The organism is Paenibacillus pseudetheri (genome assembly GCF_924513355.1).
Classification (GTDB): Bacteria; Bacillota; Bacilli; order Paenibacillales; family Paenibacillaceae; genus Paenibacillus_AQ; species Paenibacillus_AQ pseudetheri.
This window is the reverse complement of the sequence record NZ_CAKMAB010000020.1, coordinates 57,672-98,668: the sequence shown is the minus strand read 5'-3', so window position 1 is coordinate 98,668 and position 40,997 is coordinate 57,672. Positions and strand designations below refer to the sequence as shown.

35 protein-coding genes and 2 pseudogenes (1 of these 37 only partly in view) are annotated in these 40,997 nt (G+C 43.8%); 15 read left to right on the top strand and 22 right to left on the bottom strand.

Annotation, left to right across the window (positions count from 1 at the left end; all coding sequences use genetic code 11):
* Positions 1-507 precede the first annotated feature (507 nt).
* The 3 genes from L1028_RS18185 to L1028_RS18175 form a co-directional block, all read right to left on the bottom strand.
* The gene (locus L1028_RS18185; protein ID WP_234536601.1) at positions 508-777 is read right to left on the bottom strand and encodes a rhodanese-like domain-containing protein; all 270 of its coding nucleotides are present in this window, start codon (positions 775-777) and stop codon (positions 508-510) included.
* A gap of 91 nt (positions 778-868) precedes the next feature.
* Positions 869-1,288, bottom strand: a complete 420-nt coding sequence (locus tag L1028_RS18180; protein ID WP_234536598.1) for a rhodanese-like domain-containing protein — start codon at positions 1,286-1,288, stop codon at positions 869-871.
* 4 nt (positions 1,289-1,292) lie between these two features.
* Positions 1,293-1,613: a rhodanese-like domain-containing protein gene (locus L1028_RS18175; protein WP_234536595.1), complete on the bottom strand. Its 321-nt coding sequence runs from the start codon at positions 1,611-1,613 to the stop codon at positions 1,293-1,295.
* 102 nt (positions 1,614-1,715) lie between these two features.
* Here L1028_RS18175 and L1028_RS18170 point away from each other — a divergent pair, with 102 nt between their 5' ends.
* The 6 genes from L1028_RS18170 to L1028_RS18145 all read left to right on the top strand — a co-directional run bounded on the left by L1028_RS18170 (position 1,716) and on the right by L1028_RS18145 (position 8,176).
* Positions 1,716-2,000: an ArsR/SmtB family transcription factor gene (locus L1028_RS18170; protein WP_042185935.1), complete on the top strand. Its 285-nt coding sequence runs from the start codon at positions 1,716-1,718 to the stop codon at positions 1,998-2,000.
* Positions 2,001-2,006: 6 nt separating this feature from the next.
* Positions 2,007-4,634 carry an FAD-dependent oxidoreductase gene (locus L1028_RS18165; RefSeq protein ID WP_234536592.1) on the top strand — a complete coding sequence of 876 codons (2,628 nt, stop codon included), beginning with the start codon at positions 2,007-2,009 and terminating at the stop codon, positions 4,632-4,634.
* A 142-nt stretch (positions 4,635-4,776) separates the two neighbouring features.
* Entirely contained in the window at positions 4,777-5,469 is a 693-nt protein-coding gene (locus L1028_RS18160) for a response regulator transcription factor (RefSeq protein WP_234536589.1), read from the top strand.
* Between the two features lie 82 nt (positions 5,470-5,551).
* Positions 5,552-6,475 carry an ABC transporter ATP-binding protein gene (locus L1028_RS18155; RefSeq protein ID WP_234536587.1) on the top strand — a complete coding sequence of 308 codons (924 nt, stop codon included), beginning with the start codon at positions 5,552-5,554 and terminating at the stop codon, positions 6,473-6,475.
* Complete coding sequence (locus L1028_RS18150) at positions 6,468-7,229, top strand: ABC transporter permease (RefSeq protein ID WP_234536584.1); 762 nt, start codon at positions 6,468-6,470, stop codon at positions 7,227-7,229. The genes L1028_RS18155 and L1028_RS18150 overlap by 8 nt, the downstream gene beginning before the upstream one ends.
* 20 nt (positions 7,230-7,249) lie before the next feature.
* Positions 7,250-8,176, top strand: a complete 927-nt coding sequence (locus L1028_RS18145; RefSeq protein ID WP_234536581.1) for a sensor histidine kinase — start codon at positions 7,250-7,252, stop codon at positions 8,174-8,176.
* Between the two features lies 1 nt (position 8,177).
* On the opposite strand, the gene L1028_RS18140 is transcribed toward L1028_RS18145, so the two are convergent.
* Positions 8,178-8,372 (bottom strand): hypothetical protein, encoded by a 195-nt coding sequence (locus tag L1028_RS18140; RefSeq protein ID WP_234536579.1) that lies wholly within the window; start codon positions 8,370-8,372, stop codon positions 8,178-8,180.
* Between the two features lie 190 nt (positions 8,373-8,562).
* Positions 8,563-9,021, bottom strand: coding sequence for an Lrp/AsnC family transcriptional regulator (locus tag L1028_RS18135; RefSeq protein ID WP_234536575.1), 459 nt, complete (start codon positions 9,019-9,021; stop codon positions 8,563-8,565).
* A 172-nt stretch (positions 9,022-9,193) separates the two neighbouring features.
* Here L1028_RS18135 and L1028_RS18130 point away from each other — a divergent pair, with 172 nt between their 5' ends.
* Both L1028_RS18130 and L1028_RS18125 read left to right on the top strand, forming a co-directional pair.
* Positions 9,194-10,369, top strand: coding sequence for a serine hydrolase domain-containing protein (locus L1028_RS18130; protein WP_423803061.1), 1,176 nt, complete (start codon positions 9,194-9,196; stop codon positions 10,367-10,369).
* Positions 10,370-10,489: 120 nt separating this feature from the next.
* Positions 10,490-11,698, top strand: coding sequence for an MFS transporter (locus tag L1028_RS18125; RefSeq protein ID WP_234536572.1), 1,209 nt, complete (start codon positions 10,490-10,492; stop codon positions 11,696-11,698).
* Between the two features lie 189 nt (positions 11,699-11,887).
* Here the strand turns inward: L1028_RS18125 and L1028_RS18120 are convergent, their stop codons facing one another.
* Entirely contained in the window at positions 11,888-14,152 is a 2,265-nt protein-coding gene (locus tag L1028_RS18120; RefSeq protein ID WP_234536567.1) for a beta-glucosidase family protein, read from the bottom strand.
* Between the two features lie 112 nt (positions 14,153-14,264).
* Here L1028_RS18120 and L1028_RS18115 point away from each other — a divergent pair, with 112 nt between their 5' ends.
* Both L1028_RS18115 and L1028_RS18110 read left to right on the top strand, forming a co-directional pair.
* On the top strand, positions 14,265-15,542 hold the full coding sequence (locus L1028_RS18115; protein WP_234536565.1) for a helix-turn-helix domain-containing protein: 1,278 nt from the start codon (positions 14,265-14,267) through the stop codon (positions 15,540-15,542).
* Between the two features lie 163 nt (positions 15,543-15,705).
* Positions 15,706-15,942 carry a DUF1700 domain-containing protein gene (locus tag L1028_RS18110; protein WP_234536562.1) on the top strand — a complete coding sequence of 79 codons (237 nt, stop codon included), beginning with the start codon at positions 15,706-15,708 and terminating at the stop codon, positions 15,940-15,942.
* Between the two features lie 313 nt (positions 15,943-16,255).
* Here L1028_RS18110 and L1028_RS18105 read toward each other — a convergent pair whose 3' ends face one another.
* Positions 16,256-17,089, bottom strand: coding sequence for a metallophosphoesterase (locus L1028_RS18105; protein ID WP_234536559.1), 834 nt, complete (start codon positions 17,087-17,089; stop codon positions 16,256-16,258).
* A 210-nt stretch (positions 17,090-17,299) separates the two neighbouring features.
* Positions 17,300-17,839, bottom strand: coding sequence for an SDR family NAD(P)-dependent oxidoreductase (locus L1028_RS18100; protein ID WP_234536542.1), 540 nt, complete (start codon positions 17,837-17,839; stop codon positions 17,300-17,302).
* A 116-nt stretch (positions 17,840-17,955) separates the two neighbouring features.
* Here L1028_RS18100 and L1028_RS18095 point away from each other — a divergent pair.
* Positions 17,956-18,373: pseudogene (locus L1028_RS18095) on the top strand (MFS transporter); the annotation flags it as partial.
* A gap of 130 nt (positions 18,374-18,503) precedes the next feature.
* On the opposite strand, the gene L1028_RS18090 reads toward L1028_RS18095, so the two are convergent.
* The 3 genes and pseudogenes from L1028_RS18090 to L1028_RS18080 all read right to left on the bottom strand — a co-directional run.
* A complete protein-coding gene (locus L1028_RS18090) occupies positions 18,504-19,490 on the bottom strand; it encodes a stalk domain-containing protein (protein WP_234536520.1) in 987 nt (328 codons plus the stop codon).
* Between the two features lie 186 nt (positions 19,491-19,676).
* A complete protein-coding gene (locus L1028_RS18085) occupies positions 19,677-19,859 on the bottom strand; it encodes a sigma factor (protein ID WP_234536518.1) in 183 nt (60 codons plus the stop codon).
* A 244-nt stretch (positions 19,860-20,103) separates the two neighbouring features.
* Positions 20,104-22,416 (bottom strand): annotated as a pseudogene (locus L1028_RS18080) (sugar-binding protein); the annotation flags it as partial.
* A gap of 408 nt (positions 22,417-22,824) precedes the next feature.
* Here L1028_RS18080 and L1028_RS18075 point away from each other — a divergent pair.
* Positions 22,825-25,479, top strand: a complete 2,655-nt coding sequence (locus L1028_RS18075; protein ID WP_234536515.1) for a cation-translocating P-type ATPase — start codon at positions 22,825-22,827, stop codon at positions 25,477-25,479.
* Positions 25,480-25,597: 118 nt separating this feature from the next.
* Here the strand turns inward: L1028_RS18075 and L1028_RS18070 are convergent, their stop codons facing one another.
* Complete coding sequence (locus L1028_RS18070; protein ID WP_234536619.1) at positions 25,598-25,681, bottom strand: hypothetical protein; 84 nt, start codon at positions 25,679-25,681, stop codon at positions 25,598-25,600.
* Complete coding sequence (locus L1028_RS18065; RefSeq protein WP_234536512.1) at positions 25,648-26,043, bottom strand: 4-vinyl reductase; 396 nt, start codon at positions 26,041-26,043, stop codon at positions 25,648-25,650. The genes L1028_RS18070 and L1028_RS18065 overlap by 34 nt, the downstream gene beginning before the upstream one ends.
* A gap of 334 nt (positions 26,044-26,377) precedes the next feature.
* Between L1028_RS18065 and L1028_RS18060 the strand changes: the two genes are divergently transcribed.
* Entirely contained in the window at positions 26,378-28,309 is a 1,932-nt protein-coding gene (locus L1028_RS18060) for an ATP-dependent DNA helicase (protein WP_234536509.1), read from the top strand.
* A gap of 204 nt (positions 28,310-28,513) precedes the next feature.
* Here the strand turns inward: L1028_RS18060 and L1028_RS18055 are convergent, their stop codons facing one another.
* Positions 28,514-29,698, bottom strand: coding sequence for a sensor histidine kinase (locus L1028_RS18055; RefSeq protein WP_234536505.1), 1,185 nt, complete (start codon positions 29,696-29,698; stop codon positions 28,514-28,516).
* A gap of 415 nt (positions 29,699-30,113) precedes the next feature.
* Positions 30,114-31,163, bottom strand: a complete 1,050-nt coding sequence (locus L1028_RS18050) for an NAD(P)-dependent alcohol dehydrogenase (RefSeq protein WP_234536487.1) — start codon at positions 31,161-31,163, stop codon at positions 30,114-30,116.
* A 120-nt stretch (positions 31,164-31,283) separates the two neighbouring features.
* On the opposite strand from L1028_RS18050, the gene L1028_RS18045 reads away from it, so the two are divergent.
* Positions 31,284-31,700: a MerR family transcriptional regulator gene (locus L1028_RS18045; RefSeq protein ID WP_234536615.1), complete on the top strand. Its 417-nt coding sequence runs from the start codon at positions 31,284-31,286 to the stop codon at positions 31,698-31,700.
* A gap of 72 nt (positions 31,701-31,772) precedes the next feature.
* Here L1028_RS18045 and L1028_RS18040 read toward each other — a convergent pair whose 3' ends face one another.
* Positions 31,773-32,084 (bottom strand): DUF6198 family protein, encoded by a 312-nt coding sequence (locus L1028_RS18040; RefSeq protein WP_234536484.1) that lies wholly within the window; start codon positions 32,082-32,084, stop codon positions 31,773-31,775.
* Positions 32,085-32,180: 96 nt separating this feature from the next.
* On the opposite strand from L1028_RS18040, the gene L1028_RS18035 reads away from it, so the two are divergent.
* Positions 32,181-32,477, top strand: coding sequence for a hypothetical protein (locus tag L1028_RS18035; protein ID WP_234536479.1), 297 nt, complete (start codon positions 32,181-32,183; stop codon positions 32,475-32,477).
* Between the two features lie 78 nt (positions 32,478-32,555).
* Here the strand turns inward: L1028_RS18035 and L1028_RS31320 are convergent, their stop codons facing one another.
* The 6 genes from L1028_RS31320 to L1028_RS18005 all read right to left on the bottom strand — a co-directional run.
* On the bottom strand, positions 32,556-32,678 hold the full coding sequence (locus L1028_RS31320) for a hypothetical protein (protein ID WP_279306877.1): 123 nt from the start codon (positions 32,676-32,678) through the stop codon (positions 32,556-32,558).
* A gap of 108 nt (positions 32,679-32,786) precedes the next feature.
* Positions 32,787-34,232 carry a cellulase family glycosylhydrolase gene (locus L1028_RS31315; protein WP_423803060.1) on the bottom strand — a complete coding sequence of 482 codons (1,446 nt, stop codon included), beginning with the start codon at positions 34,230-34,232 and terminating at the stop codon, positions 32,787-32,789.
* A 917-nt stretch (positions 34,233-35,149) separates the two neighbouring features.
* Entirely contained in the window at positions 35,150-36,667 is a 1,518-nt protein-coding gene (locus L1028_RS18020) for a response regulator transcription factor (RefSeq protein ID WP_234536475.1), read from the bottom strand.
* Positions 36,660-38,318 carry a sensor histidine kinase gene (locus tag L1028_RS18015; protein WP_234536472.1) on the bottom strand — a complete coding sequence of 553 codons (1,659 nt, stop codon included), beginning with the start codon at positions 38,316-38,318 and terminating at the stop codon, positions 36,660-36,662. Before L1028_RS18015 ends, L1028_RS18020 begins: the two co-directional genes overlap by 8 nt.
* A 240-nt stretch (positions 38,319-38,558) precedes the next feature.
* Complete coding sequence (locus L1028_RS18010) at positions 38,559-40,292, bottom strand: ABC transporter substrate-binding protein (protein ID WP_234536468.1); 1,734 nt, start codon at positions 40,290-40,292, stop codon at positions 38,559-38,561.
* 63 nt (positions 40,293-40,355) lie between these two features.
* Positions 40,356-40,997, bottom strand: the 3' portion of a protein-coding gene (locus tag L1028_RS18005; RefSeq protein ID WP_234536465.1) for a carbohydrate ABC transporter permease. The gene runs 264 nt beyond the window's last position; 642 of the gene's 906 nt are visible here — the last part of the coding sequence; its start codon lies beyond the right edge, outside the window — the gene reads right to left on this strand; it ends in the stop codon at positions 40,356-40,358.

Below are 40,997 nucleotides of genomic sequence, written 5' to 3'. Positions count from 1 at the left end.
TGTCGATGCGCTTTTACACACAGATTTCGCCATGCGCAAGCATCCTAGCTACAAAGGTGGCTTGGCCCCTCCTTCGGTTGGACTTTCACCAACTAGATAATGCGTGCCTCTGGGCACGCTGGCATAAAAAAATCCCGCACCCAATATGGGTACGGGACGTGCTTCATCCTATTACTCAAAAGTATAGTATTCGCTTTCTGATACTGTCAATAACACTCAACAGCCAACAATAGTTCCAGCTAGCTAAAAATAACTTATCCCGCAAAAAAGCTAATTAGTTTAAGTACGTTGCGTTAAAGTAAGGTCAGCTAAGTTAGCTAACTACTGCAGTTTAGTTACAGTAAATTCAGCTAAATTAGCTAACTAGCCTAGTTAGCACAGTTAGAGTAATTCATCTACAGTTGCCTCACCACAGCATTCATTTCAATTAAAAAAGCTAATTAGTTTAAGTACATTGCGATAAAGCTACCCTAGTTGAACTATGCTAAGTACGAAATCCACTAAAGCCTAGCGTCGACTCAACTTCCCTTTCCAGCTACTTACCCCGCCCTGCAAATGTGCAAGCCGAGTATACCCCTGCTTACTCAGAATCCGCGCTGCACTTTTGCTTCGCATACCGCTGTGACAGTATAGTAACACATCCCGATCCTTCGGGATCTCACCGATCCGCTTTTCCAACTGAGACAGCGGGATGTTTTTCGCCCCCGGAATAAATCCACTCTTGTATTCATCCGGTTCACGGACATCGATCAGCAGCCTATTTTTGGATTGCTCCATTTCGCTCCGAAACCTGCCACCTTCAACGTTCTTACGCTTACACTTGCGCTTTTGCCAAATCCGAGACGGGACATCAATGAGCTTAAATCCATTATCCTTCACAACAACCTTTCACCGAAATGTCGGAGAGTGTTCTTTTGCTTCCTAAAAAATCACCATTTACCGCATATAACTTTCGAAAGCCCTGCTTATAAAGAATTCTCGCAGCTTTGTTTCTTTTATAGTAACTATCAGCAAGAATTAGAACCGAATCTTCAGGAGATAGACAGTGTTGCCAGACATAGGCTAACCGCCCGATCGATATATTTATCGAACCACGGATACTATCCTTCTCATAATCTACGGCATCTCTAACATCGAGCATTTTCATGTCCAATGATTGATCCGCTAATTCGCGAACGTCGCGGGCTTCTACATATGAGAGTGAACGGACCGGCCAAGCGTAACGTAAGAACCTTACAATACTAAAAGCAATTACTATACTCAGTAGGATCCTAAACACCATGTTCATGCTATTACCCCCGTACCAAAAAATCATCCGTCCAAGCACTTAATCCACCCGTCATGTTCACAACGTTGTATCCCTTTTCGCCCAGCAGCTCACATGCTAAACCGCTTCGACCACCACTTAGGCACATCACAATCGTCTCTTCATTAGGATCTAGTTCATCTATACGTATTAACAGCTGCCCAAGCGGAATATGCTTCGTACCGATCACATGTCCCTCCACCCATTCGGCAGGTTCGCGTACATCCAGCAACGTAGGAGCCTCTCCATTCTTCAGACGTTCCGCCACTTGCTGAGGGGTAATTTCCTTTGGAATTTTAAAAGACATCGAGCATCTCTCCTTCTCTTTTTTTAAAAATAACTTGATTTTCATATCACTATATCATAATATTACGGTATAAGGATATTGTAAAGCGAGGAGATCATAACTGTGGATAAAAATTTCAAAGCCTATAACCAAACCGCCGAAACCTTAAAGGCTATCGCTCATCCCGTTCGCTTGTGCATCATTAAAGGTCTGCTTGAAAAAGGCAGCTGCAACGTTAGCTTCATGCAGGACTGTCTCGACCTTCCACAATCTACGGTATCCCAGCATTTGCAGAAGCTTAGAGCTCTAGGCATTGTCGAAACCGAACGTAATGGACTGGAAATTAACTATTCTGTTAAAGACGAGAAAATCAAACATCTAATTCAGCTATTTTTAGGGGAGGAATAAATCATCATGAGTAAAAAAGTACTGATTGTCGGAGGAGTTGCAGGAGGCGCATCAGCGGCCGCCCGGCTTCGGAGATTAGATGAAGAGGCTCATATCGTCATGTTTGAGCGTGATCCGTACATTTCTTTTGCCAATTGCGGACTACCTTATTATATCGGAGGTTCCATTCAGGATCGCTCCAAGCTGCTGGTTCAGACACCAGAGGCAATGCATAAACGTTTTAACATCGATGTTCGGATTCAAAGCGAAGTGGTGTCTATCGACCCTGTGAACAAGAAAGTACGAGTAGAAAGTATAGAAAAAGGCTCCTATGAAGAGAGCTATGATGCGCTTATTTTATCGCCCGGCGCTAAACCGATTCGCCCGAATCTACCTGGTATCGAGAGCTCCAAAATTCACATGCTGCGCAACATTCCCGACACTGACAAAATCAAAACCAAAGTCGCAGCCGAAGGCACTCGTTCCGCCGTTGTGATCGGTGGTGGGTTTATCGGTGTTGAGATGGCTGAGAACCTTAGAGAAGCTGGTCTGGAAGTTTCCTTAATTGAAGCAGGTCCACAAATCTTAGCTCCGTTCGATACCGAAATGTCTTCTATTCTGGCAAAAGAGCTCGACGAGCATGGCGTTAATCTTATTTTTTCCGATATGGTCCAAGGGTTTGCAGAAGTAGGCGAACAAATAGAGGTTCAGTTGGCAAGTGGTACTGTGCTTCAAAGTGATATGGTTCTGCTGGCTATCGGTGTTTCGCCGGATACCTCTTTCCTGAAGGATAGTGGTTTAGAGTTCGGTCCGCGCGGCCATATCTTGGTCAACGAGCGCATGGAAACAAATTTGGATCAGGTCTATGCAGTAGGTGACGCGGTCGAGGTGGTTGATTTCGTAAACGGAACTAAAACTGCTATTCCACTAGCTGGTCCTGCCAATAAGCAAGGACGGATTGCTGCGGATAACATCAGCGGTCTAGGCACTACTTACAAAGGATCACAAGGGACTTCTATTATTAAGGTTTTTGGAGTCACGGGTGCTTCTACCGGCAATAACGAAAAAACACTGCAGCGCTTGGGCTTACCGTATCACGTAATTTATGTTCATCCAAGCTCTCATGCAACTTATTATCCGGGGGCAACTCCAATATCAATGAAGCTGATCTTTGATCCAAAGGGTACGGTGCTCGGTGCACAAGCCGTGGGTTATAGTGGAGTAGATAAACGTATCGACGATATCGCTACAGTGATTCGCTTTAGAGGTACGGTCACTGATTTAACGGAATTGGAGCTTTCTTACGCCCCTCCTTATTCTTCCGCTAAAGATCCGGTGAATATGGCTGGCTTTGCTGCTGAAAATATTTTGAAAGGCATGACTACAGTATTCGTTCCTAAGGATTTAGAAGGTCGTGACAACAACAATACCATTTTAGTTGACGTACGTTCGGAAATCGAGCATGCCAACGGTCATATTAAAGGCTCCATTAACATCCCTGTGGATGATTTGCGTGGTCGTCTAAGCGAGCTTGATCCTAGTAAAGAAATTTGGGTGTATTGCCAAGTTGGACTTAGAGGCTACACAGCTTCCCGGATTTTGCAGCAAAAAGGTTTCCGTGTGAAGAATCTGACCGGAGGCTATAAGACATATCAACTAAGTAAATATTCGCCTAAAAAAAAAGATAGCCTGACGCCAAACGCAGGTATTTCAGCAGCCCGTAAAGAAATCGCAGCAACGGGAGCACCGGCGGGAACGGGGACTGGCACTAACAATAGTTCTGCTACAGAATCCGCAATTGGAGCTGGAACAGCTACAGTTAACGGGTTGGCTACAGCCAATCCCAATGCTACAGCTTTCGCGGCCAACTCCAGCGCCACTGTATCCGTCCCATTCGAACAAGAACTGGATTTAACACCTGATTCCGTGCTTGATGCTTGTGGACTGTGCTGCCCTGGACCGCTGATTCAAGTCAAGATGAGCATGGACCCGCTCTTGGACGGACAAATTTTGAAGGTAACGGCTTCCGATCCGGGATTCTATGAAGATATCAAGGCATGGGCTCGCATGTCTAAGCACACGATTTTGCAATTAACAAAGCTGCCTACTGGCATGATCGAAGCTTATCTGCGCAAAGGAGTAACCGAAGAAGCCATTCCAACAGGAGCACACCCCGTCCAAACTAGTAACGCAAGTACGATGGTTGTATTCAGCGGTGATTTGGATAAAGCGATCGCTTCCTTCATCATTGCCAACGGAGCAGCCTCCAGCGGCAAAAAAGTGACGATGTTCTTTACCTTCTGGGGCCTCAATATTATCCGCAAGGATGAGAAAGTGCCTGTGAACAAGAATTTCATCGGTAAAATGTTCGGAGCAATGATGCCCCGCGGCAGTCGGAAGCTAACACTCTCTAATATGAACATGATGGGCATGGGCTCAAAAATGATTCGCTCTGTAATGAAGAACAATAATGTCTCTTCTTTGGAGGAATTGATTCAGATGGCTGTCGACCAAGGCGTCGAGATCGTCGCCTGCCAAATGTCTATGGATCTTATGGGCATCACCCGTGAAGAACTAATCGACGGCGTAGGAATCGGCGGCGTAGGATATTACCTCGGCCAAGCCGATCAATCTAGTCATAATCTATTTATCTAAATTGTTAAGAGCAAAGGGCTCCTCTATTTATATAGAAGAGTCTCTTTTTTACCTCTCTGGATACACATTATAAAACCTGCTATCCTATTTAATAGGCATTCATCCGAATAACGACCTATTTTAGGTAAGAAAAGGAGATTAAATGAATAACCCGATACATATTCTCGTTGCTGAGGACGACAGTGACATCAGCCGTTTACTGTGCAGCATTATTAAGAAAAGCGGCTACATTCCCCAACCCGCTTTCTCCGGAACGGAGGCGCTTCTCTATCTGGAGCAGCGTCAATGGAGCATGTTGCTGCTCGATCTGATGCTGCCTGGCATGACGGGAGAGGAACTACTTCAGCAGATCGCCGGGCGGGATGATATGTCAGTTATAATCATTTCAGCTAAAGGTGAGCCCCAGACCAAGGTGTCTGCTCTGCGTGCAGGGGCGGATGATTTCATAACGAAACCCTTCGATGTTGAGGAAGTCTCTGCACGGATCGATTCTCATCTACGTTTGTATTCGCGGATTGCGCAATCGGCTTTGCCTAGCGTGCTCCAGCATCAGGGCCTTGTACTTCATCGAGATGCGATGTCGGTTACGGCAAATGGAGCAGAACTGACGCTCACAGTTCTAGAGTTTGAGATTCTCTCGTTGCTTTTGTCGGCCCCAAAAAAGGTGTTTACGAAAGCTAATTTGTATGAAAGAGTCTGGCACGAGCCTTATTACGGGGACGACAATACGGTCAATGTCCATATGAGCAATTTGCGCAGCAAGCTAACCAAGGCCGCTCCAGGAAGCGAATTTATCGAGACGGTATGGGGTATAGGTTATCGGCTCAAGCCTTAAGACATTCTTAAGATTTGGCTTTAGCTCTTCTTATATTTTCAATTCTATACTTGGTCTATCACGAAAAGGAGGCCAAGACGAGATGTACGAGTATGTATTAAAAACAAATCAACTATCCAAAAAGTTCAAGGGCCATACAGCGCTGGACAAAGTCAATTTGTCAATCCGTAAAGGCTCTATTTATGGTTTTATTGGACAAAATGGAGCCGGCAAATCAACATTAATCCGTATGGTGACCGGACTTGCTTTTCCGACCCAGGGGACGATTGAGCTGTTCGGAGCCAGTGAAGAACAGGCCTTAATTCAGGCTCGTAAGCGGATCGGCTCGATTATTGAGAGCCCCGCTCTGTTCCCGCATATGACTGCAAGCGAAAATTTAGAAGCAAACCGGATTCTACGTGGTATTCCCGGCAAAGATTGCGTTCCCAGAATGCTAGAGCAAGTTGGACTGCAGGGAGCCGGCAAAAAGAAAGCCAAAAATTTCTCGCTTGGAATGAAGCAGCGGCTAGGTCTTGCCATCGCCTTGCTGGGAGATCCAGAATTTCTGATTCTCGACGAGCCGACTAATGGGTTGGATCCGATGGGGGTCGTCGAAATGCGCGAACTGCTCAAGCGGCTAAACCGTGAGCTGGGCATTACAATAATGATCTCAAGTCATATTCTAAGTGAGTTGCATTTAATGGCAAGTCATTATGGTATTATTCATCGCGGTCAGCTGCTTGAACAACTCACTGCGGAGGAATTGAACGAGAAATGTCAGCAGTATTTGTTTATCAAAGTGGATGATCCGGGCAAGGCAACAGCCGTCATTCAGAATGAGCTGGGTACGGCCGATTTCGAAGTGATGCAGGATGGAACCATCAAGTTGTATAGCCGCATTGAGCAGCCAGGTAAAGTATCCACAGCGTTATTCTCTGCAGGCCTCGAGATCGAGAAGTTTATGCCCATGGGTGAAGACTTGGAAAGCTATTTTACGAAACGAATTGGGGGGAATCCAAATGTATAATCTGATCAGAGTTGAGTTTTTCAAGCTCCGTAAGAATAGATCAATTTGGACTTTTCTATTGGCGCTTTCCATCCTCTCACTTGCTTACCCCCTGCTATATTATTTTGATCATCGGTCCAATGGGGAACCTCAGATCACCGGCGCTGAATTTCTGACTACCTTTATTTCAAGCAATGCCTACATTATTAAATTCGGCGTAGCCATTCTGGCTGGATTCTTTATCTCTAACGAATATTCCACAGGGGTCATGAAGACGATCGCATCTTCGGGCAACACCAGAGGGCGACTGTTTGCGGCAAAACTGGTCGTTTTCGCAGTTGGAGCCATGGCGATTTCACTCGTCTTTCCTATTGTCAGCACAGTCGAAGTCACGCTGCTTTCGGGCTTCGGTCATCTGCCGGAGGGGAGTACTACACTTTTCATACCGCGAGCCCTCGGGCTGACGTTATTGTACACGGCTAGCTACGCGGCCATCGGGGCGCTGTTCACCGTAATCCTTACTGACAGCGGCAAAACTATCGGCTTCTCAATGATTTTCTTCCTTATGATCGATACGGTTTTAGCTGGTGTAGGTTCGAAGATCTCTTTTTTTAGTACTTTGTACGATTATTCCATCTTCAAACTGGTGGGCGATATCGGCAAGCCCAGTATCGACAGCGGAGATTTGCCAGCGCTACTATTCGTGCCGTTGTTAACAATTGTCGTTTCCGGGATACTCGGTATTCTCGTATTCCGTAGAAAGGAAATCAAATAACACATAGGAGGTGCGGGAGAGTGTTGCACATTCTGATGATTATATTGTTAGCGGCAGTAGCTCTCCTGCTCATCCGTCTTTTGATGCTTAGGCGTGAGTTAGGGCGGATTACGGAGCAATTATACCACTACAACGAGCACAGAACCGGTAAAAAAATCGATGTAGCTCTATTCGACCAAAAGCTTGAGGCGCTTGCGGGACAAATCAATCGTCAATCCCATTTAATTGTCGAATCGGAAGCCCAGCGGATACGAGTTGAACAAGAATTTCGTCAGGCTATTGCGAATATCTCACATGATATCCGTACACCGCTCACCTCCATTTCCGGTTATATTCAACTGCTGGAGGAGGCGTCAATTACACCTGAAGAAAGGCTCGAATATGTTGCCATCGTTAAGAATCGGACGAAACGGCTGCAGGCACTGCTGAATGATTTTTTCGAACTTTCCTTGATCGAATCGTTAGATTATCCTCTACATACCGAAAAGCTTGGAATGACTGTCCTACTCTCGGAAATTCTGGTCGGATTTTACGATTCATTCAACGATCGCAATATTACACCAGATATACGGTTACCTGAAGAAAATGTATCCGTATACGCCGATGAATCCGCTGTGCGGAGAGTTGTCGAGAATTTGCTTGTCAATACAGTCAAACATACGACCGGGTATGTGGAAATCAGTTTTAACCTCCAGCAGGACACAGCGGATTTGACGATTGTAAACGATGCTAAGGCACTAGCCGGAAGTGATGTTAACCTCTTATTTGACCGATTTTATACCGCAGACCGCACTCGATCTTCTCAAGCATCGGGGCTTGGCCTCTCCATTGCCAAAAGTCTGATGAATACGATGGGTGGCACACTGACAGCCGACCTGGAAGGTGAGAAACTGATAATGACCTGCCGTTGGAAACTAGGCGATGCTGGCATTAGCTTGGCTACTTAATTTAATCATTCCAGCTGGACATGATTTCTAGTACAGCAGATGTAGCGAGCGCCTGTGCCAACAAGGGTAGGAGAATTCTCCAATACATGACCAAGTGTCCTCCGCCATCACTCTTAACTGCCTCGAAGGTCGGGTTAAGTAACCATGACACAGGTAAGATACGGCCACGCCAGAAATGACACGGTACATAATGCAACGTTCGAAGCAATGACTGCACGAACTTTTTGATTCAGCAGCAAGGTAATCAATAATGAAGACAATGGTAAAAGGGACCCGACATCGATTTGTGGAACCATTTATCCTGAAAAATATTTCAAACCAAAAAGACTCCTCTATTTATATAGAAGAGTTTTTTGCATTGCTAAGAGCTAGCAGAGTAATGTTTTCTAACTCAGCAAGTTTAAGCTTGTATCTTCAAGCGATGGTATAAGAAATTTATGATCGATTGGCGAGGACATCACGATTAGAATCGTGTAGGTACCGTATTTGTCACATTGATTTCCGAACTCCTCGAGGGCTCGTGTAGAGTCGGTTACTACTTTCAATAAGTAGTTGTGTTCCCCGCTTATACGGTAACATTCGACGACATCAGGACTCGAGCGGCAGAAATCAAGGAATGCATTACAATCCCTAGAATGAAATAACATGTAGGCAGCAGCATGTTTTCCAATCTTTTCAGGGGAAATTATGGTGCGATACTCGCTGATGATGCCTTTCTCCTCCATACGCCTAACTCTTTCCGTAACTGCAGGTTGCGATAAACCGACACATTTCCCCAGCTCTGTCATAGAAATTCTCGCTTGATTTTGAAGATGAAAAAGAATTTGCTTATCAATATGGTCCATCAAAATCACTTCCTTTAAATTTAAGGTTACCCCTATAAACTAGCTTGCAATTAACCGTTATAAGGCTAATTTAACTTAGTTGCCTTATGTAATCAAGATAACTTGTTATATATAATAACCCTACAATAGTAAAGTGTTCATGGCTTTAACTATTCCGAAGGGATGAAGACTGTTGAGTATATTGGATTCAAACAAAATAAATACAGAATGTTTATCAGGTCGCATCGATGAAGTAATTGATCGAACTCTTGCTGACAAGCGCCTGGTCGGTGCTGTCATTAAAGTGGCGATAGATGGGGAACTGGTTTATAGCCGCGCTGTCGGTCTTGCCGACCGCGAGATGAGCAGACTTATGCAAGAAGACGCCTTATTCCGGCTCGCCTCAGTTAGCAAACCTATCGTTTCAACGGCAGCCCTAGTATTAGTTGCGCAAGGTCGACTACAGCTGGATGATCGCGTTGATCGTTGGCTCCCAGAATTTCGGCCACGTTTGCAGAATGGCGAGTTCGCGACATTGACGATTCGTCATTTGATGACGCACACAGCAGGCCTTTCTTACCGATTTTTCCAAGAAGAGAATGGTTCCTATCAGTCAGCAGGGGTATCAGATGGTATGGATCAGTCCGGCATCACATTGGAAGAGAACTTGCGTCGTCTTGCCTCTGTCCCCCTCCTCTATACGCCAGGTACCGAGTGGAAATACTCCATCGCGACAGATGTGCTGGGAGCAGTAATTGCAAAGGTCACAGAAGCACCGCTCAGTGAAGCCGTACATTCACTCGTGACAAAGCCGCTTGGCATGAGCGACACGGGTTTTATTGCAGTCGATCGAGAACGATTGGCAACTTCCTACGCCAATGATGCTCCAGAGCCACGGCCTTTACTTGATCCCGACAGTATTGCCTTTATGGAGGGAACGGCTGGATTCCTGCTTGCCCCTGGTCGTGCACTTGACGATACTGCCTATCATTCTGGAGGAGCCGGCATGGTCGGCAGCGCTGGAGATTTTTTGCAACTGCTGGAAACTTTACGCAAGGGTGGAGCATCACTGCTGCCGGAGTCTCTGGTTCACGATATGACGACCAATCAGATCGGTGATCTGCCAATGGCCTTTTGGCCAGGACGAGGCTTTGGCCTAGGCATTACGGTACTAAAGGATCCTGTCGCCGCAGACACTCCGGAATCCCCGGGTACTTGGCGCATGGGTGGCACCTATGGTCATTCGTGGTTCGTCGATCCCAAGCAACGGCTCAGTGTCGTGGCTTTCACTAATACCGCACTGGAAGGCATGTCGGGTCAGTTTACTGTAGACCTTTGTGATGCCATTTATGATAGACGTAAAAAATAGAGCAAGAACACAAGGAGCCTGGGTCCGGCATGAACCAGCCTAGGCTCTCTGTCTAGTAGACCTTATTCGTCATATATATCATTGAGTTTTCTACAATTATAAAAGAGAGGTGCTTCTCCAATGAGCCAAAACACATCTTCTGCCACACAAAGTGCCTCCAGCACTCCTTCTTCTGAACGTCTACCATGGGCAGGATTACTCGCCCTTGCTATGACGGGGTTTATCTGTATTCTTACCGAAACGATTCCGGCCGGCTTGTTGCTCCAAATAGGTGATGGGCTTGGAGTCTCCGAAGCCCTTGCGGGTCAACTTGTCACTTTGTATGCCTTTGGTTCGCTGTTGGCCGCGATTCCCTTAACCACCGTGACGCGTGGATGGCGGCGGCGACCACTGCTACTAATGTGCATCCTTGGTTTTCTCGTATTCAACACCGTCACCACTCTTTCTTCCAATTATGTACTTACGCTGGCAGCTCGGTTTTTCGCAGGCGTATCCGCTGGAGTCTTATGGGGCATGATAGCAGGTTATGCCCGGCGCATGGTGCCGGATTCACTCAAGGGACGAGCAATGGCGGTAGCGATGGTTGGCACGCCTCTCGCTCTGGCACTCGGTGTCCCTGCTGGAACACTTCTTGGCACCCTTATGGGCTGGCGCTCCATCTTCGGGATCATGTCGCTATTGGCTCTGATACTGATCGCCTGGGTGTTTTGGAAGCTACCTGACTATCCCGGAGAGGCTCCTGATAAGCGGCTCCCACTCTACAAGGTTTTTGTTATTCCGGGGGTACGGCCGGTATTGTTTGTCGTTCTGGCATGGGTGCTGGCACACAACATCCTGTATACCTACATTGCGCCCTATCTTACTCAGGCTGGGCTTACCCAGCGCGTTGACTTGGTATTGCTTATTTTCGGCATTACTGCGCTTGTTGGCATCTGGGTCATCGGTATTTTGATCGACCGCAAACTACGTCCATTGGTTCTATTCAGCCTCGCTGCTTTCGCCTTGTCATCCATTGCACTAGGTATGAGTAGCAGTCAGCCCGTAGTGATCTATCTAGTGGTTGCTGTGTGGGGGTTGACGTTCGGAGGAGCAGCTACTTTGCTACAAACAGCAGTTGCTGAAGCAGCTGGCGAAAGTGCAGATGTGGCCCAGTCGATGTTAGTAACGGCATGGAACCTAGCTATCGGCGGTGGCGGCGTGATGGGTGGGATTCTTATTGAAACAGTTGGTGTCCGCTCCTTCCCGTGGGTACTGTTTATTCTATTGATTCTTGCGCTGCTAGTAGCGTGGCGCGCTAAGGAATACGGATTTCCTTCAAGAAAGCGTTGAGGCACACCTATGAAATCATGCCACAATCATCAAGTTTACGGATAACGGTAGCCGAACAAGAAATGTAAAAAAATAAGCCAGTGTTACATATTATATATGACTAATATGGACTACTGGCTTACTTATATTAGATTTTCATTAAATCAATCTTTGATATATTCTCGGATCAGACTCGGCCTTTTCTATCTCCTACTCTACAGCCAATGCATTAAATTCTTGCAGATCCTTGGCTAAATCTTCTTCTGTGTATTTCCCTTGACCGAACCCAACCAGCGCCCGCAGCGGCATATATTTCATCATCGCCATGAACATTTCTGGGTTATCATCCATCGCACCTTCCATTCCAAATATACTGCTGAACTTCTTCACTTTATCCGCCGTACGTGGATTGTCCAGCAAATCACCAACGGTACTGTTGCGATGATAAATTAACGCAAGCGGAACTGTCGATTCTACTTCAATCGAAGCAGTCAGACGAATATCTCGTGAAGATGAACCAACAGCAATTTCAAAGACTCCACTTTCCACATGCCAATCGCCAATGTTGACGTTGTAATAAGCAAAGGAGCGTTTATCCAGTTCAAAAGAAACCTCTTGCTCTTCACCAGGCTTAAGCGCTAGCTTCTGGAAGCCCTTAAGCTCCTTAAGTGGACGGATCACGCTGCTCTTCACATCGCTAACATAGAGCTGAACGATTTCTTTTCCTGCGCGAGTACCCGTGTTTTTGACGGTGGCCGTAACTTGTACGGTCTCGGTATCATTAATGCTGCTCTTGGAGATTCTCAAATTGCTGTATTGAAACGCTGTGTAGCTTAGTCCGAAGCCGAAAGGAAACAGCGGTTCAAGCTCTTTTTTATCATAATAACGATAGCCAACAAACAAACCTTCTTTATACTCTACTGTATCCCCTTCACCTGGGAAATTAAGAAAGGATGGATTGTCGCTCAGCTTCATCGGGAAGGTCTCTGCCAGTTTGCCACTTGGACTAACCTCTCCAAACAATAAATCTGCAACTGCACCGCCAAAGGCCTGCCCGCCTAGATAACCTTCAAGAATACCCTTCGTTTTATGGATCCAAGGCATTTCTATTGGTGAGCCATTGCTGAGTACGACGACGATATTGTTTTGCACCTCAGCCACTGCATTAATCAGCGCTTTATGGCTCTCTGGAAGCGACAAGTGACTGCGATCATAACCCTCTGATTCATAGTTATCCGGAAGTCCAAGGAACAATACGGCTACATCCCCTTTTGCCGCTGTATCCCGTGCCTCTTGTAGCATAGCTTCATTAATCCCGTCATGGTTCAGTTCATATCCTTGCGCATATAACAGTTCAGCAGAACCCGCAAGGGCCTTCATCTCTTCAAAAGCATCATCCAATTTAGTCGGATTCACATGTGAGCTGCCCCCGCCCTGATAACGCGGATTTGTAGCAAACTCACCGATGATCGCAATCGTTCCTTGCTTTGACAGCGGCAGAATGCCTTCTTCATTTCTAAGGAGTACCATGCTCTCGCGTGCCACTTCACGAGCCAAATGGTGATGCTCTGCAGTATTAAATGAGGCATGCTCCTTACGATTCTCCACCGCCTTAAAAACAAATGTTAATAACCGCTCCACTGCAAGATCTAACGTTTCCTCAGCCAGTTCGCCACTTCTCACTGCTGCGACAATCTTGGCATCGCCAATGCCTCCGGTTGACGGCATTTCCAGCTCCAGTCCAGCTTGTAGAGCCTTCACCCGTTCATTAACCGCTCCCCAGTCGGAAACGACGAATCCCTCGTAACCCCATTCCTCCCTAAGAATCTTAGTCAGAAGAAATTCACTCTCAGAGGCATATTCACCATTTACCCGATTGTAAGAGCACATCACACTCCATGGCTGACTCTGCTTAACTGCACCTTCAAAGCTAGCCAGATAAATCTCCCGCAGCGTCCGCTCATCAATAACAGCATCTACAGACATTCTCCGGTGCTCCTGATTATTAGCGGCGAAATGCTTAAGCGAGGTTCCTACCCCTTCACTTTGCACACCTTTGATATGATTCCCACCCATTTCCGAGGAAAGATAAGGGTCTTCCGAAAAATATTCGAAATTACGACCGTTCAGTGGAGAGCGCTTAATATTTGTTCCGGGACCGAGTAGAACAGCGACGTTCTCTGCTTGACACTCTTTCCCGAGCGCTTTACCCACACGCCCGATTAAATCCCGATCCCAGGAAGAAGCCATCCCTGCTGCCGAAGGAAAACAAGTTGCGGGTACACTGTTATGGAGTCCAAGGTGATCGGCGCTCTCTTTTTGCTTGCGTAAACCATGGGGTCCGTCCGTTACCATTAAAGAAGGGATTTCGAGTCGTTCGATGCCCTTCGTATGCCAGAAATCAAGCCCTGAACAGAGTCCTGCTTTCTCCTCAAGGGTCATTTGTGATATGAGTTCATGAATGTTGGTTTTCATAAATTTACCTCCTCTGAATGTTTCTATTCCCATTTTAATCTACTTCACACTGGATTTATGGCATTATTATTGTATTTTTGGTATTCTGGTTGGGCAAGGAGGCTGAAAAATATTGAATCATTTAGACGATCATGATGGAGCTCAATATATCTGTAAAGTGTTGTATGAATCGCTGCAAATTCCTGTGTTTCTGCTAGACGCCAATCGGAGAATCGAGCTAGCGCTGCCTTCCTCTTCGGAGAGCGCCCCATGGGTTCATAACATCAATGAGCTACTTTCAGAAATTGTAGATCCTACTAAAAGCGAGAACATTTCTAATCACGATAGCTCAAATTCCTCTATACCGATCATTCGCACCACTAATTTTCTAGAAAATTACATCTTACTCCATCTTCCTTTAGAGCTAAGTGGCGGAAGAATCATTGTAGTGGGCCCCTCGCTATATACTCAACTTTCAGGAGACAATGTATCCAGTCTGATGCATGACAATGATGTGCCTCACGGACTTCAGGATCAATGGCTTACTTACTATCGCAGTCTGCCTGTATTAAACCGGATGAGATTGTACCATACCGCTATGCTTCTCTATTCTCTCGTCACCGGAAAAACACTGACACTTAGCGAACTCCTGCTTGACTCCCGAGTTCTCGAACCTAAACAACTCTCTAGCGACAGTTTGGATTTGGATGTCTCTTACCGTAGAGAGAATACATGGTTGCACCACGAACCTATAATGGAAAAAGCTTTATTTCACCATGTCAAAAATGGAAATAAAGCTGAGCTACTTCGTGTCCAAGCAACATTCTCTGAAGAGAATTACGGAGTGCTCTCCAAAAAGAGCCAATTACGCAGCAAAAAAAATCTGGCCGTCTCCTGTATTACACTCGCCACACGTGCAGCTATAGATGGAGGGCTGTATTGGGAGATTTCTTATACCCTAAGCGACTTTCATATCCAGCATATTGAGGAATTAAAGGATATTCCGGCTGTAGACCACGCTATTCTTAATGCGCTTTGTGATTTCGCAGACCATGTCAGAAATAATAGAAGTGCACAACTGTCTCGAACAGTAGCCATCTGTCAAAACTATATTTTTAATCACCTATATGAGGAGCTTTCCCTAGATAAGCTGGCTGTAGTTGCAAGCTTGAACAGAAGCTATCTCTCTCAACTATTCAAGAAAGAAACAGGGTTCACCGTTAGCGATTTTATTCAAATCGAACGAATTGAAGAAGCTAAACGACTAATCGAATTACCTGGCATCAGCCTATCCGACATTGCTACCCGTCTGCACTTCAACGACCAGAGCTACTTTACCAAAGTATTCAAAAAATACACGGGCATCACTCCTAGACAATTCAAAACAAACAAAGAATCTAACAGTAACTAAAAAGAAACAACAGCACTCTTGGACGAGAATAAAAAGTCCTAGATTGCCACTTTATTCTGCTTTTCTAAGAAGTAGTTCACTCCTCCCTAGCCTCTTCCAAAGCGCTAAACTTTGAGACTGTCTTGGCTCTGCATAAATTCATTAAAGGAGGTGCTGATTATGAATGAAGCAGTTTTTTTATCCGAACTTGCTGGCAAACTTGAAGCTTTCCGACGAGATCATTGACGATCGCATGGAAGATGGCATGGCCGAGGAAGAAGCGATTTGTGGACTTGGAAGCATCGAAGATATCGCCCGAGAAGTAATGCTTGATCATATGATGTCTTTAACATTACAATCAAAGCTTCTAAAGGAAAAAATAATCTACCGGAAAATAAAAGTGGTGGCGATAAGAAATTAGATGTCAGCACTAATAATGGATATATATATCTTACATTTGTAGATTAAATACCGTTTCTTAATAAAGATAATTTAGGATTTCAAAAAACCTGAGGGAGCCTGTTTAGCAGGTTCTCTCAGGTTTTTTAAGTTGAAGCGCTCTTCCATTAAAGCTCTGTGATGGCTGCAAGAACAGTATTGTTGAAGTAATCCACATACATATTTTTAAATGGCTTCTGATGATCTAATTCTACCGATAAATGCACCGTAACGCTTCGTGCCGTTAGTTGCCCATCCGTACCCCCAATACGCTTCAGGAAACCGCCTACTTTTCACTAAGTGACAGTTACCTTAAAAGCATCGACGTTAAATACTGATCCATTGATGGTCAAAGTGGCATTATAATACCCCCGGTCACCGCTGGGCTTACATTTATAATCCCCAGAACATCCGCATACGAAGAATTTAGTTTTGTTGTAACCGGGATATATATTACTAAGCTTCTGGTAAAACAGATGTCCATGATGCGTAAAAATAGCCAGTATCTTATCTCTCACTTTTGTAGGAATGGAGGAAAAAAAATTATTTGTCTCCGATGTACTTAATACATGGCTGGGGTCCACCGTAATCCCACTCACTTTAAGTGGCCAATGAAAATCTATAATATAATAATACTGGTCATCTAAATTTTTCAACAAATTTATACTGCCCGGACTGAACTGCCCCATCGCACAATTAAGCCATACATACTTCACCTTGCCCTGTGTCCCCGGGAAATTCATTTGCCCTTCGACTGCGCCTAAATATTGTGTGAATAAGGACTGAGTACTTGCCTCCCAGTTTCCTATCGAAGCTTTATAAGGGATACTCCCTAGCGTGCTTGTCACCGTATCCTTGAAGTCCTTATAGTAGGCATTCGCATTATTCCCATGATTAGCTCCCGCCTGCGTGTTATCTCCTCCAAAAATAACAAACCTCTTATTCCCGCTCCCTACTGCCTTTGGCAATAGATTTCTAAAAATACTTGAGCTATTCCCATATCCCACATGGCTATCACCAATAACAGCAAAGTTAACTATATGAGCCTTCGCTTTAAGCATCGGGCTAGGCTTGGGTTGAAGTTTAGAAGCAAGACTACGTTTCTTAGTCGGTCCGACCTGCCTTCTCATCTAGAATCACCTCTCGCAATGAATGAAGTACACATAGTAGTATCTATATTCATTACGGATTAGGTTGTCTTGGACCAATAGATCTTGGGCAGTATTTACTTCGTTTTGAAATTAAAAAGTGTCTCTTGTAACGAAAAAGATACCTTCTGAAGTTCTGAAGATAATGTAGTTAAATTTTCGCTAATGTTTAGTTACTCTGAACACTTCTGCTTAAATCTTCATATCCTTACCCGTATAATCTACAAACATGAAATGACCTTCAGGCGTAGTCCGCTTCTCGATCAGGTCAAGAATCCCCTTCAACACTTTGGGTCGGATTCGTTGGCGCTTCTGCCCCGCCCATATCCGTATGCATCCAGCCGGGATGCACGCTGAGCACTTGAATCGGCGTTCTTTTACATATACATGTAGCTGCTGCGTGAACATATTGAGCGCCGTTTTAGAGATGGAATAAGGGTAGTCCCCCGAATAAGCATTAGTGATGCTGCCCGCTTCCGATGATATGTTGATGATCGAAAGTTCGGGTTCAGTAAGTAGCGGCAGGAAATGCTTAACCACTCGCATCGGTCCGTAAAGATTAATATTCATCGTGGTAAGCATATCTTGGAAATCCAGCTCTTCAATCTGTGTGTCCCTGGCGGTCAGCACCGCCGCATTATTAATAATGACACCAAGCGTCCGGCCTTGTCCTTGCAGATTCGCAGCTAGCGCCGCGATTCCTTCTTCATCTGTCACGTCCAGCGCCGCCACAGTCAGCTTCTCCCATAGGTCGCAGCAAGCTGGGATAGTGCTGTTTCTTCCTGATCGGGACGGCGAACCCCAGCTATGACTCCATGCCCCTGCTTTAATGCTTCAGCAGCCAGCTGTATCTTGTATATATGTCAACAGGCTGCCGGATCGGTATGGCTCTGCTCCTTATGCCAATACAAACTTTAGGACTAAATCAATTACCCTCCAAGCTTAGTGCGCACGGTACTGCGATCTCAAATCAATTCGACAAGTGGCTGGCGCCGTGGGAACTTCCTTACTCGTCACCGTAATGACGAGCCGTACTACAACGCATATGAAGGATATGATGGCTGCAGGCAGCACACAGAACTTACACAAGAACATATGATTATGGAAGCTTCCATTCAAGGGATCAATGATTCCTATCTAGTTATTGTTGGTATCGGCATTCTTGGGCTGCTGCTCTCATTCTTCATTAAACGTGTTGGGCAAGCGCCTGATCCTGAGCAAGAACCCGAAGTGAAGCTCAAAAAAATCATTACCAAAGAAGCTTGATATATAGAAGTTATCTGCACTGTTTAAGCATCATAAAAAAGAGATCAGCGATGAATAACATCGTTGATCTCTTTTTAGTCTGATCTTTATCACAACAATTAGCGACTAAACCATCTGCTAACTTGCATAACTATTTCAGTTTAAAATAGATGGACGTTTTGTCGGACTCAAGCTTACTATCGTTTCTATGAAGAACAAGGCTGTTCTCCTTGCCTTTGATAATTGGCAGAATAACTTTACCCGAAGCTTCAAAAGAACCCGGTTTACTTGGGGTGACTTCAGGAAAATCAGCCAACAACTTTTCGATATTTTCTCCGAGAGATCCCTCAAAATAATCACTAGAGCCACCAATATAGTATTGTCCACTGGACGTTTCTACTCCCCAAATGCTAGGTGTAAAACTTGAAAGGAACTTCCGCCCTTGGTCCTGACTACCTTTTACAAGACTGGCGTTCTTCACCTTAAGCGTTACATCAAGCAGGACATAATCTACAGCTACATCGGGATCAGTGACATGTTCCTCAAACCCAAGAGCATGTAATTGTCCGAGATTAGTCGACGTAACCTTATTGATAGTGAAAGTATATTGGGCAGATGTTGAATCACCCTTAGGGCTATAATTGTTATCAAGGTCCGTATAAGTAAAAGAAGTACCCAACTTCACTGCATCTGCAAACGAAGCGCCGCTGTTACTGGAAGCCGTACCGGAAGATGATGCAGCAGGCTTTGGTGTTGCCTGCGGAGTGGACTCGGTTGCCTGCGGAGTAGATACGGTTGCTGGCTTTGCAGTGGCTTGTGCAACTGTATTGTCCTTATCCGGGACAACCGATGTTGATGTTCCGCCGTTCGCCGATGTGATCACAACAGCTTGACGACTGTTATCCCATTTCACGGTTGCCCCCAGTGCTTCAGATACAGCCTTGGCGGATACATAGCTATGTCCTTCATAGATAATTGGGTACATTGTTCCTTCACTACTTGACAAGTTCACTTTCTGATTATCCACTTCAATGCTGATGGCCGCATTCTGATACGCAGAAATCTTCTTCAATGTCGTGTCAGCATAAGCGACTGCACCCACAGCCAACAGCATTGAGCTAACTGTAATAATTGACATGACTTTTTTGCTTGTTACTCTTAGCACCCTGCACTCCTCGTTTCATGTTTATGTATATGAATCCTGAAAATTATATCACTTTATATCGAATATTGTAAATATTGGTACGATAGGATATTCGTTCTTTATTTGTGAATACTTAAAAAAGACACATTTCCATTGTCCACCGCCACATTTCGCCTCAAATTAGCTGATGTTCTGATAAGCCTTAATAAATATGTCCTGAACCACATCCTCGGCTTCTTCCTTATTGTTCAACAAGCGAAAGCAGTAGAGGTAGATCCGTTGTTGGTAGAGTCTGATAATATCTGAAAAAAGGTAGACTTCTCCTGCTTGTACCCGCTTTATCTTTTCTTCAATAGAGTCCACGACTGTCTCCTTTCTACTATCAGTACAGTTATAACACTTGAGCGGTCTGTTTCGTAGCATTTTTTCCCGTTCCAGCTCCAATTTAACGGTAAATACATAAAAAAATCACTACTCCTCTCCGCAAGGAGGTGAGCAGCGATTCTTGAAACAGAAGAACGCAAAGGGATGGATATACACGTATTTCCGCTCTTCAGACTAAATATTGCCACGAGCCAATTCAGATTTCTTTTCTCTGCTGCTGAGCCTACAGCTTCCAGATGCGATACAAAATAACTGCTGCTTCAGCACGGGTAAGCGTATCGTTAGGCGCAATTCTATCGTTCTTTCCGTTCACAACTCCGAATTTGACCAACAATAATGCGCTGTCTTTCGCATAGCTGGAGATGCTTGCTTCATCCAGATAAGCATTTAAAGTTCCACTCGCCTTGATTTGCTGGCCGGATGCCGCTAGCGCACGCGCAGTCAGTACCATCATATCTTGGCGAGAGACTTCAATGTTTGGCCTGAACGTATCGTCTTCAAAGCCTGTGGCAATTCCCAGTTCCTTCGCGATGACCAGTTCATCATAATAATAGTCCGTCTTTTGGACATCGCTGAACAATGCTGCACTTTTTCCCGTTCCCTTCAGTTCAAGCACTCTGACAAGAAGAGCAATGAAATCTGCTCGCTTCATAGAATCTGCAGGCGAGAAATTATTCATGCTCGTTCCTTGGATGACATCGCGAGCTGCCATAACATCTATGGCTTGTTTTGCCCAAGATACGCTCTGCAGGTCTCCGAAGTTTTTCTTTACAAAGGTTAGTGCATAAATACTGAAGTGGGTTGTTTGAAATACGACCGTTTGGGTTCCAGCATCATATCGACCATTCGGAACCGGAGCTACGTTGCCTTTATCATCGATGTACCAAACAACGATTAAATCTGGATTACTTAGTTCCTCCGCTGTCGGTGTGTAAGGAATGGATACCGTTACAGGCGCGTTAGGGTTATTCCACGGAATGACTCTATCGCCTGATATTACGCTTAGATCAATAACTGGATGGTTACCGATAAAATTGCGGGTAGCTGCACTCAGGCTGTCCGCAGAGACTTTACTTATGCGTATAGACACTTGCTCAGCGAGATCTTTTACACCCGACAGCATATTGCTTGGAATTTGGATCGTAGCATTTTCCGTCTTAAGCAATAGTTCAAAGTTTTCTTTCCCCATCAAGCTTTGGGTTGGCAATTGTATATCATATACTTTCGCATCCGTTTGCTTTGGTACTTCGATTACGATTTGTTTCTTGCCGTTTGCCGCTGCTGTAGCTTGTTCAAGCGCTTTTTTCAAGTTGTCGCTGGAGATCGTACCTATGACACGCCCTTTATCGGATTTCACTTCCGGTGTAATCGTAACAACACCATCTTTGTATGCAATGGCTACAGGCTGTGGAGTTGTTACTGCACTAACGGAGTTGCTGTTACCCGTTGGTTCATTTGTTGGCGTTGGTGTTGGTGTTGGTTCCGTATCAGTAGATTTACCCATGAGGGTAAGCACACCGTAAACAGATGTGTCCATATATCCAGTGCCGGTTGTATCATTCCAAGCAGCAACGCTTTGACGAGAGCCATCTTTAGCGTCATTAATCTGAACATCGAACCCAAGCTTTGTATCGTCATCCGGAGTTATCCCATGAAGCGGAATCTTCACTTCAACCGTGTAGTTTGTTCCGAAAATGTGAGTTGCCGATTCGAAGCCAGCTGCAATACTTATCGGATTGAATGAGGTCTCGTTATCATAATTAACTCTATACTGCCCATCATCAATTTGATAGAAGCTTGTTTTTGCATTGTTTTGATCCAAGAAGATTTCAATGGAATCTTGTTCATATTCATTGACATTGCTTTTGTTAAGCTGCGTATCGTTGACCTGGACTAAAAGATAAAGATTCTCATCATCCCAAAGTGCTTTTGCTACACCGTTTGCGCCCTGCCATGCCATCTGATAGCGATTAATCGGCATTTGGGCCGCATCGCCCCAAACGGCATCAGCAGTCCCGTCAACTACAGGTGTTGCATATTTAGCGGTTGACTGATTAGCATCTACAACATCAGGTGTATGGTCTGCTATAAATTTGTCCGGGTCGATTACCCCATAATAAGCCGGTTTGGCCTTCAAGTTACTATCAAACAGCAATGGATTCTGAGAGGCTCTCCAGCTAGTACCATCATTCAGCCCCCAGAATGTCACGTGTGAGATATTTGCTGCGTGAGTCTTATAGATTTTAAAAAGCTGTGCATATAGATAACCCTGAGCATTCGCTTGTTGCTCGGTAATCTTAGAGTCGCTTCCAGCCATGATGTCAAGCTCCGTAATGCTTATTTCTGCACCCAAGGAAATGAACTTCTCTAATGACAGCTTAACATTCTCCGGATTCGTGTTTATATTATAGTGCGCCTGCATACCAACACCATCGATAAGAAGTTTACCTGGGTGTTCCAGCGCATACTTATCATTGATTTCTTTGACCATACTGTAGATAGCCTGTGCTTTGTTCTGATTATCATCATTGTAATCATAGTTATGCTCACATTATTTTACCTTCCGATTCTATCCACAACTATACTAATACTAAAGGTGTTACCCCCCATAATCATAGGAAAACACACGCAAGATCTAGGAATTCCCTATGTCTTCCCATGTAATAATACTTTCTCATATGTAATCCAATATAATTCATTAAAAAGAATTCACAATATGGACGATTACGGATGATCTTTTTTTAGATATGAGCATACTAAGCTCCATATTTTGAAACTTGCGCCAAGTTGAATCGTAAGTTTGAGGATAGGTCCTGAAGTCTACTGATTTGACGAACTGATATACCATACTTGTGTAGAACACGCAGTTATGTGCACTTATGCAGTAAATCGAAGCTTATGAGACCAAAAAAAGACACAGCACAGCGGAGAGGAGCTATCATTAGTGGAGTATTACCGCAAGAATGTAACAGACAGTTTACAGGAAGTGCAGAGTACAACTAACGGGCTTACGTCGGCAGAAGTCGACAAACGACTGGAACGTGATGGTTACAATGAATTAAAAGGAAAGAAAAAAGATCCCCTCTGGAAGCTTTTCCTTGAAAATTTCAAGGACCCTATGGTGGTCGTACTGCTTATTGCGGCCATTGTCCAAATTGTTATGGGTCAAGTTATGGAGTCGCTTATCATTTTCCTCGTGTTGATTCTCAATGCAGTTATAAGTGTCATCCAAACTCGTAAAGCGGAGAGTTCACTCGATGCCTTGCAGCAGATGTCGGCACCCGAGGCTAAAGTGCTGCGGGATGGAGTCTTAAAAACCGTCCCTGCCAGAGAACTTGTTTGCGGTGATATCGTATTACTGGAAGCCGGAGATTTTGTACCTGCCGACGGCCGTATCATAGAATCGGGAAGCTTGAAGATCAACGAAGGCATGCTGACCGGAGAATCCGAAGCTGTAGAGAAGCATACGGATACCATCGCGAAGGAATCTCCACTCGGAGACCGTCGTAATATGGCTTTTAGCGGTTCTTTGGTTGTATATGGCCGTGGAACTCTTGTAGTAACAGGAACTGCACTGACAACCGAAATCGGCAAAATCGCTGAACTCATTGAGAGCGCCGAAGCCAAACAGACGCCACTACAGCGTAAGCTCGAAACCTTTAGCAAGCAGCTGGGCGTAGCGATTATCGTGCTGTCCGTTTTGATCTTTGCCATCCAAGCCGGACGTGTTTGGCTGTCGAATGATACAGTGGATACCACGGAAGCCATCCTGAATGCCCTAATGTTTGCAGTCGCGGTGGCAGTCGCCGCTATTCCTGAAGCTCTATCCTCGATCGTAACGATTGTCTTAACCGTAGGTACGAACAAAATGGCTAAGCAACATGCGATTATTCGTAAGCTACCAGCCGTCGAAGCACTTGGATCAACCAGTGTCATCTGTACGGACAAAACTGGTACTCTGACCCAAAATAAAATGACGGTTGTAGATTACTTTTTACCGGAAGGTGATCGTGATCAATTCAATCAAGAGCCCGAAGAATGGTCTGAGGAAGCCCGGCGCCTCTTGCACATTGCTGTGCTTTGTAACGACTCTAACATTAATGAGGATGGTAAAGAACTAGGTGATCCAACTGAGGTGGCACTTATTGCCTTCAGTAACAGCATGAATAAAGATTACAAGGAAATACGCGACAATTTCCCTCGTGAAGCCGAACTTCCATTTGACTCGGACCGCAAGCTGATGACGACCTTACACACTTTTAACGGACAAAAAGCAATGATCACCAAAGGCGGACCAGATGTACTCTTTAGTCTTTGTACGCATGTACTACTAAGTGGACAAGAAGTGCCGATGACACCGGAAGTTCTTGATCGTTTCATTGAAGCCAATGAGGAATTCTCCAGCAGAGCATTACGTGTACTTGCCTATGCTTACAAAACTGTACCAAATACGGTCACTCAAGTGGGCCTTGAGGATGAACAAAACTTGGTGCTCGTAGGTTTGACAGCTATGATTGATCCCCCTCGGGAAGCTGTCTATGGCGCGATCGCAGAATCCAAAAAGGCTGGAATTCGGACCATCATGATTACTGGTGATCATAAGACAACCGCACAAGCGATCGGACGCGATATCGGCCTGATGACCGAAAAAGAAATTGCCGTAACCGGTCAAGAGCTCGATGCCATGTCCGACGAAGAACTTGATAATAAACTCGAGCAGATTGGTGTGTACGCCCGAGTCTCCCCGGAGAATAAGATCAGAATTGTCCGGGCGTGGCAGCGAAAAGGCAAAATCACTGCTATGACCGGTGATGGCGTAAATGACGCGCCTGCCTTGAAGCAAGCAGACATCGGTGTTGCCATGGGTAGTGGAACCGACGTTGCTAAAGACGCGGCGGCCATGATTTTGACCGATGATAATTTTGTATCGATTGTGAATGCTGTATCTGTGGGCAGAACGGTATTCGACAATATCAAAAAAGCGATCGCCTATTTATTTTCAGGCAACCTGGGTGCGATTATCGCCATTCTGTTTGCCCTGATCTTCGACTGGATTAATCCCTTCACAGCGATTCAGCTTCTATTTATCAATCTGGCGAATGATTCACTGCCCGCCATTGCCCTTGGTATGGAGAAACCTGAACCTAACGTGATGAACAGAAATCCAAGAGAACTGAAGGAAGGTATATTTGCCGGAGGAATGATGCAGGCTATTATTACCCGTGGTCTACTTATAGGTATAGCCGTAATTATATCCCTGTATATCGGACTCCAGCATTCCCCTGATATGGGCGTGGCTATGGCATTTACAACCCTTATCCTGTCTCGTACGCTTCAGACCTTTGCCGCTCGCTCGAACAGTCAAACAGCTATTGAAGCTGGGTTTTTCAGCAACAAATATGTCATCGGAGCCGTTCTGGTCTGCTTTGCCTTTTACGGGATTGCGGTTCTGCCAGGGGTTAGAGAAATCTTCTCGATCCCGGCTTCATTCGGAATGTCCGATTGGCTGATTGCAAGCGGTCTGGCACTCGGCGCCGTCATCCTAATGGAATTGACGAAGGTTGTTCGTAGAGCGTTTACTCCTAAATCAACTTCTTGATCACAATTGAACAAAAAGACAAAACAGCGATTCTCCAAGAATGGAGAATCGCTGTTCTTCTGTCATTTACAGATCTGATTAAATCATCCGTATTATGATCAAAATTTCACGTAAATTTTTAATATTTGACTATGTATTCACAACATTCATCCCCATGAACATTACATTTTACTTCCCGGACGGAAACACGTTTCCCACGTATTTTGGTAAGTGCTCCTTCGATAATAGCCCCTCTAGGTCACATACCATTTTCCCTTCCATAATAGGTAAACCTTCGCAGAAACAATCGTGTACTGCAATAGACATTCCATTGTCATCTTCATGGGTTATTACAGGGATCCCTATCTTCAATTGTTCGAATAACCGGAAGAGTTCATTAACCGAGGTAACACCAAACTCTTCCCCAATTTTTCTTCCTATGGTCAACGTTGTACCCTTACCATTCATAGGTAACGCTTGATATAATCCAATAAGTCTAATCGTTCTGAAAAGCTCTAAGGGTACAGCATCACCCCAATTATCTCTCTTTATTTTTTTCATATCTGTAAAAGTAAAATGATCCATGCCCGTAGCCTCCGAATTCTTATGTCATTTATATTTCAAATTTAATTGATATATTGAGTATAAACGTATCCAATAAATGCTTTGTGATCCTAAGCACTTCCTAACCCAAATGATTGGAAGAACTAGGGTTAACAATCATTATTTTATATTCCGACACTTGACTGTTAGCGCTTCATCTACGATAATTACAACCTCACCCAAAAAACTGAGACTGGAAGAAAATTGATAATGAAAAGGGGCGGTCGTTATTAGCTGGTTAAGTGATCTCTATAAATTACAGAAGCAGGAGCTAAAAAAGGACATCGAGCCCTCTTTAGTCAATGCCATCTTTCGAATGTATGATAGATTTCCTAGGATTGGACTTAAAGAGCGAATCGGCCAGCAGGATATGTCTCTAGATATCGCTGATGCGTATATTAATGGTCGAAACGCAATGATTGAAGCTGGAGTCGGCATCGGCAAGTCCTTTGCATACCTCATTCCCAGCCTGCTCATAAACCAAATCGCAAGGCAACCGATCATTATTGCAACATCCTCCATACAACTTTCAGAACAGATACATAAAGATCTGAGATTCATCGGAAGCCGGCTCGGATTTACATCGGTTCGCTCCGTAGTAGGAAAGGGCATGGGGCAATATGCTTGCCGGTACAGAGCAGCAGATTTGTTACAGCCTGATGATTTAAGCTCCCCTCTATCTACACTTGCCCAGCGTATTGTGAATTATGACATTGATGAGCGAGCAGATATTAAGGGTGGGGTTAGTGATGCAGTTTGGTCTAATGTTTGTGTGAATGATTGTAAGTTTGAACGGTGCCATTATAAAAGTACCTGTTCATTCTACGAGATGAGAGCAAAGATTAACGCCGACGCCAGCGACATGGATTTTATTATCGTCAACCAGGACCTGTTCATCCGTGATTTGATCAGGAAAAAAGAAGGAATGAAGGGATTAATCACTGAACGGCCAGCTCTGATCGTAATTGATGAAGCTCATAATCTGGAAGCAAAGGTTAGAGATGCTAGAACGCTCGAGTTTACATACCGGGGAACCTGCCGTATGCTGGATGACACCTTACAGATACTCTTCAAGCAATCCGCAGATAACGGCCTTTTGCCGCAATTTAAATTTTTAAAAAGATGCGTGGGTCATATTTTCAAACAGGTAGAGGCGGACTTGCTGCAAACAGCCAAGCAGGATAATGACCGGATAAAAGTGTCGGAGATCACAGGGATTCCGTTAAAGCGGGGGGCTCAGGTTTTGAAAGCGTTTAGTCTCAGCTTATCCGTCTTAACTTCCAAGCATGAGCGAGAGATCGATAATCTTTTTGAAGCTTTGAACGGATTAATAGATCTCTTTGATGTACTCGCCGGAGTCCAGGATAACTACCTGATCTGGGGGAGCAATACCCAGCGTGAGGCCACTATTAGTATCTGTCCTAAAGGTATAAGCCAGTTCCTAAGATATAGCTTATTTAACGGGAAGACATCTGTTATTTTAACATCAGCAACCATGTGCCAAAGCGGAGAAACACTAGAGGAACAATATGCATATCTGACGCAATCCCTCGGTTACAAGGGAGATTATATGGAGCGCCAGGCTTCGCCGTTTGATTATGACAACCACACCATGATGTATATTGCCAAGGACATCCCTTACTACAACCATCAGAATAAGGTAGGTTATCTTGAGGCGGCATACAAGGAAATGCTGAGGCTCTGTAATTTAACCGATGGACGGACATTGGTTCTTTTTTCAGCGAAGGAAGATATGAAGTACATTCATAAAAAATTAAAATCCGAGAAGCTTGCATGGGCGGTGCATGTTCAAAGAGAAGGATCGTCTCAGGACGGGGTGATCGCTGAATTCCGTGGCAGTAAAGGCGTCCTTCTTAGTACCGGTGTATTCTGGGAAGGTGTGAATATCGAAGGTTCCGATTTGTCACAGTTAATTATTTTCCGTCTGCCTTTCCCTGTTCCTTCCGATCCTGTCTATGAATATAAGGCATCTTTGGCGAAGGATCCCTTAAATGACGTTTTTGTACCGGACATGCTGCTTCGGTTAAGACAAGGAACCGGGCGACTGATCCGTAGTGAGACTGACCTTGGTGTACTCAGCATACTTGATTCCCGTCTGTCTGCTGCTGCGAAAAAGGATTACCGGGATAAGGCACTGGAATCTTTACCATTTAAAAAGGTTACCGAGGATTTTAGAGTGCTGGAGAAGTTTGTAAAAGAAAAAGAGATACAACTTAGCGTTAAGTAGAACAGGCTGTACCGTCCTCTAAGGAACGCGTATTTTTTGAATAGCGATACTGTGTATCGCTTGGGGGATCCTTTTCAGCATGAAAAATAATAGACAAGCCTGAAGAGCTTCTGTGCCAGGCTTGTCTATTTTTGCTGTATCAGCTCTCCGAAGCTGATGATCCATTTATCATCCTTCTTTTCATCCTTCAAATTGTTCGTAGCCTCAAATGTGATGATAATCATTTACCCAAGGCAAAATAACCATCACGCTAGTACCTACCTGAACTTCTGAGTCTACCTTAATTTTCCCCCCATACATTTCTATTAATTGTTTACAAATTGATAATCCAATTCCTGTCCCTTTTTGCTTGGTTGTAAAGAAAGGGTCAAATATTCGCTTTAATTTATCCTGTGGAATTCCTTCTCCATTGTCTTTAAAAATAAGTATAATTTCGTTAGTCTCAGCAGCGGTGCTAACTGTAATGTCTATTCTGCCGTTAAATGCTGTGAATGAATCAATACTGTTTTTTAATATATTTAGAATTACCTGCTCTAGTTGAGAGGCGTTTCCATACGTTAGTACTTTCTCTAGAGAATACTCCACGGTAAGAATAATATCATCACTAAGTATGAGTTGATTCACGATGTTATTAACTCTATGTATAACCTCAATAACGTTAAATACTACGCCGTTATTCTTCGCACTATCACCTTTTCGAGCCAGTACCAGGAAGTCCGTTACTAATCCGTTCAGAGCATCAATCTCTTTGATGGTTATATCCAGATACGCACGCAATTCATCCGCCTTGATCTCCGGTTCATATAGCCTGTTGTTTACAAGCTGGGCAAATCCTTTAATCGAAGCAAGCGGATTCCGTATTTCATGTGCCATACCAGCTGCCATTTGTCCCATAACAGCAATTTTTTGTTCATGCAAATTGTCAATCTGTTGATTTTTATTAGATAAATAACCCTTTGCAAAGCCCGTAAAACCGGTCCAGTTGCTTTCCATTAAACGATTATAAAAAAATAATCGGGTCGTAGAATCATCTTCCATCTCTTCAATGATCTTAAACATAATATTCTGAGCGATTAAGATTAAATCCTTGCTCATTTCAAGTAAGATATCAAAATGATCACCGAATATTTCTGCAGTATAAATCCCTCGCTCCACCCCCTCTTTTTCTAGTAGGTTTAGGTATTGGTCGTAATCAAAGGAATCCAAGAACAGTGCCTCTATCATACTCATTAATATCGTGTTGAATGTTGAATCTAACATTTCCTTATGCGTCTTTACAAACCAGGCCGATTCGATATTTTTCATAGTTATAGAATGGTAATGCCTATCTAAAATAATTGGAACAGCTAGGGTTAATGACGAACGTAATGCATTTGCTCTATATGACATTTTCATCCTCCCTCTTTGTTGTTTTGTATTCAATATATATGTATATTTTCCTGCTTCAAATGAAATAGTAAGTCACTATATTACACAAAACCAATAGTTTTACTCAATTTATAATTATAAGCGCTATAAAAAGTGCAACACCGAAATGTACTTTCCCGAATTAATGATCCGAAGCAACCCTATCAGGTCTCTCATATTTATACCAAACTCATCATAAGAGAATCTACGCCTAATATCAGTTGATGAATTCATAATTTTGAAGCAAAAAAACCAAGCGATTTAAAATCCAATCGCTTGGGCTCTTTATGTTTGTTAGACTACAAGAATGTCCTTCTATTCCCTTTATTGGGACGATAGCTCTTAATGGCATTAATCAAGCCGATGCACGATGTGATGTCAACAAAGAGGGCGTCTCTTATTCGTTCCCCATCGTGCTGATGTCGATGACAAACCGGTAACGGACATCTGAAGCAAGCACACGCTCCCAGGCTTCATCAATCTGGTCAGCAGAAATGACCTCGATTTCAGATGCAATATTATGTTCAGCGCAGAAATCAAGCATTTCTTGCGTTTCACGAATTCCACCAATCATCGATCCGGCAAACGAGCGGCGGTGGCCAATCAGCGAGAATACGTTAACTGCCAATGGATCAGCAGGCGCACCGACATTAACTAATGTACCATCCAGCGCTAAGAGCGAAAGATAGGCATCGATATTAATCTGCGCGCTTACAGTATTTACGATTAGGTCGAACGAACCGGCAAGCTGTTTAAATGTCTCCGGATCGCTAGTGGCATAATAATGGTCCGCCCCTAATTTCAATCCATCTTCCTTCTTCTTCAGTGACTGTGATAAAACAGTAACCTCAGCCCCCATGGCATGAGCGATCTTCACAGCCATGTGTCCAAGTCCACCGAGACCCACCACAGCTACTTTTTTGCCAGGAGCGGCTCCCCAATGACGCAGTGGTGAATAAGTGGTGATTCCTGCACATAGAAGCGGTGCAGCGGCGTCAAGCGGAATACTGTCTGGGATCCGAACCACAAAATCCTCGGTTACGACGATATGGGTGGAATAGCCGCCTTGTGTATACTGCCCGTACCGGTCAATAGCTCCATAGGTGCCCGTATTTCCACTCAGGCAATACTGCTCCTCACCTTTATGGCAATTACTGCACTCTCCACAGGAGTCAACCATACAACCTACCCCTACCCGGTCGCCCACTGAGTACTTTGTGACTTCAGGACCAATCTGGCTGACAATTCCGGCGATCTCATGTCCCGGAACAAGTGGATAGTTGACCGGTCCCCACTCCCCGCGGGCAGTATGAATGTCCGAGTGGCAGATGCCAGCATATTTAATCTCAATAAGAACATCGTGCGGCTGCAGTTCTCGGCGTTCAATTGTGGTTAGCTTGAATGGACCTTCCTGACTGAATGTAGCGCGTGCATTAACTTTTATCATAGTGAAACCTCTCTTCTGGATAATATTAAAATCTATAACGTCAGCTTTACAAAACATATGTTATTACTTAAAGTTAACTCTAAGTCAAGCACAAAATATATTTGAGATTGGAGATAGATGATGAAGACATATTCCATAAGTGAAGTTGCAGAATCCTTTAACATGACACCACATACCCTGCGTTACTATGATAAGGAAGGTCTTTTTCCTTCTATAGAAAGAACCTCCGGCGGTAAACGTATATTTAAACAATCCGATATGGACGCTTTAAAAGTAATTGAATGCCTGAAGTCATCCGGGATGCCAATTAAAGAAATAAAACATTTCATAGAGTGGTGCTCTGAGGGGGATTCCACCTTACAGCAAAGATACGACATGTTCCTGGAGCGGAAAGCTTCCGTAGAAGCACAGATGGAAGAATTAAAAAAAACGATGGAAGTCATAGAACATAAATGCTTCTACTACAAGACCGCCTTGGATAGCGGCACGGAAGATGTTCATAAAAACAATAAAATAAAGAGTGCATTTACTCATTAGGAATGGACCTTCAAATTACAGTAAAGGCGGGGCAGATTGATCTGCCCCGCCTTTACTCAATTCGTAAACTTTTTAATTGGTACGCATTTTTGCCAGAAGCTTCTCCGTAAAATTCACATCAAAAAAGTGAATGATGGGTCCCAGACCAAGTGCTGACACCAATGTCTGATACAAGGATACCCCAAAACTGCATACCACCACGCCAATTGCTACGATAACCACTCGCTGCCATAACAACTGAGGTTCACCGAACAGAGATAACCAATTACTATGAAAGAAAGTAGCAATATACCCTAAAAAAATTGCGTTTACGAAAGTCCCGGCTCCAATAAACTTTCGTCCAGTTATGAATATATCCCCTAATATTGTCCATCCTATTTTCATATTAAATATAACTTACAATAACGACGTCATTATATCATATTTTCTTGATTTGGATTGGAAAGCAATACAAAGACTATAGAGAAAGGAGGCGATCAAATGAAGGATGACCAGAAAGCTCCGCTTGACGGACGCGGCCCGGGTGTTAATCCCATAACCGAACCCGATTCAAGCCTGGCTGGCGATATGGGAGCAATAGGTAAGCTGGAAGAAATCGTGGGTGCTTTGCAGGGCGACGAACCAGAGATCACAGCTCCCGATATTTCTTCTGATAAACAAAAAAATACAAAAAAACGGACTGAACATTATTTGAAGGGAACACAGCTTATTATGGCTTTATTCCAGGAAAGAGCCTGTCCGATATTATTACAGCTAATGAGGTATCCCGTTTTTTAATAGTTGCAGGATTCGGGATACTTTGTTGTCTAATCAACTTTCCTAAAAAAAGCAACTTATCCGCAGACAAGTCGCCTTTTAATACTTTAATGTTAACATAACTCCGTGAGATCCCACGCTCGTCAGCAATTTCCCAATGGCTTTAATCAAGCCGATGGTGCCGATGGAGATTAAATCCTCTATCGCTCTCCAGTAATTCATGTAACAAATGCATATTGTCATTGTCATTGCCATTCGATTTTAAAGTTATAAATCCAACCTTTGATCGATATGGAGTGGCTGCTATATCAGTTCTTTCATAACTGACAGTTAGTTTAATTGATACAGATTCCAATTTTGAGCGTTCGAGCCATTGTCATCCCAAATTTGAACATTCGTACCGTTTTCAGTGCCTGCGGAAGCTACATCCAAAGCTTTACCATTATGGCTGGCAATCAATTTATAAGCGCTCCCAACCTTGACAATTTTCCACTTTTGATTGGCTCCGGCACCATAACTCCATATTTGTACATTCGAACCACTAGCTGTACCCGCTACATCCAAACCTTTATTGCTATTGACGTTAATGACTTTGTACAGCCCGCCGCCAACATCTGTGATCACCCACTGCTGAGCACCGGTTCCGTTATCGTCCCAGATCTGTACATTCGTACCCTCTGAAGTACCTGCAGCAGTTACATCCAAAGCTTTACCGCTGCCTACGTTAACCAATTTGTAGGTTTTCCCTGAAACGATGCCATCGCTTGGCGGTTGCGAGGATCCATACATTTGATCTTTAACAAACTTACCGGATGCAGTTAACTGCGCATCTGACCATCCACCATACGGGCTTGCGCCTGGCACCAGTGCAGCGGATACTTCCGATTTATCGCATAACGACCAGTTGGCCCAGCTTATTTTTCTATCTTGCATAAAGTCCGTCCAAACCTTAGATTCGGCAAGGAATGGACCACCATCTCCAGAGGCATCGCTTGTTCCCCACTCCGTGATGAATACAGCTACGCCTTTGCTTCTCGCATAATCTATACGATCTCTCAGCCATTGACCATGAGTACCAGCGTAGAAATGCGTTGTATACATAATGTTGCTGTAATAGAGCGGATTGTTCGCCGCATCCTGTACATCCTGGCTCCATGTTCCGGTTCCAACGATAATAATACTACCCGGAGCAATAGAACGGATAACCGGAATGACTTCCTCTGCATAAGGCTTAATTTTATCGTTCCATGTAGTGGCAGATCCATTGGGCTCATTGCAGATTTCATAAATCACGTTCGGATAATCCTTATACAAGGAGGCCATTTCACTAAAAAATCCCTTTGCTTGTTGTTTGTAGACGTTCGGGTCTTGTTCACCCAACACATGCCAGTCGATGATTACATAGATGCCAAGATCAATAGCGTTTTGTACAGCCTGTTTCACTTTATTTTTTTGGGAAGGGTCGTTGATATATCCGCCATCTTGCGTATACATCGCAGCACGAAACACGGTCATTCCCCAATTGTCTCTTAACCATTTCATACTGTCATAGTTCGAAAACTGTCCAAACCACTGCAAGCCGTGTGTACTCATACCCTTTAACTGGATCGCTTCTCCTGCCTGATTCACTAATTGGTTTCCAGAAACTCGCAATTGGCCGTTTTTGGATACTACCGAATTAACTTCTTCGGCCTTTACTTTTTCAGTTGGGACGAAGGATACGGCCATGAAGGTGATAAGGAATGCAAAAAAAAACGCAATCATTCTTTTCAACATGTATAACTACCTCCTTAAATTGTTTGTTGCACATTTTCGTGGCTTACTCTGCTTGGACGCCCGATTGATAATCGCAGTACTTCATTCATTAAACCTGAATTTCGAGAATAACCTGATCTTAAAATGAATAAGGACTCCAAATCTCCGGTAGATTAGTGTTTATCCGTAAACATCTCCCAAGTGAGAAACACCTTTTAGGTAAAGTATCCTAATGATGTACGAACGCTGGAGGAAGCAAAGTATTTCTTGAATACTTAGAGAAAATTAGTGCCCGAAACCTTCATATACCTGGCCCCGTTAATCCCCCCTTTATCAAAGGATCACTTGCTAATCTATATGGTATCTCTTGGTGTCTCATTGTCATTTAGCCAATTACACATTAAATAGTAAAGATAATCGGATAATTGGTATCTTTATGGATGCCTTACACAATAAAAATCCATAGAGATTTAATGATGTAAAAAGATAAAACAAATTACTTGAGGGATGGATAGGTAGGAGAAAGATCTGCTACTGCATAGGAAAAGCACATGGCTACCAAAAAGTAGCGCGTCAAATCGGTATAGTTTAGTTGATAGGCATATAGAGGTGGAAAGGGTCCGATCTTAGAGGTATTATCAATCGAGTATAATAGTTATTTAAATTTACATTGAGATTCACAAGATGCGTTCTCAAGCAGGTTTCTCTGATCGGAAACCGCTTACATTTCTATTTGATTATAAAATATACAAATACTTTTTAATACCCAACATTCTACTACTAAATTTCATATAAAATTTATAGGCTCATTCCTCTCACACTGGCCTGACCCGTTTAGGACTTGAATGATACTGCTGAATTCCACGCTAGGCACACTACAAAAAACAATCGACCCGGTCAAAAGACCGAGCCTTCACTCCCTTTTACCTTAAGCGCTTCTACTGTAAAGAATGGGCTTTCCTGTAATCGGAGGGGGAACAACCGACATATTTTCTAAACTTAAAATGAAAGTAATCAACGTTAGGAAAACCAACCAACTCTGCTACTTTATATACTTTATATCCCTGCTCCAACAAGGATTTGGCGCGATCCATACGTACTTTATCTAAATAAGTCCTAAAGGGCTCTCCCGTATAATTCCTGAAAATTTTACCTAAATATGCGTTGTTGTAATTAAAGGAATCCGCTAGGCTCTCCAGTTTGAGATTCTTGTGGTAATTCCGCTGAATAAACTCGATCAACTGCTTCAATGAGGTATCTCCATTACTTGATTTAATCTGTCTATTTAAATCAGATAACAACCGCATCGCAAACCTGTTCAGATCAAATCTACTTTGTTGCTGATACAATTGAACGATTCTACCACGAGCATCCTGTATGACATCGTGCTTCGTTGGTAGAGAGAGTAACAACTTGTTTATGGCCGTTGAAATAATCTGCGCATATCCGAGCTTCATATCTTGCTCCCTGTACCTGGCCTGAAACATCCCATCTCCCATTGAAATAATACATTTCTGTGCGGCTTCCATATCTCCGACATCTAGAGCAATCAATAATGTTTCGGAAAACTCTTCCAAATCAAGCGGTATCTCCTGCTCCAATGATGGAAAGTCGGGAGCGATATGCAGCAAGTCTTCACCTGGCATAAAAAAGCGGAAGGCCAAAAGGTCTATGCACTTTTGATAAGAATGTACTACATCAGTCAATGAATGTACCGGACTGCTAATGGCGGCACAGAAATCAAGCTCTGAACCAAGTAATTGAATAAGCTCCGAATGTAAGGCTTTTCGATCCTCTTCCTGGATTATATCCTCATTTAGAAGAATCCCCGTGTAGGAACCCATGGGAACCACTTCTCCACGTCCGGAAGCCTCAAAGTGTTTCTTGAGCAACGCTTCCATTCGGTATAGCGCTTTTTCGGCTGTTTTTTTCTCGCTGGACAACTCAATCACCAACACCTGACAGGTTTTCAACATCAGGTTATACCGGATGGCATGCTCCGCCAGTTCCGGGGTGACTGTGCCCGAGTGCAAAGCTTGAATCAAACCTACTTTCATCTTCTCTCGTCTATCTTCTTGCTCCCCATCAAGGATGCTCCTTAAACGATGCAGGTAATCCAATAATTCATCCTGATCCACAGGTTTCAAAATATAACTGTCCACTGTATAAGTCATGGCTCTTTTAGCATTATCAAAATCCGCATATCCACTTAATATAAGAAAATGAACATTAGGATCCTCCTTTCGGAGCCTCTCGATCAGTTCCAATCCATTCATACCTGGCATACGGATGTCAATGATCATGAGATGCGGCAGCATTGTTTTGTGTTTCTCTATGGCGTCTATTCCGTTGGAAGCCGCATCACAGACTTGGAAACCAGCGTTTTCCCAGGGAATTAGTGTTTTCAATCCTTCCCGGATGTACTGCTCGTCATCTACGATCAGAACCTTATACATGCTTATCTCCTCCCAGCGGAATTCGAAAACTTACCTTCGTTTCTTGATTGCTTATGCTATCGATGTGAAGCCCATATGTATTGCCGTAAGTCAACACAAGACGCTGATGTACATTTCGTAAACCAATCCTATTTTTTTCATCCTCTACGTCTTCCAGGGAGCTTTGCAATGCTTCGAGCTTTTCTTGATATATGCCTATTCCGTTGTCAACAACCTCAATCTGAAGTTCATCTTGAAGGCGTGTCACGCTTATGAAAATACAACCCACTTCCATCTTGTTTTCCAAACCGTGGATGACTGCATTTTCGACCAAGGGTTGTATGATCAGCGGTGGAATCGGTACGTTTAGGGCAGCAGGTTCCACATCCATCTTGTAGGTTAATCTGTCTCCAAACCTAAATTTTTGGATTTCCAAATAACAATGAATCATTTCAATCTCACTTTTCAGCGGAATGCTCCTGCTGCCGACCTCCAGGTTCTTCCGCATCATTTTCCCAAGCATCTGTACGGTATTGGATATTTCAGCTTCTCCCTTCAAATGCGCTCTCATCCGGATCGATTCAAGGGCATTAAACAGAAAGTGCGGGTTGATTTGGCTTGCCAGCATTTTCAGTTTGATTTCAGTTTGCTTTTGCTGCAGCAAGCTTTTTTGCTGGTTAGATTCTTGAATCTCCGACATCAACACGCGGATACTGCCCACCATCGAATTGAATTGACGGGAAAGTTGGGCAATCTCGTCTTTACCTTCAATCTGCATTGTTATCGTTAAATTCCCCAAAGCTACCTTGTTGATATGTTTGCTTAGGCGCAATAGGCGTGATGATATTAACATAGAGAAAAAGTAAACCAGCAAAACTGCCACAAACAAGCTGGCGATGATCACGGATAGAGCCAACATTTTGATCCGATTGGCATCTTTAACAATGGATTCAACGGAATAAATGGAAATAATACGCACTCCATTTAGACTTGATCTTGGCATCAGCTCTTCAATAACAATCTTTGATTTCTTACCATCCACAAGAGCATCGTAGGTTCCTTTGCCGTGATCCATTAATTCAGTATCCAAATGAATGTCCTCCAAGGACCTTCCAGTTAGGTTTTCATGATTTGCTGCCACGATATTGTTATGGCTGTCCACAATCATGGTCTCGAAAGGCTCCTGGCTTACGATGGATTCCAACTCATTTGTACTGATAGCGATTACCAACACTCCGGTTTTATGAGTTTCCAAAAAATCTATTCGTCGGATCAGACACAACTGTTTCTTGTGCGTGTTAACATCCTCAATGAAACTCCACGTAATTAGTCCCCTGGCGTTCATCGCATCTACATACCATGGCATCTGCATGACTTCCGGTGTTGGCTGGTTGAAAATCCAGTTGTTTAACATCGTAGGATTCTTGATAAAGAAACGAAAATATTCAATTTCTTTGTATAAATCCACGTATTCTTGAAATTTTTTATAGTCGTTATACGTTTTGACTACATCATATACGGATGTATATTGAGCGGTGACAACCCTACTCAGCTGACGGTCAAATAACAGACGATAAGATACATCGGAAGGAGAATACAATAAATCCTCCGTCCGTTTCTTCAACCGTTCCACATTCTTTATACTCTGATCTAAGGCGTTATTCAACGCCATTTTCCGCAGTTCTAACGTTAAAAAAAAACCAACTATTATGACCGGAACAAATACAGCAATGATGAAGGATAATATCAATTTGTTCCGTATCCTCATGTTATTTAAGAGGTTCATTATGGCATACATTACTCCTATTAAAAGCATTATTAGTAACTTTTACAGCTAACGTTTTTCGAGAATCATTTCTGTCTGTCTAAATTTAAGAGCCTGTATAAAATACAGGCTAATTTTAATGTTTGATTATTCATTCCAAAGCTTCACGCGTGCTTGAACCAGCTTCGTATATTCCTTCTCCATCTCTTCCACGCCTGCCTTCTCGATATCTTTCATATAAATATCCCAGACGGCGTCGAATTTTTCAGGTTTCGCAAGAATCGCTTCAGGTATACGTTTCCAGGTAATATCCTTCATTTTCTCAGCTAGCACACTGACTTTGGAGTCAGCTGGAGCAGAAATGTTCCATGCTACACCCCAAGGCTTAACCGGGAATTCAGATTCACCCGGGAATAACTCCTTCCAATTTTTGATGCCGTAGCCTGTTAACACTTCCTTCTCCACATCATTATAGGAAGCTTCAATTTGTTCCGGGAAGTTAGTAGTAATATAGTTGCCTGTGGAATCCTTTACGCCGTCGCCATAGTGCGGACCTATGTTATTATAAAAGCCTATACCTGTTTTTTTGGAGAAATTAATGGAATCGTTGATTTTTTGATCATTGATTTCTTGAGGAATTTTTCGCACGCCGTTTTCTACAACGTAATGCATACCCTCAACACCCCAGTAGGTAAGAACTTGGCCTTCCTCGGAGGCGAGATAATCAAGAAATTTAATGGCACGAACCGGATCTTTGCAAGTTTTAGAGATCGAAATACCGTAACCTGCCATGAAGCCAGTTGACTGGAAAGAATGATCTTTGAATTGTTCATTCAAGGTAACCGGATAATGACCGTAGGCATGATCGAATTTCCCCTCTGCCTTCAAGCTTCTCTCACCGTCACCATACTCCCAGTCTTGGTCGATCAAGCCCAATACGCTGCCTGATGCGATTTTCGCTTTATATTGGTCAAATTTTTGTATGAAGGATTCTCGATCCAGCAGACCGATATCGTTCATATGATTCAACCATCTAAAGTATTCTTTCTCTTCAGGACGTCTGAAGTGATACATTGCCTCATAGGTCTCAGGGTTGATATAATATTCTCCGTCGTCCGGGGCACCGGTAGTAAAGAATGCAGGATTTGTAACAGAGATCAAAATTCTCCAGTCTTCAGCGAGCAGGGATAGACCGATGTTTTTCTCGCCTTTTTCATTGGTCGGATGCTTGTCGAGATAGGTTTTGATAGCGTTCTCGAAATCCTTAACCGTTCTGATCTTCGGGTATCCAAGCTCTTTCACGACACGATGCTGAAGCTCGAAACCGCCGGTTGCGCTAAACCCGATACCATCCACGCCTGCATAAGTTGGAAGTGCATAGATACTATTGTCTGTTTCACTGTAACGCAGGCGCTTCATATATTTCCCGTATAGCTTTTTGATATTAGGGGCATGCTTCTCTATCAGATCGGTCAGGTCAAGGAGTGCATCTGCATCAACCATCTTGTTAATATCGTTTTTTGCACTGATCAAATCAGGATACTCGCCACTGACTGCGATAAGCGATACTTTTTGGGAAGGATCACCTACAGCAAATTCTGCATCCAGGGATACACCTGTTTTTTCTGTGATGACTTTCCCGATATCATCCCGCATGTCTACCCAGTTCGGATTTGGATCTTCTGCAAAAAAGGAGAAGGTGATCGGTTCAAGCTTCTCTGAACCTTGCTTGTCATTGCTTCCTTTGTCTGCTCCTTTGCTGGTATTGACGTTTGAATTATTGGCTTCTTCATTGTTATTGCCGCTGCAACCGATCATTGTGATTGTCAAAGATAGGACCAGTAATAGCGTTAATATCATTTTACCTGTTTTCCCCTTCATCTGTACTGCCTCCCCTGAAAGATATTGATATATGTATAACAGGTAACCCTGTTGATACCGAAGCTAGCTCTTCACTGCACCTAAGGTCATCCCTTTCACAAAGTACCTTTGCAGGAAGGGGTAGACGATCAGAATGGGTACAGTTACAACGATGGTGATAGCCATTTTGACAGATTCCGGTGAAATTCTATTCATTAGTTGTGACATGTTCGGATCATGTATATCATTGGAACCGATCTGCGTGCTTTGCAGCACCTTCATCAATTCGTATTGCAGGGTAGTTAGATGGCGAGCCGTGCTATTATAAAGAAACGTATCAAACCAGGAATTCCATTGACCCACTGCCAAAAAGAGAGCAACAGTAGCCAACACAGGCTTACAAAGAGGGAGGATCACTCTCCAGTAGATCGTAAAGTCATTGGCACCGTCCAGCTTGGCAGATTCCTGAAGTGCACTGGGCAGTCCGTCTATAAAAGATCGGATGATAAATACATTCCAGGCACTTACCATACCGGGCAGTACATAAACCCAAAAGGAATTCATCATTCCAAGATGACGGATTAGGATAAAGCCCGGGATCAATCCCCCGGATACATACATGGTCATGACCAGAAAAGTCGAAACCAGCTTTCTTGCCTGAAAATCGGATCGGCTCAGGACGAAGGCGAGCATGGATGAGCTCAGCAATCCTAGTAACGTACCAAC

What these genes read in the sequence shown, in the direction of transcription:
- L1028_RS18040 (WP_234536484.1), bottom strand. Translation starts at nt 32,084, where the DNA reads ATGAAAATAGGATGGACAATATTAGGGGATATATTCATAACTGGACGA.
- L1028_RS18125 (WP_234536572.1), top strand. Translation starts at nt 10,490, where the DNA reads ATGAGCCAAAACACATCTTCTGCCACACAAAGTGCCTCCAGCACTCCT.
- L1028_RS18120 (WP_234536567.1), bottom strand. Translation starts at nt 14,152, where the DNA reads ATGAAAACCAACATTCATGAACTCATATCACAAATGACCCTTGAGGAG.
- L1028_RS18185 (WP_234536601.1), bottom strand. Translation starts at nt 777, where the DNA reads ATGGAGCAATCCAAAAATAGGCTGCTGATCGATGTCCGTGAACCGGAT.
- L1028_RS18160 (WP_234536589.1), top strand. Translation starts at nt 4,777, where the DNA reads ATGAATAACCCGATACATATTCTCGTTGCTGAGGACGACAGTGACATC.
- L1028_RS31315 (WP_423803060.1), bottom strand. Translation starts at nt 34,232, where the DNA reads ATGTTGAAAAGAATGATTGCGTTTTTTTTTGCATTCCTTATCACCTTC.
- L1028_RS18135 (WP_234536575.1), bottom strand. Translation starts at nt 9,021, where the DNA reads ATGGACCATATTGATAAGCAAATTCTTTTTCATCTTCAAAATCAAGCG.
- L1028_RS18045 (WP_234536615.1), top strand. Translation starts at nt 31,284, where the DNA reads ATGAAGACATATTCCATAAGTGAAGTTGCAGAATCCTTTAACATGACA.
- L1028_RS18015 (WP_234536472.1), bottom strand. Translation starts at nt 38,318, where the DNA reads ATGGCGTTGAATAACGCCTTAGATCAGAGTATAAAGAATGTGGAACGG.
- L1028_RS18175 (WP_234536595.1), bottom strand. Translation starts at nt 1,613, where the DNA reads ATGTCTTTTAAAATTCCAAAGGAAATTACCCCTCAGCAAGTGGCGGAA.
- L1028_RS18010 (WP_234536468.1), bottom strand. Translation starts at nt 40,292, where the DNA reads ATGAAGGGGAAAACAGGTAAAATGATATTAACGCTATTACTGGTCCTA.
- L1028_RS18035 (WP_234536479.1), top strand. Translation starts at nt 32,181, where the DNA reads ATGAAGGATGACCAGAAAGCTCCGCTTGACGGACGCGGCCCGGGTGTT.
- L1028_RS18065 (WP_234536512.1), bottom strand. Translation starts at nt 26,043, where the DNA reads ATGGATCATTTTACTTTTACAGATATGAAAAAAATAAAGAGAGATAAT.
- L1028_RS18090 (WP_234536520.1), bottom strand. Translation starts at nt 19,490, where the DNA reads ATGTCAATTATTACAGTTAGCTCAATGCTGTTGGCTGTGGGTGCAGTC.
- L1028_RS18110 (WP_234536562.1), top strand. Translation starts at nt 15,706, where the DNA reads ATGAAGCAGTTTTTTTATCCGAACTTGCTGGCAAACTTGAAGCTTTCC.
- L1028_RS18150 (WP_234536584.1), top strand. Translation starts at nt 6,468, where the DNA reads ATGTATAATCTGATCAGAGTTGAGTTTTTCAAGCTCCGTAAGAATAGA.
- L1028_RS18050 (WP_234536487.1), bottom strand. Translation starts at nt 31,163, where the DNA reads ATGATAAAAGTTAATGCACGCGCTACATTCAGTCAGGAAGGTCCATTC.
- L1028_RS18060 (WP_234536509.1), top strand. Translation starts at nt 26,378, where the DNA reads ATGTATGATAGATTTCCTAGGATTGGACTTAAAGAGCGAATCGGCCAG.
- L1028_RS18020 (WP_234536475.1), bottom strand. Translation starts at nt 36,667, where the DNA reads ATGTATAAGGTTCTGATCGTAGATGACGAGCAGTACATCCGGGAAGGA.
- L1028_RS18180 (WP_234536598.1), bottom strand. Translation starts at nt 1,288, where the DNA reads ATGAACATGGTGTTTAGGATCCTACTGAGTATAGTAATTGCTTTTAGT.
- L1028_RS18055 (WP_234536505.1), bottom strand. Translation starts at nt 29,698, where the DNA reads ATGTCATATAGAGCAAATGCATTACGTTCGTCATTAACCCTAGCTGTT.
- L1028_RS31320 (WP_279306877.1), bottom strand. Translation starts at nt 32,678, where the DNA reads ATGAATTACTGGAGAGCGATAGAGGATTTAATCTCCATCGGCACCATC.
- L1028_RS18165 (WP_234536592.1), top strand. Translation starts at nt 2,007, where the DNA reads ATGAGTAAAAAAGTACTGATTGTCGGAGGAGTTGCAGGAGGCGCATCA.
- L1028_RS18105 (WP_234536559.1), bottom strand. Translation starts at nt 17,089, where the DNA reads ATGAGAAGGCAGGTCGGACCGACTAAGAAACGTAGTCTTGCTTCTAAA.
- L1028_RS18155 (WP_234536587.1), top strand. Translation starts at nt 5,552, where the DNA reads ATGTACGAGTATGTATTAAAAACAAATCAACTATCCAAAAAGTTCAAG.